Source organism: Pedobacter ghigonis, from assembly GCF_903166585.1.
Lineage (GTDB): Bacteria > Bacteroidota > Bacteroidia > Sphingobacteriales > Sphingobacteriaceae > Pedobacter > Pedobacter ghigonis.
Map to the genome: position 1 here is coordinate 115344 of NZ_CAESCM010000014.1, position 57671 is coordinate 173014.

Annotated in this window: 39 protein-coding genes and 1 riboswitch (2 of these 40 cut by a window edge); of the genes, 17 read left to right on the forward strand and 22 right to left on the reverse strand. The window is 41.8% G+C overall.

Annotated elements, in window-relative coordinates; all coding sequences use genetic code 11:
• The 4 genes from HWV58_RS18875 to HWV58_RS18890 all read left to right on the forward strand — a co-directional run.
• Window positions 1-2891, forward strand: the 3' portion of a protein-coding gene (locus tag HWV58_RS18875) for a SusC/RagA family TonB-linked outer membrane protein (protein ID WP_235972768.1). Its footprint begins 412 nt before the window's first position; the window shows 2891 of its 3303 coding nt (coding positions 413-3303); its start codon lies beyond the left edge, outside the window; the stop codon is at window positions 2889-2891.
• Between the two features lie 12 nt (window positions 2892-2903).
• Window positions 2904-4427 (forward strand): RagB/SusD family nutrient uptake outer membrane protein, encoded by a 1524-nt coding sequence (locus HWV58_RS18880; protein ID WP_175635579.1) that lies wholly within the window; start codon window positions 2904-2906, stop codon window positions 4425-4427.
• Complete coding sequence (locus HWV58_RS18885; RefSeq protein ID WP_235972769.1) at window positions 4421-6277, forward strand: alkaline phosphatase; 1857 nt, start codon at window positions 4421-4423, stop codon at window positions 6275-6277. Before HWV58_RS18880 ends, HWV58_RS18885 begins: the two co-directional genes overlap by 7 nt.
• Window positions 6278-6725: 448 nt before the next feature.
• Window positions 6726-7505 carry a metallophosphoesterase family protein gene (locus HWV58_RS18890; protein WP_217707029.1) on the forward strand — a complete coding sequence of 260 codons (780 nt, stop codon included), beginning with the start codon at window positions 6726-6728 and terminating at the stop codon, window positions 7503-7505.
• A 149-nt stretch (window positions 7506-7654) separates the two neighbouring features.
• On the opposite strand, the gene HWV58_RS18895 is transcribed toward HWV58_RS18890, so the two are convergent.
• The 7 genes from HWV58_RS18895 to HWV58_RS18925 all read right to left on the reverse strand — a co-directional run bounded on the left by HWV58_RS18895 (window position 7655) and on the right by HWV58_RS18925 (window position 18483).
• Window positions 7655-8737 (reverse strand): hypothetical protein, encoded by a 1083-nt coding sequence (locus HWV58_RS18895; RefSeq protein ID WP_175635580.1) that lies wholly within the window; start codon window positions 8735-8737, stop codon window positions 7655-7657.
• A gap of 100 nt (window positions 8738-8837) precedes the next feature.
• A complete protein-coding gene (locus HWV58_RS18900; RefSeq protein ID WP_175635581.1) occupies window positions 8838-10139 on the reverse strand; it encodes a hypothetical protein in 1302 nt (433 codons plus the stop codon).
• 376 nt (window positions 10140-10515) lie between these two features.
• A complete protein-coding gene (locus tag HWV58_RS18905; RefSeq protein WP_175635582.1) occupies window positions 10516-13767 on the reverse strand; it encodes a TonB-dependent receptor in 3252 nt (1083 codons plus the stop codon).
• Between the two features lie 164 nt (window positions 13768-13931).
• Window positions 13932-14960 carry a FecR family protein gene (locus HWV58_RS18910; protein WP_175635583.1) on the reverse strand — a complete coding sequence of 343 codons (1029 nt, stop codon included), beginning with the start codon at window positions 14958-14960 and terminating at the stop codon, window positions 13932-13934.
• A gap of 132 nt (window positions 14961-15092) precedes the next feature.
• Window positions 15093-15683 (reverse strand): RNA polymerase sigma factor, encoded by a 591-nt coding sequence (locus tag HWV58_RS18915; RefSeq protein ID WP_175635584.1) that lies wholly within the window; start codon window positions 15681-15683, stop codon window positions 15093-15095.
• Between the two features lie 67 nt (window positions 15684-15750).
• The gene (locus HWV58_RS18920) at window positions 15751-17154 is read right to left on the reverse strand and encodes a S41 family peptidase (RefSeq protein ID WP_175635585.1); all 1404 of its coding nucleotides are present in this window, start codon (window positions 17152-17154) and stop codon (window positions 15751-15753) included.
• A 564-nt stretch (window positions 17155-17718) separates the two neighbouring features.
• Window positions 17719-18483, reverse strand: a complete 765-nt coding sequence (locus HWV58_RS18925) for a hypothetical protein (protein ID WP_175635586.1) — start codon at window positions 18481-18483, stop codon at window positions 17719-17721.
• Window positions 18484-18870: 387 nt separating this feature from the next.
• Between HWV58_RS18925 and HWV58_RS18930 the strand changes: the two genes are divergently transcribed.
• A complete protein-coding gene (locus HWV58_RS18930) occupies window positions 18871-20184 on the forward strand; it encodes a carboxypeptidase-like regulatory domain-containing protein (RefSeq protein WP_175635587.1) in 1314 nt (437 codons plus the stop codon).
• A 75-nt stretch (window positions 20185-20259) separates the two neighbouring features.
• Here HWV58_RS18930 and HWV58_RS18935 read toward each other — a convergent pair whose 3' ends face one another.
• Entirely contained in the window at window positions 20260-20730 is a 471-nt protein-coding gene (locus tag HWV58_RS18935) for a hypothetical protein (protein WP_175635588.1), read from the reverse strand.
• A gap of 172 nt (window positions 20731-20902) precedes the next feature.
• Between HWV58_RS18935 and HWV58_RS18940 the strand changes: the two genes are divergently transcribed.
• Both HWV58_RS18940 and HWV58_RS18945 read left to right on the forward strand, forming a co-directional pair.
• On the forward strand, window positions 20903-22915 hold the full coding sequence (locus tag HWV58_RS18940) for an ATP-binding protein (protein WP_175635589.1): 2013 nt from the start codon (window positions 20903-20905) through the stop codon (window positions 22913-22915).
• On the forward strand, window positions 22908-23549 hold the full coding sequence (locus HWV58_RS18945) for a response regulator (RefSeq protein ID WP_175635590.1): 642 nt from the start codon (window positions 22908-22910) through the stop codon (window positions 23547-23549). The genes HWV58_RS18940 and HWV58_RS18945 overlap by 8 nt, the downstream gene beginning before the upstream one ends.
• Before the next feature lie 181 nt (window positions 23550-23730).
• Here the strand turns inward: HWV58_RS18945 and HWV58_RS18950 are convergent, their stop codons facing one another.
• The 7 genes from HWV58_RS18950 to HWV58_RS18980 all read right to left on the reverse strand — a co-directional run bounded on the left by HWV58_RS18950 (window position 23731) and on the right by HWV58_RS18980 (window position 33870).
• Window positions 23731-25056 carry an amidohydrolase gene (locus HWV58_RS18950; RefSeq protein WP_175635591.1) on the reverse strand — a complete coding sequence of 442 codons (1326 nt, stop codon included), beginning with the start codon at window positions 25054-25056 and terminating at the stop codon, window positions 23731-23733.
• Window positions 25057-25614: 558 nt separating this feature from the next.
• Window positions 25615-26469 carry an AraC family transcriptional regulator gene (locus HWV58_RS18955; protein ID WP_175635592.1) on the reverse strand — a complete coding sequence of 285 codons (855 nt, stop codon included), beginning with the start codon at window positions 26467-26469 and terminating at the stop codon, window positions 25615-25617.
• A 729-nt stretch (window positions 26470-27198) separates the two neighbouring features.
• Window positions 27199-27351, reverse strand: a complete 153-nt coding sequence (locus HWV58_RS18960) for a hypothetical protein (RefSeq protein WP_175635593.1) — start codon at window positions 27349-27351, stop codon at window positions 27199-27201.
• Between the two features lie 67 nt (window positions 27352-27418).
• Window positions 27419-29017, reverse strand: coding sequence for a SusD/RagB family nutrient-binding outer membrane lipoprotein (locus tag HWV58_RS18965; RefSeq protein WP_175635594.1), 1599 nt, complete (start codon window positions 29015-29017; stop codon window positions 27419-27421).
• Between the two features lie 3 nt (window positions 29018-29020).
• Window positions 29021-32104: a SusC/RagA family TonB-linked outer membrane protein gene (locus HWV58_RS18970; RefSeq protein ID WP_175635595.1), complete on the reverse strand. Its 3084-nt coding sequence runs from the start codon at window positions 32102-32104 to the stop codon at window positions 29021-29023.
• A gap of 49 nt (window positions 32105-32153) precedes the next feature.
• Entirely contained in the window at window positions 32154-33176 is a 1023-nt protein-coding gene (locus tag HWV58_RS18975) for a FecR domain-containing protein (protein ID WP_175635596.1), read from the reverse strand.
• A gap of 52 nt (window positions 33177-33228) precedes the next feature.
• Window positions 33229-33870 (reverse strand): RNA polymerase sigma factor, encoded by a 642-nt coding sequence (locus HWV58_RS18980; protein WP_175635597.1) that lies wholly within the window; start codon window positions 33868-33870, stop codon window positions 33229-33231.
• Between the two features lie 284 nt (window positions 33871-34154).
• On the opposite strand from HWV58_RS18980, the gene HWV58_RS18985 reads away from it, so the two are divergent.
• The 6 genes from HWV58_RS18985 (at window position 34155) to HWV58_RS19010 (ending at window position 42928) form a co-directional block, all read left to right on the forward strand.
• A complete protein-coding gene (locus HWV58_RS18985; protein WP_175635598.1) occupies window positions 34155-35039 on the forward strand; it encodes an ROK family protein in 885 nt (294 codons plus the stop codon).
• A 76-nt stretch (window positions 35040-35115) separates the two neighbouring features.
• Complete coding sequence (locus HWV58_RS18990; RefSeq protein ID WP_175635599.1) at window positions 35116-38226, forward strand: SusC/RagA family TonB-linked outer membrane protein; 3111 nt, start codon at window positions 35116-35118, stop codon at window positions 38224-38226.
• Between the two features lie 11 nt (window positions 38227-38237).
• Entirely contained in the window at window positions 38238-39875 is a 1638-nt protein-coding gene (locus HWV58_RS18995) for a SusD/RagB family nutrient-binding outer membrane lipoprotein (protein ID WP_175635600.1), read from the forward strand.
• Window positions 39876-39962: 87 nt separating this feature from the next.
• On the forward strand, window positions 39963-41591 hold the full coding sequence (locus HWV58_RS19000) for a LamG-like jellyroll fold domain-containing protein (protein ID WP_175635601.1): 1629 nt from the start codon (window positions 39963-39965) through the stop codon (window positions 41589-41591).
• Between the two features lie 275 nt (window positions 41592-41866).
• A complete protein-coding gene (locus HWV58_RS19005; RefSeq protein WP_175635602.1) occupies window positions 41867-42091 on the forward strand; it encodes a cold shock domain-containing protein in 225 nt (74 codons plus the stop codon).
• 339 nt (window positions 42092-42430) lie between these two features.
• Complete coding sequence (locus tag HWV58_RS19010; RefSeq protein WP_175635603.1) at window positions 42431-42928, forward strand: anthrone oxygenase family protein; 498 nt, start codon at window positions 42431-42433, stop codon at window positions 42926-42928.
• A gap of 69 nt (window positions 42929-42997) precedes the next feature.
• Here HWV58_RS19010 and HWV58_RS19015 read toward each other — a convergent pair whose 3' ends face one another.
• The 5 genes from HWV58_RS19015 to HWV58_RS19035 are packed head-to-tail and all read right to left on the reverse strand — an operon-like array spanning window position 42998 to window position 48466.
• Window positions 42998-43450 (reverse strand): L-rhamnose mutarotase, encoded by a 453-nt coding sequence (locus tag HWV58_RS19015; RefSeq protein WP_175635604.1) that lies wholly within the window; start codon window positions 43448-43450, stop codon window positions 42998-43000.
• An 11-nt stretch (window positions 43451-43461) separates the two neighbouring features.
• A complete protein-coding gene (locus tag HWV58_RS19020) occupies window positions 43462-44769 on the reverse strand; it encodes an alpha-L-fucosidase (protein WP_175635605.1) in 1308 nt (435 codons plus the stop codon).
• Window positions 44770-44813: 44 nt separating this feature from the next.
• Complete coding sequence (locus tag HWV58_RS19025; RefSeq protein WP_175635606.1) at window positions 44814-46463, reverse strand: sodium:solute symporter; 1650 nt, start codon at window positions 46461-46463, stop codon at window positions 44814-44816.
• A 7-nt stretch (window positions 46464-46470) separates the two neighbouring features.
• On the reverse strand, window positions 46471-47691 hold the full coding sequence (locus tag HWV58_RS19030) for an enolase C-terminal domain-like protein (protein ID WP_175635607.1): 1221 nt from the start codon (window positions 47689-47691) through the stop codon (window positions 46471-46473).
• Between the two features lie 4 nt (window positions 47692-47695).
• Window positions 47696-48466, reverse strand: a complete 771-nt coding sequence (locus tag HWV58_RS19035; protein WP_175635608.1) for an SDR family NAD(P)-dependent oxidoreductase — start codon at window positions 48464-48466, stop codon at window positions 47696-47698.
• A 280-nt stretch (window positions 48467-48746) separates the two neighbouring features.
• Here HWV58_RS19035 and HWV58_RS19040 point away from each other — a divergent pair, with 280 nt between their 5' ends.
• Entirely contained in the window at window positions 48747-49625 is an 879-nt protein-coding gene (locus HWV58_RS19040) for an AraC family transcriptional regulator (RefSeq protein WP_175635609.1), read from the forward strand.
• A gap of 40 nt (window positions 49626-49665) precedes the next feature.
• Here the strand turns inward: HWV58_RS19040 and HWV58_RS19045 are convergent, their stop codons facing one another.
• Window positions 49666-50937 carry a peroxiredoxin family protein gene (locus HWV58_RS19045; protein ID WP_175635610.1) on the reverse strand — a complete coding sequence of 424 codons (1272 nt, stop codon included), beginning with the start codon at window positions 50935-50937 and terminating at the stop codon, window positions 49666-49668.
• A 139-nt stretch (window positions 50938-51076) separates the two neighbouring features.
• A riboswitch (SAM riboswitch) is annotated at window positions 51077-51183 on the forward strand.
• Window positions 51184-51502: 319 nt separating this feature from the next.
• On the opposite strand from HWV58_RS19045, the gene HWV58_RS19050 reads away from it, so the two are divergent.
• Entirely contained in the window at window positions 51503-54667 is a 3165-nt protein-coding gene (locus HWV58_RS19050; protein WP_175635611.1) for a SusC/RagA family TonB-linked outer membrane protein, read from the forward strand.
• 11 nt (window positions 54668-54678) lie between these two features.
• Complete coding sequence (locus HWV58_RS19055) at window positions 54679-56115, forward strand: SusD/RagB family nutrient-binding outer membrane lipoprotein (RefSeq protein ID WP_175635612.1); 1437 nt, start codon at window positions 54679-54681, stop codon at window positions 56113-56115.
• Between the two features lie 226 nt (window positions 56116-56341).
• Here the strand turns inward: HWV58_RS19055 and HWV58_RS19060 are convergent, their stop codons facing one another.
• Window positions 56342-56542 (reverse strand): YtxH domain-containing protein, encoded by a 201-nt coding sequence (locus HWV58_RS19060; protein ID WP_175635613.1) that lies wholly within the window; start codon window positions 56540-56542, stop codon window positions 56342-56344.
• A 596-nt stretch (window positions 56543-57138) separates the two neighbouring features.
• On the opposite strand from HWV58_RS19060, the gene HWV58_RS19065 reads away from it, so the two are divergent.
• On the forward strand, window positions 57139-57671 hold the 5' portion of the coding sequence (locus HWV58_RS19065; RefSeq protein WP_175635614.1) for a DUF1223 domain-containing protein. The gene runs 280 nt beyond the window's last position; 533 of the gene's 813 nt are visible here — the first part of the coding sequence; its start codon is at window positions 57139-57141; the stop codon falls past the right edge of the window.

A 57671-nucleotide genomic window follows, 5' to 3' on the forward strand; every position in this document is an offset into this window, starting at 1 on the left:
GCACCATTACCGATGCCAACGGTGCTTTCAGGATCGAAGTAAGCGCACAAACGGTGCTGTCTTTCTCCATGATCGGCTACAGAACCAAAGAGGTAACCGTGGGCGAAAATCAGGTAATTAATGTTACGCTGATTGAAGAAAGATCGAACCTGGGAGAGGTAGTTGTTGTAGGTTACGGTACACAGAAAAAAGAAACCTTAACCGGTGCCATTAGCATCGTTTCGTTAGATAAGCTATCATCAAGGTCGGTAAACAGTGTAGGCGAGGTGCTTGCAGGTAAATCGCCGGGCGTAATTGTGACCAACGAAGGTGGCGACCCAACTTCAACACCACGCATCAATATTCGCGGTGCCGGAGGTTTAAACGGAGAAAGCGTATTGTATGTTATTGATGGTTCTATCTTTTTAGGTACGCCACAACTTAACCCCAACGATATTGAATCCATTTCTGTACTGAAAGATGCTTCGGCAGCGATTTATGGTGCCAGAGCTTCGGGTGGTGTGGTTTTAATTACCACCAAAAAAGGAAAGAACGGCAAAATGCAGATCAGCTTTGATGCCAAACTGGGGCAGCAAAGTGCCTGGAAAAAATTAGAGCCTTTAAACGCCGAACAACGTGCACAGGTAGCGGCAACAGCAGCAAAGAACGGTGGAACAACCATTTTGCCTGCTTTTGATGCAAGTAAATATCCCGATGGACAGGTAACCCGTACGAACTGGATGGACGAAGTATTTAGAGATGGCTTGCTTCAGGATTACAACGCAGCCATAAACGGCGGAAGTGAGAAATCTAATTTCTACCTGAGTTTTAACTACCGCAATGCTGAAGGTATTGTATTGAATACCAAAACCCAGCGTTACAACTTCAGGATAAACTCTGAACATGAGCTTGCGCCCTGGTTAAAGGTGGGCGAAAACCTATCATACAGTAACACCAACGGTAATGGCGCAAACACTAGCAGCGATTATACAGGTGCACTTTTATCGGCCATTTATTATCCAACCAACGGCACACCTTACAATGCCAATGGTAGTTTTGCAGGCTTGCCTGGCGGGCAGTACGCCGGCGATTATGGCGATATCATTAACCCCGTAGCCGAATTGCAGCGTATAGATATCAACAACCCGGTTAATGTGTTGGTGGTAAATCCATATGCTACACTTAAACTGGCAAAAGGATTAAGTTTCAGATCGAACCTGAGCATCACACGCTCATCTTCACAATTTAAAAGTTTTACCCCAAAAAGGCCCGAAGTTGGTAAGCCGGTATTGAGCAACAGTTTGGTAGAAAGGGCAGATCAGGCTAACGATTTTCTGGCAGAGCAGGTGTTGAATTATAAAACCACTTTCGGTTCTCATCAGCTTGATTTTACAGGTGGTTATACTTTCCAGAAAACCAAAAGCAATGGTCTGTATGCTTCTGGTGCTGGTTTTGACGATGAATCGGCACAATACCGTTACCTGGTTAATGCTACGGTTATCCAGCCTTCTTCGAGCTATGCAGATGCCAAAGCATTATCTTCTCTTTTTGTAAGGGCAAATTACAATTACAAAGAAAAATACCTTTTATCGTTAATTGGTCGCCGCGATGGATCATCGATGCTTACCAAAGAAAACAGGTTCAGGAACTATGGTTCAGTTTCGGCCGGTTGGACCGTAAGTAAAGAGGATTTTCTTAAATCAGCTTCGTGGTTAACCGAATTAAAATTAAGGGGTAGTTACGGTATTCTGGGTAATTTGGGTAGTCTTTCATCATCGGCAGTAAACCCGCTGTTAAGCGCTACACAAAGTTATTTCGGGCAAAGCCCAACCTTGCAAAATGGATATGTACAAACCATTCTTGCCAATAAAAACTTAACCTGGGCCGAAAGTAAACAGACCAATATTGGTTTGGATGCAACTGTTTTCGACCGTTTGAGCCTGGTAGCCGATTATTTTATTAAAGAAACCAATAAAATGATCTTAACCCGCTCGTTACCCGGAACTGCCGGTTTAAACACGCAAACCATTAATGCAGGTTTGGTGAAGGATAAAGGTATTGAATTGGGCTTAACCTATAACAGCAGCAAAAATGCAGCATTTACTTACTCGGTTAATGCAACTTTAACCAAACTGAACAATAAGGTTGAAGAATTAGCGCCCGGCTTGCAAAATATTGCCGTGGGAACCAATTTCCGTAACGAGCTTGCACCATTATCTATCAATGTGGGACAGCCATTGTACAGTTATTATGTATTAAAAACCGAGGGGATTTTCCAGTCGCAGGCCGAAGCCGATAACTATAAAAATGCCAGCGGACAAAAAATACAACCCAATGCCAAGGCGGGTGATTTCAAATTTGCAGATTTAGATGGCAGTGGTTCAATCGACAGTAAAGACCGTTATTTTGCCGGAAGCGCTTACCCTGATTTTTCTTATGGAGTAAGTTTCAACGCCAGCTACAAAAACTTCGACTTTAACATTTTTGCACAAGGAGTACAAGGCAATAAGCTTTTCAATGCAGTAAAAAGAACTACATACAGCGCGAGCGGACCTTCGTATAATAAACTTGTAGGTATTTTAGATGCCTGGTCGCCGGAAAACCCTGGAGGCAAAGTGCCAATTATCTCTACCAGCGATAGCAATGGTAACTTTAATGCATCTGATTTTTATATCGAAGATGGTTCTTACCTGCGCATCCGCAACGTAACCCTGGGTTATAGTCTGCCAAAACAATTGACCACTAAGCTCAGAACAGGTGCCATTAGGGTGTATGCAACCGCCAACAACTTGTTTACCATTACCAATTATTCGGGCTTCGATCCGGAGATCGGAATGGATAACAATGGTTTGGATGTTGGTCGCTACCCACAAGCCAGAAGCTTTATCCTTGGTTTAAGCGTTAATCTTTAATCTCACACAAAAATGAAAACGAATATAAAATACCTGGCAGTAATTGCCGCAACCGTTTTTGCCTCGTGCACCAAACAGCTCGATATTGTACCTGAAGGTTCGCCATCGGCACAGAACTTCTGGAAAACCAAAGAAGATGCCATTAAAGCTGAAGGTGGCATGTACGAAAAATACAACGAAGAAGATTATTATGGCCGTGGTATGTTCTGGTTTATCAATGCCAGCGATGATATGGTAACCGGCCGTAACAAGCCAGAGGCCGATAACATTAAAAACTTTAACCGCAGTTATATTGGTGGGGGCTATACCGAATCGCAATGGAGCATGCGTTATGCCATTATAAAAAGGGCTAACGATATTATTACCAATGTGCCCGGTATTAACATGGATGAAACCCTTAAAAAGCAAATCATTGGCGATGCTTACTTTAATGCCGGCCTGGTTTATTTTCAGCTGGCGGCCAACTACGGAAACGATAAAGCTGGTGTACCCATTGTAACTCCTGATGCTGACCCTGCCGTAGCGGTGCCTCGTGCTAAAAACGTAAACGAAAATTACGATTACATCATCGGGCTCTTGTTAAAAGCTGCCGATAACCTGCCTTATTTTAAGGATATGAAAGCTTCAGATTATGGCAAAGCGCATAAAACTGCTGCCTGGGCTTATTTATCGAAAGTATATTTATACAAAAAAGATTATGCCAATGCTGCAAAATATGCTGATATGGTAATCTCTTCTGGTCAGCACGATTTAATTACGACCAGTTTTGCCGATGTTTTTAAAGCTTCAAACAATTGGTCAAAAGAGTATATCTGGTCGGTTGTGTGTACGCCAAGTGGTGGTGGTACCGGTTGGGGCAGTAAATTGCCTGGGGTAATGCTTACCAACAAGGCCTGGGGTATTTACAATGGCTGGGGTTATTATTTGCCAACAAAAGAGCTATACGATTCGTACGAAACCGGCGATCAGCGTCGTGAGGCTACCATTTTGAAACCTGGCGATAAGTTTATGTTTTTTGGTGCTGAGCGCAGCTTTACCAAAGATGCAGGTGCAACATCTGATTACCAGTTTAAAAAATACATGGAGCCTTTCACTTATGCTAATCCAATTCCTACGCATGTTAACCCGAATGGCGATAACGGAACTACCGATTTAAATGTACCTTTAATGCGTTATGCTGAGGTACTCTTGATCAAGGCCGAAGCGGCAATTAATTTAAGCGGTGCAGGTGCGGGCGATACTGAACTGAATAAAATCAGGATGCGGGCAGGACTTGGCATCAAATCGGGTATGACGATTGATGATTTAAAACGCGAAAGACGTAATGAGTTGGCTGGTGAATGGGCCGACCGTCACCGCGATTTGGTACGCTGGGGCGATGCACAGGCTGCTTATGCCAAACCTTTGCATAATTTAGATGGCAGCGTTATCTGGCCAGCCAGAAATTTCAATCCACAAGTGCACGATGTTTGGGCCGTTCCGCAAAGGGAGATCGATAACAGTGCCGGAACGATAAAACAAAATGCAGGATGGTAAAAAGACTTGGTTTAATGTGCCTTCTGGGCATGGTTGGTTTAGGCTTTCAGCCGCTTTATGCGCAGCAAAAACTTACGGCCAATCAGGCGCATAGTCACAACGATTATAAACAACAAATTCCGCTGCTTACCGCTTATTATGCTGGTATGGGCTCCATTGAGGCCGATATATTTTATCGCGATGGTGAATTGTTTGTTGCACATGAGCGCTCGGAGATTAAACCCGGGCGCACTTTACAGCAACTGTACCTCGATCCGCTGGCTCAATTGTTTAAAGAAAACGGCAATCATTCTTATCTGGATGCTAAACAAAAGCTTCAGCTGGTAATTGATATTAAAGAAGACCATGTGCATGCCTTGAATAAACTGGTGGAAACTGTTAAGGCTTATGGTGCCATATTTGATCAGAAACAAAATCCTGATGCCATTAAACTGGTTATTAGTGGAGATGTGCCTGCTGCCGACCATTTTAGTGATTATCCGGAAATCATTTCTTTTGATGGCCGGCCAGAGAAAAGTTATAACAGTGCCCAGCTGGCACGTATAGCCATGATTAGCGATGACATGGCCCATTATGCAGCTTGGAATGGGAAGGGAACACCCACACCACCTGATTTAGAAAAGCTGACTGCTGTGGTGGCGAAGGCACACCAAATGGGCAAACCTTTCCGCTTTTGGAATACGAAAGATAGTCCGAATACCTGGAAAGAGCTGGAGCGGATAGGGGTAGATTGGATTGGTACTGATCATCCTGAAAATTTAAAAGCATTTTACCAGAACCGGGCAAAGCAGGAATACACCAGTCCGAAAGCTTATGTGCCTTACCAGCCTACTTATAAAAGCGATGGTGCAAGCCGTAAGGCCAAAAATGTAATTCTTCTCATTGGCGATGGAATGGGCCTGGCACAAATTCAGGCCGGCCTTAGTGCTAACTTTGGCTTATCGAATTTAGCTAACCTGAAGCATATCGGTTTTTCGCGTACCGAGGCAGTAAATTCTGATTTTACTGATTCGGCCGCGGGTGCAACTGCAATGGCTACCGGTCATAAAACGAATAACCGCTACATCAGTCTGGATGCCCAGGGGCGTAAACTCACCCGGATTCCGGATACGCTGGCCAGGTTTGGGATAAAAAGCGGCATTATTAGCAGTGGCGATATTACCGATGCCACACCTGCTGCCTTTTATGCGCAGCAAATAGAACGGACCATGAGCAAGCAGATTGCCGCCGACCTGCTAAACAGCCATGTGGATATTCTGGTGGGATCTAACCGCAAAAGCTTTATTGGCAATACCGATGCGGGTTTAATGGATAAACTGGCACAAAAAGGCTATAGCTACCGTACCAACCTGGATGAATTTGCAACAGCTAAAACCGGTAAACAGCTGGTGCTTTTGGCCGATTCGGCTACGCGTAAGGTGTTGGAGGGCAGGGGCAACATGCTGCAAACTTCATTGCTGAAAACCATTCAGCTGCTTTCGGCCAATCCAAAGGGCTTCTTTATTATGGCTGAGGGTGCACAGATCGATCATGGTGGTCATGCCAACGATTTACCTTTTGCGGTAACTGAACAACAGGATTTCGACCGTTTGGTGGGAGAGGCGATCAAATTTGCCGATCGAGATGGGGAAACACTGGTAATTGTAACTGCTGATCATGAAACTGGTGGACTTTCGCTTTTAGATGCATCATACAAAAAAGGAATGGTAAGGGGCAATTTCAGCACTGACGATCATACCAATATTATGGTTCCTATATTTGCTTACGGGCCAGGCGCTAATGCATTTATGGGCGTATATCCGAATAATAGCATTTTCGATAAGATTATTAAGGCTTACGGGTTAAAATAAAGGGGTTTTACCACAAAGGCACGAAGCACACAAAGACTATTTTTCCGTGCTTTCTGTGTCTCCGCGGCTATTTTCCTATAGTTTTGCCACGGAGGTACGGAGCTCACGGAGGGAGATATTTCTTTCTGCTTTTGTGTCTTGGTGGTTATTTTATAATGTGCTGCATGTTAATTGTGTAGCACGTTTCGCGTTAAAAACGCTTTGTTATTCCACGCTGAGTGGAGTGCTGAGTTTTCGTGGCTATGTGCCTTCTCAATTGCTTAGGAATTAACATTCAATACACATTCGGAACTTAAATTTGCGCGATTTAATAATCAATACACATGCAAAGAAGAAAAGCATTAAGAAATATAGGCGGCCTTTTACTACTGCCATCGTTAAGTAACGCCATTACTGTAGTAGATCAGAAACCAGTGTATTGCGTGTTGCACATATAACCGATATTCATTTGAAGAACGATTTGGATGCGCCAAAGAAGTTTACCCAATGCCTGCATCACCTGCAACAGCAATCGCCAAAGGTGAACCTGGTTTTAAATGGCGGCGATATGGTGTTTGATATGAACAAGGAACAAATTGGTACCATAAACGACCAATGGAAGCTATTTATGGACACCGTTAAAAACGAATCCAATATTCAAACACAGTATTGCCTCGGTAACCACAATATCTGGTGGAATGAAGACAGTAAAGCTGATGCTTTTTACGGTAAGAAATATTCGATGGATAAGCTTGAACTGGCAAAACCCTACTACAGTTTTATAAAAGCAGGCTGGAAGTTTATTGTTTTAGATAGCACCCACCTGGATATTGATAATACCTGGTACATCGGCAAACTGGGTGAGGAGCAGTTTAACTGGCTTGCTGAAGAGTTGAAGGCCACCCCTAAAGAAACTCCTGTTTTGGTTATGTCGCACATTCCAATTCTCACTGCCTTGTTAATGATTGAAGATGATATTGTAAACAAATGGACCATGCTGGGAGGTGATATGCATACCGATACCGCCAAAATTATCAATCTTTTTTATCAGCATCCTAACGTAAAGCTTTGTCTGAGCGGTCACCTGCACATGCGCGACAAGGTAATTTACAACGGGGTAACCTATCTGTGCAATGGTGCGGTATCGGGTGCCTGGTGGAAAGGAAACCGAAGAGAAACTGCACCGGGTTATGGCCTTATTGATCTTTTTGCCGACGGTACTTTTGAAGAAAGTTATGTGAATTATTAGTGTTGGCAAACAACGCCTTTCAATAACCGAAGCACGTTACTTCATAGAGCATTCGAAATTCAAGACTACGCTAATAAAAAAGCAAAGGCAGGTGTATTTCCTGCCTTTTGCTTTAAATCTGTAATTATATTTTTAAAAAGTCTGATATCTTATTGAAAGTACTTCGAAAGGTCGGTTATTTTACCTGAGAAATAAGTACTTCTTGTGTTTGCTAAAGCATTTTTAGTATCATTAATTACAAACAACTTCGACTTACCGGCTTCAAAAATAATTTCGCCATAGCGACCTTCATTGAGTTTAAACGGGAAGGTAGCCAATACAAAAGGAGCACTGGTTGTTGTATAGGGAACGGTATTGGTGCCTTTTTCAACTATATCGAAACTATATATGTAACTGGCATCTGGTAGGGGTGGTAGCTCTATCTGGTTAAAGGAACCATCTTTTAGTAGCGTAAACCTAAGTTCGGGCAATACTTTTATGCCGGCAGTAGCGTATGCTGCAGTCGACAGCGGTTTAAGCCTGGTGTAAAATACCAGATCTACATCCACATTTTTAAACTGTGGAAGAAATACGGTTTCAAATTTAGCCTTAATTACCATATTGGCCGGATTTAATGGTGGATCGAGCTTTACATTATCTGCTATTTTTATTCCATCAAAGAAGAAATTGATGTTCTGGCGTGGAGTAGCCGATTCGATTGTTTTGGTTAACAGAATAGTTGTTTCGCCTTTTTTGCGCACGGTGATTTCTCTGGTAGTACCTTTATCAATCAGGATAGGTGAGAGGTTATCTACTTTACCGGTACCGGATAAGAATACATTTCCATCTACCAGAAATTCGAGCTCGCCAGAGAGCGCGTAGCCCTTAATGCCCAACGAAACGGAAGTGTTGTATATTTTAGTGCCATCGTAAAAAATACTGATGTTCTGATCAAATGGCACTGCAGTGATGGTTTTGGTGAGTAATATTTCAGTTGAACCTTTTTTTCTGACTTTCAAAGTAGCCTGCTGATCTTTTACGGTAAGCAGGGTTTTTACATTAATGCCTCCTGCAGGCGGGCTGGCTATTACACTGTCTTTATACAGATATTCCAGCTCAACATTACTTGCACCGGTAACGTTTAACTGAATGATTTTAACTGGTTCGGGTTGGAGTAGTTCTGCCTTGCGACAGGATAAACTTAATGCGGCGATGGCCGAAAGCAGGAAAAGGGTAAATATTTTAAGTTTCATATAAAGGTTACTTATCATTTTAGAACAGCATTGTGCCGTTTTTATCATAAAGAGACCGTACCCCATGGGTACAGCCTCTTCTGATTAAGAGAGAAAAATATTAGAATACAAGTTTTGACCAACCAGCAGCCCAGCTCGGTAAAGTAACTGTAGCCGGAGAACCTGGTGTATTGTACCATGGTTGTGTAACACCAAAAGCACTGGCGTTGGTTGCGTTAACAACTAAAGTGTTGCTACCGCCATCAACATAAGTACCAACAGCAGCTGTGATTGAATTGGTGAAACCGTGAACAGATGTGCTAGAGATATCTGAAAGACTTGCATTAGCATCACCATCGAAAGCAATACCAGTATTGTAACCAGATACAATTACACCGATTAAACTAACTTCCGAACCTCTACGCTCGCGGATACCGCTACGGTAACCTAAACCAGAGATACCACTGGTGTTTTCAGTTCCGAAAATGCTTACGTTTTGTAAAGTTGGGTGTGTTTTAGGGGTTAAGCTAAATGTAGCATCTTCAGCAGGAGCATTGTTATCAGATTCGATACCGTTCGAATCACTGTTACCACCGCTTGTGCTGTGTGTAGCATTTTTATCGGCAATGGCTACACAGTCACTTAATATACCGGTAAAACCGTTATCGAAATCAAACTGATCATCATCAGAAGCTAAAGCAATTAAATTGCTTGGGCTAACGGTACCACCGAAAAATTCGAATCCATCATCTAAACCATAAGAAACCTGTACGTGATCGATTGTAGTACCACTACCAACACCACCTAAAGTTAAACCGTTAACCTCTACGTTTGCTGCTAACTGGAAACCTGCATATTCAATACGTACGTATTGTAAAGTACCGCGGTTATCTTCGTCATTTGTGCCTCCATAGTAGAATTTATCCTCATTGGCTAAACCTTCAATCAGCTTGCTGTTAACGTTAATTTTTGCGTTACCTAAAACAATTACACCACCAAAATCGCCAGGCGTACCGGTTGTACCTGCGTTACCATCTAAAAGGTTACGGCTGGTAAATACGATTGGGTTTTCGGCTGTACCAATTGCGCTGATGTTACCGTCTTTTGCAACTACCAAAACACCATTTTGTACACCTGGTGTATTTACCGAAGCTTTGATGTAAGTACCGGCCTGGATGGTTAAGGTTGCACCATTTCTAACGGTTACCACACCACTTAGTTCGTAAACGTTTCCTGCGGTCCAGGTTACAGAGCTGGTAATGTCTCCGCTTACGGTTACTACTGGTAAAGATGATTGTGCGTAATCTGCTGCCGAAGTGCTGCGGTTACCGAATGCATCAGAACCACCTTCGTTTTTTTTACAAGCTGTAAATGAAACAGCAACAATTGATAATAGGCCGATTAAATTTTTTAAGTTTTTCATGTTTTTGTTTTCCATAGGATATTATTTCATATCCATGTTCATATAGGTTGATTTTTTGGATCATTCGAACCTTTTTAATTCTATCTCTTTCTGTTTTTTTGAAATAAAATATATTTTGTGTCCGAATGGGTTGAATTTTTTTATCTTAGTGTTTCTTATCGATTTAACTAAGCATTGCTGTTAAACTCCCTGGGTTTTTAACAGAAGGTTTTTAAAATATTCGGGCTTTGTCCTGATCTGCCGTTCTAAGAGAAATGATCGGTTTAAACGAAGGGTTCTGATACAACCTTTCGTTTTTTTATGGCTATACAGGAAACGATGTTCCTCCTTTCTTGCTAAATGGTGTAACCTTATTGATTTTGTTTTTCATGGTAGTTTAAAAATTATAGGTAATGGAAGTACTGTAGGTGCGGCCAAACTTTTGTTTAAATGTGATTTGGTCTCCATCGTCGTATTTGTTGCTAAAACCTGATTTTAAGCGCATCATATTACTTGTGTCGATTCCATCGAAAACGTAATCGGGGTTAGCTTCATAACTCGCCGTATTGCGGTAAAACATGGAAGCAGTATTTAATAAGTTGCCTGCATTGAGCTTAATTTCGAATCTGTTCTTTAAAAATTTATAGCCAAGTTGAGCGTCTATCTGATCGCGTGCCTGTTCATATTCAACATCAATTGGTTTATCGCCTACGAGGTAAGTTTTATAACCAGATTTATTGTATGCAATATTGAAACTGAAATGTTTGTCGGTATACTGAATGCCGGCATTAAACTGATAAGGCGATTGCCCGTACATCGCCCGTTTTTGTTTAACTGGTGCCTGGATATTTGGGCCTGTAGGATTATTGGGATCTGAAATGGAGTAGGTGCTTGTTACTACCGAACTTTGTAGGGTTACATTGCCATATGCTGTTAATCTGGATAAAAATGTGAGATCGGCAATAAAATCGAGATTTTTGCGGAATTCGAATTCCAAACCATAAACCTTTGCCCAATCGGAGCTTTTGGTATAGTAGGTATAATTACCAGTTGCAGAGTTAACGGTAATTTCTGCAGGTTTATCAAAATATTTGTAATACCCGCCAATAGAAATAATTTCTCCAAGGCCCGGAAACCATTCCGTTTTAAAATCATAGCTATCAATTCGGGTACTGTATAAACCCTGGTTACCAAACTGTCCGTCTAAATAGGGGCTATATCTAAAAAAGCCACTATTGTCTAATAATTCAGGACGTATAACACTGCTAGATATTGCTGCTCTGATGTTTATTGCATTTACCGGACTATAGGTTATATTGGCAGAAGGAAGCCACTGCCATTTACGATCGGGTTTTAGGGAGAAACCAGTTTGTCCGATTGCATTGCTGAAGCCATTTTTAATTTCCTTGTACGAATAATATTCTGCACGCACTCCCCATACGAGACGCAAATTAGAAAGTAAACGATTATCGAGCATGATATATCCTGCTTGCGTGTAGCTCTTTCCTTCATAATTATCTAAGAAAAGTGGGGTAACGGAATAAAAGTACCTATCAAATCCCATGTTGTCGGGATTTATCATTTGGCTTACAGGGATGTATTTTAGGCTGTCGGCTAGGGTGTTACTACCCGAAAAAGAAGCAATTTGCCAATTAAATTCACCTTTTTTGCGGTTACCAAAATACCCTGTTTTTAAACTATTGCGAATTTCCTTAAACTTAAAGGGAACAGTGGCCGAAAGATTCCAGGAGTAATGCCCTTCTTCATTCTGGTAATGGTGACGAGACATGGGCATAATTTCTATTTGAGTAGAAAGGTTGTAGCCATAAAAATATAGATACTCGTTTCCGATTAGTTTAGGGCTGCTTGAGGCAACTACCAAATCTTTTTCTTCACGGCGAATACTTGTACGGGCAATATCCCAATCTATCTTTACCTGGCCCAATTGATGTTGCCCACTCAGTTTATGCTGAAAAAGATCGGTGTAGGTGGGGTCTTCTGTCTCCTGAATCCGGTTTGGCGGAAGACTAAAATCACTTTCATCTTTATTGAAACCGGTAACCCTCACCATGGCATTATCATATAAATGGGTATAGGTATTGCGAAAGCTGAACCTGTTTTTACCAAGCTGTAAACCTAAATTCAGGATTCCGCCCAGTGTGGTATTAAAACCATAGGATGCGCCGTTATTATTGGGATAGGCTATGTTCCAGTCGCTTCTGTTCTGATTTTCGATCAGGTTAATGTTTTGCGTATTGCGATAGCTCAAAGCCCCTGTAAAACCGAATTTATTGTGGTTAGCGGTATCTAAGCCGATTAAACGGCCAATGGTAAACTGGTAATTTTGAGCTGGTGCTGCTTTATATTTATAAACGCTTACATTGTCATTCGTAAATCTTTTGCTCTGATCAACTACCTTTTTTTGATATGCTGCATCGGTTAATGAAGTATTAGGGGCAATGGTTTTAACGGTATGTTCTAAACCTTCCGGATAATCTCTTCGGCCATCGTCAAAACCAAAATAATCATACTTTCCCCGTTTATGACTCAAAAAATCCTTGCCGGTACTCTGATCGTTATACGATGTACCTGCTGTAAAGCTCATGAAGTTTTCGGTTGGGATATCTTTCGTATTGATCTGGATTAGTCCGCCTCCAAAACTGGTATTCATATCAGGCGTTACTGATTTACTTACTACCACATTATCAACCAGATTAGAAGGAATGAGGTCGAAAGAAAAGTTACGCGTTTGGGCTTCAGTACTGGGCAGGGTAACGCCATCTAACTGTGCTGAATTATAGCGTTCGCCAATTCCGCGAACAATTACAAATTTATTATCTATCGAACTTACGCCACTGATGCGTTTCAAACTTTCACCTATATTTTTATCGGGTGTTCTGGCAATTTGATCGGCACTTATCCCATTACTAATCTCGGATGCATTTTTCTGACGGGCCAGTAAACCCTCAACCGAAGCTTTTTTGTAGCTGGCGGTTACGATCACCTCCTGCAAGCCTTTGGCATCGGGTTTCAGGGCAATGTTTAGCAGAGTACTTTTATCGGCTTTTACCTCTACATCGCTAATGCGCTGGGTATAAAAAGAAATGTAACTGATTTCTAATGTGTATTTTCCGGGCTCGGCTACCAAGGTATAACTACCATCGCTGGCGGTTTGTATAGCTTTTCCGGTTTCGGTTATTTTAATTGAGGCACCGGGCAAGGTTTCGCCCTTTTCATCGAAAACTTTTCCGGATATCCTTCCGGGTTTTACCGGATCGGCCATTTTATAAAGCAATATGGTATTGGCATCGGCAAATCTGAAAGCTACCTTCGTACCTGCGAGTATTTTTTTCAGTACCTGATCTACCGGCATGTTTTTTACTTCGAGGTTAATCTTTTCCTTTTCGTTGAAGATGGAGCGGTTATAGTTAATTGCATAGCCTGCTTTCTTTTCCAATAAGGTAAGGGAAGCAGGAATATTGAGGTTGGTAATGCTCAGGCTTAAACCTGCTTTGACAGGCGTTTGCATAAAACCATGGGCAGTGCCTTGTTTAAAAAGAAAGAGGCATAACAACAGGGCGGCAAGGGCAGGCCGGCAATCAAAATTGATAATATATTCTTTTATATATTCATAAAACCCTATTTTCATGGGTTCAAGATGTTTTTTAATGTTCACGTGTTAAAAACTTTTGTTTTAAGAGCCCGACTGTTAGCGCAGTCTGGCTCTTTGTTCATGTTTAGCAGTTTAATTGTTTTTCATAGGTATTTCCGGTAGTGTTGCGCAGGCTTTGCGCTATAATTGTAGCTAACCTATCATTGGCAGCCCTCCCCCCATACGGTAATTGTTTTGTTGTTCGTGTTTATTTTATAGTGTATCTGTTTGCCGCTCATGATGCTGATCTGCTGCATAATATTATTAATGCTTTTGTTCGAAAAGGTAGCATTGAAGGTGCATTGGGTAAGTTTGGTGCCTTTTAAATCGAAGTGTACGTTGTAATATCTTTCTAAACTTTTAAGCATTACGGGCAGTGTTACATTTTTGTAGGCAAATGTGTTTTTAATCCATGCGTTTACGGTTTCAACTGGCGCGGTACTGATGCTGTGGCGCTGTGCTTTCAGGTTATAGCTGATTATCATGCCCGGGGTAAGGCGCGAGAGTTCTTTTAATTTCCCCTGGTTTAGCGCCGAAACCTTAACTTTTCCGGTGCGTACGGCTACGCTAAAGGTGCCGTCTTTAGGGTAGGCGTAAATATTAAACGATGTGCCGAGTACCTGGGTTTGCATTTGTCCGCTGTGTACAATGAAGGGACTGGTGGTATCGCGCTTTACTTCGAAAAACGCTTCTCCTTCCAGTCTGATATTGCGCAGTGTACCTTTTACAAAGCGTGCCGGCCACGTAAGCTTACTGCCTGCACCCAGGTAAACAACTGAACTATCAGGAAGTACCAGTTTTACCTTTTCTCCTTTTAGCGTGGTTTTGCTTAACAGGGCAATGGTTTGGGCAGCCGGATTTTGTAGTTGTTTATACCTGTACCAGCCAAAGGCTGCCGAAACGATAATGAGGATGGCCGCGGCATATTTTAAACCTGGGTATAAGTTCCTGGTTTTGGCAACTGGTTTCTCTATTTTATTCCAGATTTGGCTTAGGCCCTCTGTGGCTTCGGGCGAATAATCTGTGCTGCCTTTTTGCTGGTTCCATGTTGCTTCCATCAGGGCATGAAATTCGCTGTCTTCATTTGCCGGATCGGCCAGATAGCGCATGAGGATATCTTCCTCTTGCTGATTGGTTTTTCCTTCAAGGTAGCGTTTAAATAAAAGCTTTATGTTGTCGTTCTGTTCCACTTTTTATGCTGTAAACTAAATGCTCAATGTGCTGAGCTATAGTATATATGTTTGAGCGGAGTGATACGGCTATAGGGGGAGAAGATTTTTTTTATGGAAGAGGGAAGATGGGAGATGGATGATGGAAGGTGGCTAACAAAAAATAATCAGCAAGAACGATAAAATAGTTTCAGGGGAGTAGGTTTTAAAGTATCTCCTCATAATACCCAGCGATTTTTTGAGGTGGTTGCTTACGGTATTTTTAGAGATACCCATCAATTGTGAAATTTCTTCGTGGGTATGGTGCTCGTTCCGGCTCAGGAGGTAGATTTTTTTTACCTGTGGCGAAAGGCAGTCGATGGCTTCCTGCGCAATACGTTTCGATTCTTTCACATCGAGCTGTTCTTCTATGGTATTAAACGATTGTTCTTGTTTGATGCTTTCGTTCTGGTAACTTTTTTCGCGCGCTTTTTTGCGCAATGCGCCCAGGAAATTATTCTTGATCAGGGTATATAAAAAGGCTTCGAAATTTCTTTCAGCATCTATCTTAGTCCTGTTTTCCCATAGTTTTACAAAAGCATCCTGCGTAAGTTCTTCTGCTTCTTCGTGGTTACGGGTAAAATGATAGGCATAACCGTGTATTTTCTGGCGGTAAAGGTGATATATTTCGTTAAAGGCAGCCGAATCTCCGGTCCTTACTGCATTTAGAAGCTTTTTTTTCTTAAAATCATCTAACTTTTCCATGAGTAGCGGTTATATGGCCAAGTTAGCCGTCGCGTTTGAAGTTAATGTTAAGCGAATAAAACCTTTGTTATCGAACCTGACGGTGGGTGATTACCATGCTGTTGCGGGCTGCATTTGCTCTCGAATCTATCAGTACTACACCGGCTTCAAACCTGCTTTTTACACTGATTTTAGGCGAAACTAAAGCGGTAATACTTTTGCCGGTAGCACGGGCAACGGCTGCTTTAACCATCGGGTCGGCTGTATCACCAAAAGCAAGAAGAGGGAGCGTGTTGAGTTCGTTAATGGTTACATCGGGGTTAATTCCTACGCTGTAGCCACCGTTACCATTGGCATTAAAGAGTTTGTAAACAATGGGGTGCATTTCCCAGTTCACCAGTTTAGGTGTGCGGGCATCGAAAATTTTAAAGGAGGCTTCATCTTTACCTCTTGTTTTTTCGCCGATTTGTACTACCTGTATAAAAGGTTTCAGGTTATTGATCATCACCTCCGATGCCGAAGCGGTAGCGGTTGTGGTAAGGATATAAACCCTGCTTAACCCAAGGTTGTATTGCAATAGGGTATTGAAGTTTGCGGTGCGGTCGAAAGTGGCGGCACTGCCAATCGATTCGGTTTTTGTGCCCCCATTTTTATTGCCCTTGTAAATGATAAAAGGCTTATCGAACGAAACATTTTGTGCAATCATAGCACATATGGCAGCTGCTTCGGCAACCTGACCGCCAGCGTTGTAACGCAAGTCTAAAATAAGATCGGATATGCCCTGACTTTTGAAATTGCCAAAGACGGTGCTAAGCGAACTGGCCAAACCCGGAGTGAAATCGATAAAATACAGGTAACCAATTTTTTTTCCATCGCTTTCTATTACTTTACTGATTTCGCGTTGATCGAGGATTATCCCTTTGGCCAGTTCCAGCGTTCGGGTGCCTGCCCAAATGCCGTTGCTTTGTTCGGCAAGGGTAAGCATAAACCGGTCGCTGCTTAAAATTTCCTGCTGCAGGGCCTGGGCATTAGCTGCTGTTATGGTTTTTGCATTGATTTTACTGATGTAATCGCCACGTTTTAAACCCGCACGTGAAGCAGGAGAATCTTTCAATACTACTTTAATCAAGCCAACAACTTTATCACTGTTCTGATCGCTGATGATTGTATAGTCGAAACCAAAATTCCTGTTGCCCGCAGGCGCTGTGGCGGCATCGTTGGGTAAGGTAATGTAAGAGAAACGATCGGCAGCGTTGCGCACTGAACTGAAAAAATTAAGCGGCGATTGCTCTATTCCAGGATTAACCGGCAGCTGCTCATTCCAGTAGTAATACCTTTTCAGGCTGTCAAGCATCCAGGTGTTGATGTTTTCGTTACTGCCTGCAGGGTAATCGGGTTTTGAGTTATTCTTTTTGCACGATAACAATAAATAACTGCATAATAGTATGAAACATAGTTTTTTAAAGCATGAGGAGTAGAGAGAGGGAGCCATTGTTTTTCCAGATTGATATGCAAACTTAAAGCTACTAGTGTTAACAGGGGATTAAGTTTTGAAATGCTCAAAGACTAAAATTAAATGATTATCGAAATTGGGTTAGTGCTGGTGGACTGTTAATCGATAACGGTAGCTAGTTGAAGCCTAACGGAGCTAAGTTTATGCCTAACGGAAGCATTTTGATCAGCAACGGAGCTTAGTTGAACGATAACGGAGGTAATTTGATCAGCAACGGAGCTTAGTTGACCAATAACGGGAGGTTTTGATGGGTAACGGAGCTTTGTTGAACGATAACGGAGGTAATTTGATGGGTAACGGAAGTATATTGTATGGTAACGGGAGTAATATCGTTAGCCACAATGATTGGTTTGTTTTATAACTTTAGGTAAATAAGCATTGGTTAAGCAGGGCAAATACCTCTTAAGATTATGCTATAGGAACGGTGTGGAATGCGATGCTGATTAGATGGTGTAAGGATTGATCGGGACAAAAAAAACAGCTGCTCGTTGGTTACGGCAGCTGTTAGTGATTTAGGGAAAATGGGATGATTTTTTTCATGATTTAATCCATATTGGTTCTAATTGGAATTTTATTAATTGCTTTATATTGCGGGTGAGCTGTCCCCAACAACGATTTTACATAGTTTTTAACCCCTGCTGCCAGATCTGATATACCGGTATTGGGCGCAAACATAATTTCGTTGCGGGCAAAACGACTGTTGCTTATGGCCGTATTGGCTTCTAATACCAAATGGTTTTTGGTTAGCATATCGCTGTATAAGGCTTGTAATTGCTCTGTCTTTAGCTCATTTTCGTTGGGCTTGTAATCGGGTATAACGGCCAGTTGCTTAACTACTTTGTCGAAATTACTAAGTTGACTGTCGTAACCGAGTTGTACACTTGAAATGGTAACAGGTGCTTTTTCGTCGCTTGTCTTATCCTTTGTATCTGTGCCTGGCTCTTCGGTTACCTCAGTAGTTTTAGGTTTACTTAGTTTTACTCCCTGCACTTTTCGGTTTAAACTGATCAGGTTTTCAATTTGCTGCGGCATTATATTAATGGCTTTTGCTGCGCTTAATAACCTGGTGTTTAGTTTCTTTAAAGGCTCAAAAGCTGCACTGCGGGCATGAATGGCATTTTTTTGCTGAGCCAATTGTTCGTGCATATTGCTTAATGCCAACCGTGCCTGGTTTAGCTTATCGGTTAGGTTGGCCAGCTTTATGGCCTCGCGCGAGGGGTTGTAACTGTCGCCCAGGGCCTGAACCCTCGAAATGATGTTTTCGAAGTTTGCTACATTTTTGGGAAACCCACTGTCTGGTGTTTTCATTTTTTTTAATTTTTAAAAGGTTTATAATTGTTTAATTAATGCTGTAACGCAAAGATTTTATACTTATTACTATTAATTTAGTTGTTTAAGGAGATTTATTTTTTTGTAACGGTTATTCTTATGGGGAGTGGCCTTGAATTTCTATGCAGTCAAAGTGTGTTAGGTTAACAGATACAATAAAAATGGCTATCAGGAAGCTGTTCAAAAAAGAATAAAAAATTTATAGGTCTATCAGGTTAGTGGGGACAGCCACATCTAGCACGTGCTTTGGGCGGTGTCTCCACCACCCATTTGATATTGCGCAGAATTTTAAACAGTTTCTTATTATATAGCATAAAAATGTTATTGTTGTAGTAAATTAAATTATGCTCATTTAAATTACCTCTCATGACCAAATTTTTAAAAGGCAGCGACCTGAATGCTGCATTGGCGAAAATTATCAGAGATTCGGCAATCATGTATAAAACGCTTCTTAAACAAATGATCTTATTTTTATGCTTTACCTGTATGGTAGGGGGAGCCTATGCCCAAAGTATTGTACAAGGCTGGGTTTTAGACGCAACAACAAAACAGCCCATATCTCACGCCAGCGTGTATTTTGGCAATACCCAGATTGGTACTGCTACCAATGATAAGGGGCAATTTGAAATACAGGCAAAAAGACTTTATAACGAACTGATAATTTCGGCTGTAGGCTACGAAAGTACAATGGTTAATACCTCTGCTAATCATGCCAATTATACGATTTATTTAAAAGCAAAGATCAGTACTTTAATGGACGTGACTGTAAGGGCAGGTAAAAAAGACTGGAAGAAATGGGGGGCTTTATTTTCGCGTATTTTACTTGGACAATATTCTCATAATTTTAGTGCTTGTAAAATATTAAATCCTCAGGATATTAAGTTCTCCTATAATGAAGAGGCAAATTACCTCGAAGTAAGCTCAGACAGGCCAATTTTAATAGAAAACAAGGCGCTTGGTTATACACTACAACTGGATATGAGCGAATTTAGGTACGATTTTCTTAATGATGCACTTAGCTATAGTGTGGGTACCTATTACGAAAATTTAAACACAGGCTTTAATAAATTTAAACCGTTGATTTTAAAAATGGCCTATTTAGGTTCGAAGATGCATTTCTACAGGAGCTTATTTTCGAAAACTTTAAATGAAGAAAATTTTGAAGTTTACCGTTATACCTCGGTTAAGAATATAGCGAAAGAAAATGTTTTTAAAACGGTGCAGCGGTACAAGGCTGATAAAATAGCAAATGGCATTAAAGAGGAAGATATAAAACTATCTGATAATCGCGATACAGCTGAATATTATAGAAAAGTACTGTTGCAAAATGATGTTTTAAAATGGGATACTACCAAAGTAGACTATAAACAGTACTTGTCTTTTGATAGTGTGAAAAACAAGATGATCTTTAGGCTTAGTGATACGCTAATGGTTGTGTATAAGCGGGATTATGATCAGATTGCCAACCTCACCAGATCGCATGTGGCTAATGGTCATGGTCACTCGGTTGTATTCTTAAAAACATTGATCTGTTTAAACAGTAAAGAAGATATTATTATAGATTCAGCAGGCTATGGCATTCCGAATATATTGCAGGCAAGTGGCGATATGGGGAACAGGCGACTTGCAGAGCAATTGCCATTCGATTTTGTTTACGACCCTGAGAAGTTTCGATTTTAAATAGAAAAGCGGTTGAATAGGGCATAAAAAAAACCGGTTCATTTTTTTGAACCGGTTTTATGAAAGCGCTAAATATTAAAGCTGGTAAGATTTGGTATAAATAGGACTTCTGTCTTTTACAATTCTTTCTGTACCCTGGTCTATCACTTTGCCATCTACTTCAATTTTATAATCAACAGTAAAAGGAGTGGCACCAAATTCGAAACCGCCAAATTGAACACTGCCGGCAAAAAAGTTACTTGCCGATTCCAGTACAATGGTTTTTCCGCCGTTAAAATCATCAGTACCTACTGAAATTACGGTACCTTTTTTAGTTACACCGTTTACCAGCCAATCAATAGATGAAGCATCGGAGCGGCCACCCGCAACGTCTACATCAAAATAATCGCCTTCGGCCTTTTTAAAATCGCCTGATAGGGTAATGGTAATTTTTGCTTTTTTCCCGCCATTCGCAGCCGGATCGTCGCTTTTCTTTTTACACGAAAACAGCACGGTTACGGCAATGATGGCCAAAGCAAACTGTGTTATTTTTCTTTGAATTTTCATGGTTTTTGTTTTTAATTGTTAATCAAATGGTAGTGTTCACACTTATCGATACAAAGTAAGGCAATCGCTAAAAACGCATCAATCGGTATAAAACAGTATTTTTTTCTACTGGTATTCCTGTATTTTTTAACGAAATTTTAGTTTGCCGTTTAAAGGCCGCATTTTTATGCGCATGAGAAAAATAAGCTGGCTGATAGTATTTCTGCTATCCAGCCTACATCTATCTGCTCAATTATCAGCACAGGACAAAAAGTATCTGGATAGCTTGAACCAGTTGGCCGTTAAAACCAAATCGGATAGTGTGCGGGCCGAACTCTATTTTACGCTTTCGGACTATTGGGTAGACCGCGATTCGGTAAAAACGATCGGCTATTTAAATAAGGGGATTAAGTACGGACAGCCTTATGCTTACCTGAGAGGCCGCTATTATTACCTGCTGGCCGATTATTACGCTGCAAAAGACCCTGCGAAAAGTGAAGTTAACTATTTAAAAGCCGATAAGGAACTGGCAGCTTTCACTACCAAACGTGCTTATAAGCAACGCGCCATGCTTTGGCATAATTATGCCTTATTGCACCAGCATGAAGATGATTTAAAAGCAACGCTCGAAATACTGATTAACAAGGTGCTGCCGCTGGCCCAAAAGGGTGGCGACGATGTGATGCTGGGTACCGAATACATTTCTATTTCGACCATTTTTATGAACCTGGAACAATATGATAAGGCGGTAATGTATTCGGAAGATGGGATTAAGTATTTTCAGCATACACCACCGGGGCAGTTTTATCTATTGGTAAATGCTTATCTCACTACTGCCGAAAGTTATTATCACCTCGATAATATCAGGCAAACTAAAAAATACCTCGATCTGGCCAAAGGTGTACTCAATAAATCAGAAAAGGTGGTTTCGCATTCGAATATGGAAATATTCTGGCTCAAATATTACGAGGTTTTGGGCTGGCATTTAATCGAAATTAAACAATATGATGCTGCCCTCGAAAGTATTGAAAAAGGAACTGTACTGGCCAAAAGAACAGAAAATAATTATTCGTTGCAGGCATTGGCTTTTAACCGTTACGATATTTTATTTGCCCAGCATAAATATGCAGAGGCAGAGCGTTTGTTGCTGCATTTAGCGAAACAAAAAGAAATCCATGCATTGGCCGATAACCGACTGAAAACAGCTCAAAAGCTGGCCGCTTTTTATCAGGCAACTGGTAATATGAAGGAGGCTTACAACTGGCTTAAAAGAAGTAATACGCTAAGCGATAGTATAAATGAAAGTAAGCTGAAAACCGATATCAATACGCTCGAAATTAAATACCATGCGGCCGAGAACGAGAAAAAAATAGCCGGTTTAAGTGCCGAGAAGAAACAGAACCTGTTAACCCTAAAGAATCAGCGCTTAACCAACTGGTTGCTTGTAGCGGCCATTATCTTGCTGCTGGTGCTGGCCGGATTTATATTCTTTTACTACCGGAGCTATAAAAAACTGGCCATACAACGTGAAATAAACCTGCAGCAACAAGCTACCGAGCAGGCACAAAAACAGGAGATAGAAGTAACCAGAGCCATGCTTGATGCTGAAGAGAATGAGCGAAACCGTGTGGCAAGAGACCTGCACGATGGCTTAGGCGGGATGCTGGCGGGAGTAAAAATTAATTTATTAAGCTGGGCAAAGTATAATAAAAATATGGAAACACAGGATTTTGAACTACAACGTATTATCGGTCAGTTAGATGGGTCGGTTAATGAGTTAAGGAATATAGCCCGTAATATGATGCCGCAAACTTTATTAAATTATGGTTTGGAAGCGGCTTTGAAAGAGCTTTGTGAGAGTGTTATGGACAGGGATATGGAAGTTGATTTTCAGCCGATTAATATCGGGAAGGACATTGGCCTGTCGCAGCAGATTAGTATTTACCGGATTGTACAGGAGATACTGGCTAATATTTTGAAACATGCCGGTGCAACCGAGATTTTATTGCAATGCAGCGAAAACCAACATCGTTTTTACATTACGGTTGAAGATAATGGCAAAGGTTTTGATGTGGAAAGCAGTAATCTCAAAAATGGCCTCGGATTGGCCAATATCAGGAAGCGGGTAGAATATTTTAATGGCCGCTTCGATATTGCATCGACCATTAACGAGGGCACTACCATTAATATAGAACTTGATGTTTGATACCGTAAGCAAGACCAAAATTATTATCATAGATGACCACCCTTTAGTTTCGGCCGGATTGGAAAGCCTGTTGGCAAGGGAAGAAGGTTTTGAGGTAATTGGTACTTTTGCTTTGGGCCTTGAGGGATTGGATTTTTTAACCCAGAATGAAGCGGATATTGCCATTCTGGATATTTCGCTGCCTGATGTGAATGGGGTAGACCTGTGTTTAAAAATAAAGTCGCTTTTACCACAATGTGATGTGCTGGCATTGAGCAACCACGCCGAAAGAACGCTAATGATGCAGATGTTACAGCATGGCGCTTCGGGTTATATGCTTAAAAATGCACCGATTGATGAAATCATTAATGGCATAAAAGATTGTTTAAAAGGCGAAATGGCTTTTAGCAAAGAAGTAAAAGCCATTATGCTTAAGCCATCTGTAAACGAACTGGGGGCACGACCAAAAATTACAAAACGCGAAAAACAGGTTTTAAAACTCATTGAAGAGGGTAAAACCACAGCTGCCATGGCCGATTTGCTTTTTGTTAGCCCCTTAACCATCGAAACCCACCGCAGAAACCTGATGCAGAAATTCGGCGTAAAAAACGCCCTCGAGCTGATTAAGATCTCACGCGAGCAATTGTTGCTTTGATTTGTTGGTTCATTGGTCAATTGTTCATTAGTTCATTGATCAATCGTTCATTGGTTCATTTTTCATTAGTCATTAGTTCATTGCTTACTAATAACTATGAACTGCAAATTGCCAACTATAAACTGCCAATTGCTAACTGTCAACTGCAAATTGCCAACTGCAAATTGCCAACTGCAAATTCTTAAAACACCACATTTCCGCCCTGTATAAGCGATTTAACTGGCGAAACCCTTGATACGGCTTCCGCTGAGCAACTGGCATCTACCAATACTACATTGGCTTTATCGCCTGCTTTTGGCCATTGTCTGTCTCCTTTATCACTTAGTGGCACAATACTGCCTGTAGCCAGTTTTAAAATACGCGAAAGATCGAATTCGGTACGGTAGCCATAAATCTGTGCTGCAAGATTTGCTTTTTGTAAAATACTACCGGTGCCAAAAGTGCTCCAATGATCTACAATACAATCGTTACCCGCCACAACATCTACTCCATATTTGTACAAAGCGGGAATCGGCATCGGGGTGCCCGACATGGGAATGGTAGAGGCAATTCCCATTTTGGCTGCACCCAGTTTTTCGGCAATTTCTTCGGTTTTGGCTTTATCTAAATAGCGTAAAGCAAAGGCATGGCTTACAAAGGTTTTGCCTTTCAGTACCGGGTTTTCCATTACTTTGGCAATCAGATATTCGATGGTTTTAATGCCGGGTTCGCCCGATTCGTGCAGGTGGATATCAATTCCTTTTCCATGATCGAGTGCCAGTTGGATTACAAAATCCATGTGTTTTTCGATGCCGCCATCAATGCTGGTTGGATCGAGTCCGCCAATAAAATCGATATCCATTTTGGCTGCTTCTTTCATAAGCTCGGCTGATTGGGTATAATAAAGTCCATGCTGCGGGAAAGCCACCAGCTCGGCCTGAAACGAATCTTTTTTATTTGCTAAAGCTGTTTGCAGGTGCTTTAAGGAATCGAGTTTAGATGTAGGCTCAATGTTAACATGCGAACGGGCATAACCTGTTCCGTACGATTGCAGCAGTTCGATCAGTTTTTCGGTACGCGTAACAGAGGTTTTCAGCAATTCTGGGATAATCTGTTGCTCAAAGGCAATCATATCTTTTACACTCCTGTTTTTCTTCAGGTGTGCCTGCCACGGTAAACCATAATAAGTTTTATCGAGGTGGATGTGCATATCCTTAAAAGCAGGCAGCATTAGCCAGCCTTTGGCATCTATAGCTTTCGCATTGGGTTGATTGGGTGCCAGGCTTTTAATTTTGCCATCCTCAATCTCAACCATAAACAATTCTGTTTTGGTATGAATCACATCTTCACCATCGTAGTCGAAACCGGTTTCGAGCCTTACATTTTTTAGGGTGTAGCTTTTGCCCAAAGGTTTGCTGAGTGTGTTTTCTGCAGCATCGGCCTCTCCGGCAGAAAGCAAACAGCTACTTGCCAATAAAATAGAAGAGCTTTTAATAAAGTTTTTTCTTGTGATAGGTTGTGGTGTCATATACGGTTAAAATCTGAACTACAAACATAGCATACCGCTGATTTTTATAAGCGTAATATTTATCTTAAAAATTGTATCATTTATTACTTTGGAGGTTAACTGGTTAATTGTTGAAACCGGTTAACTGTACCCGACAGATTGCTTCAGGCTAAACCGTAAGCGCTTAATATCGATCTGTTTTATTGTTTATTAATAAAAAATCTGGGTTTCTTTTCTGTGTAATCTGCGGGAAAGCTTTGTAACTGCTTTTGCTCTCCGCCTAATATCACCAGCTCCGTAAAATTCCATTTTTCTGTATTTTTCTCTTATGGTGAGGCTTAATTTATTGGATAAAATCAATATTAGAGACAGCCCCTTCGGAGTCGTCATTTCGAGCGAACCCGATAGCTATCGGGTGCAACGTAGTCGAGAACCACAAAGTGTTCAGCGAAGCTAAATCTATTTAAAGATCTCTCCCCGCCTGTACGGGCAGGCATTTCGCTGCGCTTCATCCGATAGCTATCGGATCGAGATGACGAATCTCCTATTGCAGCCGAGGTAGTGTTAACTGAAAACTGCTTAATTGTTTAAATGATTCCTAAACTGTCTCGGACTAATGTGCGTGTGCTTTTTAAAGAATTTAGAGAAATAGGCCATATCATAAAAACCAAGATCGAAGGCGATGGCTTTAATGGGGTTTTCGGTGGTGAGTAATATCCGTTTGATTTCGAGAATTAATCTTTCGTGAATCAGTGCCGTTGCCGAAACATGGAAATGCTTTTGGCAAAGGATATTGAGGTAATTGGCAGAAATGTTTAGCTGATCGGCATAATACGAAACGAGTTTTTCACTTTTATAATGCTTATCAATCAGCGCCAGGTATTTAAATAAAACCGGTTTGCTTTGGTAAACGGTTTGCTTGTTGAAAATACTTTCTGCCTCGCGACTAATCATTAAAGCAATGAGCCGGAGCCTGGTGGTAATCATTTCGGCTAAGCTATTTGCGGCTTCCAGTTCGGTTTTTACCTGTTTAATTTCATATAAAATTTGCTCAAATGTTGCTTTACTCAGCTTAATAACCGGGTAATTTTGGTACAGCATTAAAGAAAACCGCAATGAGTTAGCCAGCGTTTCAAAAGTTTGCCGGTTAATCATAATCTGATGCGCTATGGTATTGGCACCCAATTTCCATTGGTGTATCTGCTCGGGGAAGAGCAGGTGCAGTTGGTACTGTTCAACCGGGTAATCCAAAAAATCGATACTATGGCTTCCGCTGCCTTGCTCAAAAAGCATAAACAGAAAAAAATCATGTTTATGGGGCTTTTCAATATGCCTTTCGCCTTCAATGTGATGGTATAACAAATCACTACCCAAATGCTGATCAGGCGAAAATTCGTTGATATCGAGAATTGGAAAGTGTGGTAGGGCAGGCATGGGCGAAAGTTACGGAAAAAGTCTTTAGTCTGGAGTCCGAAGTCGGAGGTCCGAAGTTTGGGTGCGTAATACTTAAGGCAGTGCTGTCATCTGCAGCAAGGCATCTCTTTTTTGTTTGCGCTGTTACAAAGAGACCCTGAAACACCCGTCCGACCGGCCGGGCGGAAGTTCAGGGTGACGGACTGGATTAGGTGACGAATTTGAGAAAGGGATTGTCTGCAAATCCCCTTATCGTCTTGCTGAATTCATTTCAGCATCTCTATCTCGATGATGCTTAGTGTATCATGGGATGATCATTGATAGCCTGTAGAAGAATATTTGATAAATATCGTGTATGCAGCCAATTTGTAGTTTAAAAAGTTCGGAGTCGGAGGTCAGAAGTTTTTGGGGGAATTTAAGTTCACTGCTAAGGTGTGCTTAGGTGTCTCAGGTGGTTGATAGTCGGGGATTGGAGGTTGGAAGTTTGGGTGCCTAATTACTTATATTCCCTTATATTTCTTATATGGTAAAAAAGTCGGGGGTCGGAGGGCGGAAGTTTGGGGGCATAATACTTAAGGCAGCACTGTCATCTGCAGCAAGGCATCTCTTTTTTGTTTGCGCTGTTACAAAGAGACCCTGAAACACCCGTCCGACCGGCCGGGCGGAAGTTCAGGGTGACGGGCTGAATTGGGTGACGGACACTGGAAGTCCCTCAGATATTGTTAGTTATACAATAAAACCAACCGTTATTTACCGCAACAAAAGCACTGCAATTAATAAAGCAGAAATTACCAGAATAAAGATAATCATCGATTTAAACTCACTGCTTTCCTGCTTGTCTTTATCGCTATCCTCCGATGTACTTTCCTGTTTCTGCTTCTTCCAATCTAACATTTGATCCATAGTAATCTGTTAATCCAGTAAGTCTGACTACAGATCAACTTCATGGTTTAATATCCGAAATGTTAAATTATTTATCCCACCATACCCGGGCTGTTAAAATGTCGCCACCGTTTAAACGGCTAACCGCTTCTTTATAATTACTGGTATTGTTTAAAATCTCTGTCGATAAGTAAATCATCCGTCGCGGAATGGTTGCATTGGTAGTATTCCCCGGATAATTTACGGGTGTAAGTACCGGGTAACCACTCCGTTTCCAGTTTAACCACGATTCGATAAAGTTAAAATTAGTACCGGTGGCCAGCCAATACTGGGTATTAATGGCGTTCAAACTGTTTTGCTCATCACTTTCATTCAAAGGATTGTTCGAAACATAACTGTCAATAGTAGCCTGCGCTATTTTCCCTGTCTGATCTAACTGTGCCAGCGACTGTAGTGCCGCTGTAACACCATTGGCATAATGGGTGGCTGCTGTACCCGTTATATTCCAGCCCCTTACTTTAGCCTCAGCCAGTAAAAATTCTGTTTCGGCATAAGTCATGATAAAAATCGGACCACTTAATTTGAGGTACAGGGCTGTTTTCGGTCGCGAGTATTTCCCCAGCGGCGCAAAATCGGCACCGATTCCTGTACCGCCCGGGTAGCCAATAGCGTTGCGTACATCTGTTGGCCCTTCCTGCAAATCGAGGCCATTGGGAAGGCCCAGCTGCACCGCCGGATCGCTATTGCCCGATAATTTCTGGTCGGCGTTATTGGCCAGTCCGGGTTGTGGCACTTCGCCAATCACCCCTAAACGCGGGTCGTTGGTTTTACGGAGCTGATCAATCAGTGTTTTGCTCCAGCGTACTTCACGGTAATCGGAAAAGGTTCTTAAGGCCAGCGAAGTTCCGTTCTGGCTGTTAAAAGATGAGGCATCGGTAACGATGATGGCATTGTCATTGATACTGGTAAAAGTATTGCCCACGCATTTTTCGGCCCATATTTTGGCCTTTTCGGGATTAACTTTGGTTAAACGCATGGCCATGCGAAGCATAATAGAATAGCCCAGTTTTTTCCACTTCTGGATATCGCCCTGGTAAAAAAGATCGGCAGTAGGTTTGGGTTTTAGCGGATCGAGGTTTTGAATGGCTTTCTCCAGATCGGTGAGCATGGCATCATAAATATCTTCCTGCTTATCGTACCGCGGATATTTAATGCCCTGCATGGCTTTGGCAGCATCAAAGTAAGGTACATCGCCATAAGTATCAGTTATGCGCTGCAAAATCAGGATGGCCATAATATCGCCGATGTTAATCAGGTTGCTGTTGGTTTCCTGGTTTTTAAGGTTGGCCAAACGCTGCATTTCGCGGATTACGGAGAGCTGCAGGTAACCTTCTTCAAAAATACGCCCCTGGTAATCAGTAAAGTTGGCTACGTTGATGTATTTATCGCCGTTATTGTAGTAGTAATAGGTTGAAGCCAGCAACTGCATCATGGTACTTTGGTAAACCAGCTGATAATAACCAATATTGCCATATTTTAATTGCGCAGTAGAAAGCAGTTCGTTAGGGTCGTAATCTTTTTCCGGAATTTTGGTGGTATCGGTATTAATTTCATCGAGCTGCGCTTTTGAGCAGCCCGAGATGATGAAACAAACCATCAATGCCATATAAATCAGGTGGTTTTTCATCTGTTATTTAAATTTAAAGTTAAAATTGATACCGAATGTACGTGTGGCAGGTAAAGATGCTCCCTCTATACCGGCATAGGCGAGTATAGGTGAAAACTCAGACTCGGGGTCGATGTTTTTGGTGTATTTAAGCAAAGTAAGCAGGTTGCGACCAACCAAATCAATAGAAATGCTTTTAAACGGGGTTTTAAGCAAAGCTTTTGGATTAAAAACATAACCCAGTGTAGCCTGTCTGAATTTAATAAAACTACCGTTTAGTACGGATAAGGCCGAAATGTTACTGGCCAGTTCAGGGTAATAACTATATGCCGGTACGTTAGTGGTGTTTTTGGTGCCGTTTTCGTAAACGCCATCTACAACTATACCTGTTTCGCGACCAACCAGTGTAGCTTTGTTCAAGCCGTTTACATAGGAGTAGTTTTCGGTTGCCGATAAAATTTTATTGCCAAACCTAAAGTCAACCAGGAAAGAGAATTGGAATTGTTTAAAAGTAAAGCGGTTGTTAAGTCCTCCGTAAAAAGGTGGAATGGTAGTACCCATAGGTACAAAATCGCCACGTTTGGGGATGCCATCACTACCTACAATAATATTTCCCGAAGCATCTCTTTTATAATCGTAGGCCATAATTTGTGTAATGGGCTTGCCAACCACCAAAGCGGTATTGGCATTTAACGGACGGTAAGCACCTGTTAAAGTATAATTGCTGTTGCCATCTATGGATAACAATGTGTTTTTAACGTAAGTGAAGTTGAAATCGATATCCCACTTCTTATTTTTTTGAAGGATAGGCGTATAGGTAATCGCAGTTTCTATCCCGCTGTTGCGCGTTTTACCCAGGTTAACATAGGCAGAGGTAAAACCGGTAGTTACCGATTGTTTGGCATTGATGATCTCGTTATTGGTTACCCGGTGGTAATAGGTTAAATCAAAAGTCAGCCTGCTTTCAAAAAACTTCAGGTTTAAGCCGGCTTCGTATTCATCGAGCGTAAAGGGTTTCAGGTTGTAATTGGGAAGGTCTTTAGCGAAATCGCCAAGGGGCACCCCGTTAATGTTATCGTTTGAGGCATAGTAAATTTGCGTGGTATAAGGGGTGGTTGGTTCGCCACTGGTACGGGCATAATCTAAGCGGAGTTTGCCAAAACTTAAGCTCTTGATGGAAAGCAGGTCTGAAAAGATAAAACTACCCGAAATACCGGGAACAAATATACCCCGGTTATTTGACGGTAGGGTAGAATATACATCGTACCTGCCCGTTAAAGAGAAGTTTAACAGTTGTTTATAGGCCAGATCGGCGGTAAAGTAAGCCGATTCGGTTACGATTTTTGAAATGGCATGGGTGCTGCTCTTAGTTACCAGATTTTCGGGGATATACAGGTATGGGATAATAAACTGTGAACCCACTGTCTTATCTGTAGAGCCATTCCTTTCACGGTAATTTGCACCGAGCGAAACATCCAGATTGATGTTTTCATTGATGTTCCGGTTTGCGGTAAGTAAAAGATCGGTATTAAATTCGGAAGTATGTAAGGTGTCGAGTTTGTTTATACCGCCCTGCCGGTTTACCGAAAAAGCTGTTCCGGTTGGTAAAATGCTCAGGAGTTGATCGTTGCTTACATCATAGCCCATTCTGCCTTGCATGGCCAGCCAGTTATTAAAACGATACTTTACCGAACCCGACGAAATGGAGCGGTTGCGTTTGGCATAATCGGCCTGGCGGTTAAGCAAAAAATAGGGATTGGTTTTATATTCATCGGCATTCCAGCGGCTTTCGTTACCGTTGGTATCATCGTAACCAGGTGCCAGCAGCGATTCGTCTAAACTGGTGGCCAGCGCTGCAATACCGTAATTGGCGTTTAAAGGCCCGTCGCTGAGGTAGCTTTTATTCTTGTTGTTTTCGTAAATGTAATTGCTGTTAAAACCAACGGTAAGCTTTTTCGATAAATCAAAAGAACCGTAAACATTAAGCGTTTTGCGGTTCAGGTGACCATTTTTTAGAATTGAACTCTGATCGAGGTTAGAGGCCGAAAGGCGGTAAATACTCCGTTTGGTGCCACCTACCAGCGAGATGGTATTGGTAAAGGCCGGTGCTACCCTGTAAAAATTTTTGATGTTGTTTTTAGCAGGAAGATAAGGTTTAGACGAGCCATCTACCTGAGGTGAAAGTTTGCCATCCATTTTTTCGCCCCAACTCGAAATGCCTGTTGAAGTGGCCCCATAAAAATCGGCCGGACGCTTGTTTTGCGCTCCCTGACCATATACATATTGAAAATCGGTGTTGTTTACGGGGCTATCGAAAGAAAGGTTGGAATTATATTCGAACGATGAGGAAGCATTTTCCTTACCACTTTTGAGTGTGATGAGGATTACGCCATTGGCCGCCCGGGCTCCATATAAAGCGGAGGCTGCTGACCCCTTCAGGATGGTAACTGTTTCAATATCATCGGGGTTGATGTTGCTGATACCGTCGCCATAATCGGCCCCGCCGTACTCGTTGGCACTGCCACGGATGCTGTTATCGATTGGGAGTCCGTTAATTACAAACAGGGGCGAGGCTGCACTCATACTGGCCACACCTCTGAGTAAAATACGGGCAGAAGAAGAAGGACCGCCATTGGTACCATTAATGCTTAAACCGGCAACACGGCCCTGCAGCGAAAGGATGAAATTAGATTCACGCGCCTGGGTTAAGGTTTCGCCGGGCACTACGGTTACGGCATAGCCAATTTTACGGTTATCTTTTTTAATACCTAGGGCGGTTATGACCACCTCTTCGAGGTTCGTTGCAGTATCGATCAGAGCAGGTCGACTCTCGAGCTGCCTGATTACAATCAGCTGATCGGGTAACAGGGCATAGGTATAGCCGGTATTTTTTAACAAGCGGGTTAAAATATGCGTTACCTCAGCATGTTGCACTTTTAGCGTAATGAGGCGCTGCGGAATTTTCGATTCGCTGAAAACAAAACGGTATTTGGTTTGGTGCTGAATGGAATCGATTACACTTTCGAAACTTACCGCTTTTACATTAAGGCTAACCCGGGTTTGCGCGTAACTATTGAGGCAACAGCACAGGCATAATAAAAAAAGCAATTTCGAAATCAGCCTCATAAAAACAAATCATCACCTCGGTTTAACAAAATTAAGGGTAAATGTAGATAGTTTGACCCTTTCTTTCGTAATTAAAAGGTACAACCGAGCCGAGGACATTCAGTATGTCTGAAACACCTTCCCGCTTAAACTGGCCGGTAAATTTTTGCTTTTTTAGCTTTTCGTCTTTACAAATGATTTTGACATCGTATCTTCTTTCCAACTGGTTTAAGATAGAAGCGAAATCAATATTTTTGAAAGTAAGCATATTGTTTATCCACGCAATTTCAATGATGTTATTCGGATCTTCCTCAGCATAATAAGTGAGTCGTTGCATGCTGCCTTCATTTTTCTGGTTATCCAGCACAAATTTATCCTTAGGCTGCAAAATAAATTTTTGGTTGGTGTTCTCGTTTAACTGCACTTCTACACGACCTCTAATTAAGGTAGTTTCGGTAAAAGTATCGTTTTTATAGGCTTTTACATCAAAGGCAGTTCCTAAAACTTTTACCTGTATTTTATCGGTATGGATAATGAAAGGGTGTTTTGCGTCTTTCTTTACATCAAAAAAGGCTTCACCTGTTAAGTACACCTCGCGGGTGTTACTGCTAAAGTTTTCAGGATATTTTAGTTCGGAAACGGCATTTAAGGTTACCGTGGTACCATCGGCCAGGGTAAGTTTTTTAACCGATTTGGCAGGGGTATTGGCCAGCTTCCAAACCAGCTCAGCAGCAGGTTGGTTTGCAGTTAAAAAGGTTTTATAAGCTAAGAAACCACAAGCCATTAGTACAATTACAGCAGCAACTTTTAACCAGATGCTGTAATTTGTTTTGTTTTTTAAGGCTTGTACTGCAATTTCTTCAACAGGGGTAATTCTGGTTGTTATCCGATCAAAAACTTGATCAATATTTTGGCCCGGCGCTTCTTTTTTCGAAAAATAAGTATTTAAAGACTGATACTCCTGCTGATAACTTTCGTTTGATGCAAGCAATGTTTTAAATTCGGTCGATTCTTCAGGTGAAAGTTCACCAGCCAGTTGTTTGCCAAGCAATTCTGTAAATCTTTGATCTGTCATTTTGTGTTTTACCCTTGTGTATTAATATAGTACTTAAAGATTTAAAAATTGCCTACAACATATTTAAAAAAGTGATGATTCCCAGTAAGATAACCATGCTGATGAGCTTTTCGCCTATTTCGGCATTGAAACCGCTTGGCTTTTCACTTTTTAAAACCAGCCGGAGTTTGGCAATCGCCCTGAATAACTGGGTTTGCACGGTTCGCGGACTAATCTCCAGGATATCGGCCACTTCTTTATACTTTAAACCGTTTTCTTTAATTAACCTGAAAACCAGTTTAGCCTGTGCTGGCAGGGTTTCTATCGCGCTATCGAGTTTCTGGTGCAATTCTTTTCGTTCCAGCAAACTCTCGGGCGTATAAGTCTCAACCGGATGCTGTGCTTCATTTTCGGCCAGATCGATAAAAGTCTTACCTGAGTTTTTTTTCAGGTATTTTAACGATTGGTTTCTAACTGCTACAAAGAAATAGCTTTCGGGCTGCTGTACATGCGTACTTGATTTCCGGTTTTCCCAGCATTTTACAAAAATTTCGGCTATAATATCTTCGGCAGCTTCCTGATCGCGTACGTAATAAAGCGCCAGTTTATGCAGGCTGTTATACAAATAGCGGTAGAGCACTTCGAAAGATTTAATATCATCCTCGAGACAAATCCTGGTCCATAAAACAAGAAAATCTGGCTTGGCTACTTTCAATTTCTGCGACGCTATTTGGTTAAATATAAAGTAATAATAAAAATAATTATCAAAAAATGCATTTGCCTGTAGGCAGTTTTTCGTAAAAACAGATCATTGTTAATAATGCCGCTAAAGTTTTTGGCGGTTAATGTTAATGATAAAACTGTTTTAACCAATATAAACCCCTCTTAATCATGTATAACGCACAAACTGATAGTTCAAGGCACGTTAGCGCTTTACTGGTAAAAGGATTTACCAAAGTTGCTAAAACTTTTAATTGCTTACCTCATTAAACCAAATAAATGACAACAAATAAATATGTTCTGGGTGTAGATATCGGTGGCTCGCACATTACTGCAGCTGTAATGGATATGGAAAGCAGGCTTATACTCGAAGATTCTTATACCCGTTGCCGGATAGATGCGCATGGAAAACCCGAAACCATTATCGAGAACTGGAAAGCAGCTATTGATTTGGCTTACGGCAAAGCAGGGCTGGAGATAGATAAGATTGGGATTGCCATGCCCGGGCCTTTTGATTATGAAAACGGCATTTCGCACGTTGCCGGTAACGATAAATACGAAGCGTTTTATGGCTTAAATGTAAAAGAAATGCTGGCCAGTGCCTTGGGGATTGATGCCGGTAATATTTTAATGAAAAATGATGCGGCCTGCTTTTTGGCCGGCGAAATGTTTGCCGGTGCAGTAAAGGATTATGCCAATGTGATTGGCATTACCCTGGGTACAGGCTTAGGCTCGGCCGTGGCCACTTATGGCAATACCCGCGATGCCAATCTCTGGTGCACTTCGTTTATGGATGGCATTGCCGAAGATTACCTGTCTACCCGCTGGTTCTTAAAACGGTATTACGAGCTTACCAGTGTAAATATCCTCGATGTAAAAAGTTTAACCGAACTATACGATGAAAGCGAAACCATCAGGACCATATTCGATGAATTTTCGCAGCACCTTGCTGCCTTTTTAATGCAGTTTTTACAAGATACCCAGGCCGATGTTATTGTGCTTGGTGGCAATATCAGCAATGCATGGCCGCGGTTTTTACCTAATGTATTGAAAGAGTTTAAAGCTAATGGCATCGAGGTACCCCTGCGTATTTCAGAACTGAACGAGCGGGCTGCTATTGCGGGTGCGGCCAGCTGCTGGGAAAACCTGGCGGTAACCGGTTAACATTTAAAATGAGCAACCTAAATATTATAAAGAATAACAATTAACCAAATAATAAATAAATCTTATCACCATGAGTATGAAAAGATCACTACAACTCACATGCTTATTGCTGTATGCATCGGCCGGATTATATGCCGCTGAAACAGTTAATAATGCATTGCCGCTAACTTCGCTTAGTGCACATTACCAGGAACAGATTAAGGGTACCGTAAAGGACGCATCGGGCTTAACGGTGCCAGGTGTAACCGTAAACATTAAGGGTACGAAAGTAAATACGCAAACCAATGCCAACGGGCAATATAACATTGCAGCCAAAGCGGGCGATGTGCTGGTATTCTCTTTTATTGGCTACCAAACCAAAGAAGTTACGGTAGGTACAGATAATACTATTGATGTTATCCTGGCTAACGATTCGAAAGAACTGGAAACGGTTGTGGTAACCGCACTGGGTATAAAACGTTCAGAGAAATCGTTAACCTATACTACACAACAGGTTGGCGGCGAAGAACTGAACAAAGTTAAAAGCCCTAACCTGGTAAACAGCTTAAACGGTAAAGTTGCCGGTATGACCATCAGTCCGAGCACTTCGGGTGTGGGTGGTTCGGCCAAGGTAATATTAAGGGGTAGCCGCTCGGTAAGCGGAAATAACCAGCCCTTGTATGTAATCGACGGGGTGCCGATTAGCAATAACGGTAATGCCAATGCACAGCAAAACAGCGTGTTTGGTGGCGGACAGGATGGAGGAGATGGTATCTCGAACCTAAATCCCGACGACATTGAGAGTTTAACTGTATTAGAGGGTGCCTCAGCAGCAGCGTTATACGGTAGTCAGGCTCAAAATGGCGTAATTTTAATTACAACCAAGCAAGGTAAAGCTGGCAAAACACAAATTGGTTTTTCTTCGAGCTTAACTTTCGATAAAATTGCCTACAAACCTGAATTTCAAAATAGTTACGGCCCTGCATCTGCCAATACAAGGGACAGCTGGGGTGCTGCCATCAACAACAGCACCGATAACCTGGATCAATTTTTCCAAACCGGTACAAATGCTACCAACTCTATCAATTTCTCGGGCGGTTCGGAAATTGCCCAAACTTATTTTTCTTATGCCAATACCTATGCAAGTGGTATACAGGAAGGCAACAAGTTGAACAGACACAACATTAACCTGCGCGAAACGGCTAAGTTTTTAAACAACAAATTAACGGTTGATGGTAACGTAAACTACATTAACCAAAGGATTAACAACAGTCCTTCAATCGGTTTGTACAACAACCCTTTGGTAGGTTTGTATCTGTTCCCACGCGGCGTAGATATTACCCCTTATAAAGACAACTACCTGTTGGCAAACAATGTGGGTACAGCACGCCAGAACTGGTTGGGCGGAAGTGCCGATATTAACCAGAACCCATGGTGGTTAACCAATTTAAACCCGAATACAGCGATCAGAAACCGCTTTTTATTGAGCGGAAGTGTTAAATATGAATTTACACCGTGGTTAAACCTTCAGGTAAGGGGTAACATCGACCGCAGTACGGATGATTTTGAGAACAGACGTTACTCGGGTATTAACGGAAACTTCAACTCTAACGGAAGAGGTTATTTATCGCAAAACACCCAAACTTTTATTCAGAAATATGCCGATGCGATTTTAAATGTTACGGTGCCTATGAAAGGATCGGACTTTAAAATAAACGGATTAATTGGTGGTAGCATTAACGACCAGAAAACTTCGGGTTTATCATTAGCCGGCGATCTTGCTGCTGTTGATTTATTTACCCCAAACAATACCATCGTAGCCACTGCAGGTAATTATACTTCTGATGTATTAAGCACTACCAAAGCCAGCGATGCTTTCCACAGCCAGTTACAGGCCGTGTTTGCCAATGCCAACCTTTCGTATAAAGATTGGGCTTTCTTAACTTTAACAGGCAGAAACGACTGGTCGTCGAACCTTTCTTTTACGCCTAACGTTTCTTACTTCTACCCATCGGTAGGTTTATCGTTCGTAGTATCGCAGATGGTTAAATTACCAGAAGCCATTACTTTTGCTAAAATAAGGGGTACTTATGCCGAAGTGGGTAACACTGTACCAGCTTACTTAACTTTTATTCAGAATACTTTGGGTAACGGAGGTGCACTAACCATTAATACGAACCGGGCTTTTGCCGAGTTAAAACCAGAAAGAACAAAATCTTTTGAGATTGGTACCGATATGCGTTTTCTGGCCAACCGCATAAACTTTAGCTTTACCTATTATAAAACCAACACCAAAAACCAGTATATTCCGGTTAAACCTGCACCATCGGGCCTTGTGGCAACCGGTTATTTGAATGCCGGCGATGTTCAGAACCAGGGTTTACAGTTTACTTTAGGTGCCGATGTATTAAAAGGCGATGGGCTGAACTGGAATACTGCCATTAACGGATCGTTAAACAGAAATAAAATTATCGATGTAGCTGCATCGCAAGGTTTAAATTCAATTGATTTAACCGGTGGCGGTAACAACGCTTACATTTCACGTATTGCCGTAGGCGGATCGTATGGCGATATTTACGGTTATACCTTGCAAAAAGATGCCAGTGGCCGAATCGTATTCAGCGGCGACGGAACTGCAGCAAATCCATATTTTCCAATTAAAAGTGCCGATTACAGCTTAATTGCCAATGCCAATCCAAGATTTCAGCTGGGCTGGAACAACAGTTTTAACTATAAAGATTTCAGCTTAAGCTTTTTAGTAGACGGTAAGTTTGGCGGTAAAGTACTTTCGCTAACCGAAGCCCTTATGGACCAGGCTGGTGCATCAAAAGTAACCGGCGATGCCAGGGCACAGGGTGGTGTTAAAATTGATGGCGTTGATGCCAGCGGAAAAGCAGTTTCTGCTACCATTAATCCACAAACCTATTATTCTTTCTTAGGGGATAGAAACGGTGTAACCGGCGAGTATGTTTACAGCGCAACTGTTGTGCGTTTACGTGAAGCTTCATTGGGATATAACCTGCCTTTGAAAGGAACTTTTAAAAGCATGCGCTTATCGCTAATTGGTAGAAACTTATTCTATTTCTACAAAAAAGCACCTTACGATCCTGAGGTAACGATGTCGACCGGTAATGGTTTATCGGGTATAGATGTATTTAACCAGCCTGTAACCAGAAGCTTTGGTTTTAACCTTAATGTTTTATTTTAATCCGCACAAAAATGAAATCGATATATCATCCAGCATACCATAAAATTAAAGGTTTATCTTTAGTTTTATTGGCTACAGCAGCCCTGAACTCGGGTTGTAAAAAGAACTTCGAAAGTTTTAATACCAACGATAATTTACCTACAACCGAGCAGAGTTTAGCTTTGTTAAAATCGGCAATAGGCCCGATTCAACAGAATATATTTTCCAATTACCAGATTGCACAGAACTTAAGCTCTGACGCTTATAGTGGTTATATGATGGCCCCAACACCATTTGGTGGCGGTATCAATAACATGAATTATGCGCTTAACAATGGATGGAACGAAGCTGGTTTTAACGATCAGTACACCAATGTAATGGCACCTATTTCTAAAATTGCCATATCGCCTTTAAAAACAACAGCTCCCGAATCGTGGGGAATCTCACTTTTGGTACAGGTAATTGCCATGGACCGCGTAACGGATAAATTTGGTCCGATACCTTACACACAAGCTGGTAAATCGCTGATTTCGCAAGCTTACGACGACCAGAAAACAATTTATACCGAGTTTTTTAAACAAATTGATACGGCAGCCAATAACCTGCAAGCCTTTGTAACTGCCAATCCGGGTAAAAAAGCCTATTTCGATTCTGGCGACCTGGTTTATGGTGGTGACGCTGTAAAATGGCTTAAACTGGCCAACTCGTTAAGATTGCGTTTAGCCATGCGTATTGTTAAAGTTGATCCGGCTACGGCAAAATTACAGGCCGAAAAAGCAATGGCTGCAACCGGAGGCTTAATGACTATTGCCAGCGACAATGCTGCGGTGGCACAATCGGGTAACAGAAATAACGACCTTTGGAATGTAACCGTAAACTACGAAGGCGATAACGCCATGGGGGCAGCTTTACAATCGTACCTGGTAGGTTATTCAGATCCGCGCTTACCGATCTATTGTACACCTGCAACCGATCCTTTGTTTGCCGGTCAGTACATTGGTATCCGTTCGGGAGCCAATACTTCTTTTAATGGTTTAGGTAAAGCCGGTTATAAAACCTATTCGAGCTTAAATGCCACTACGCCTGACAATGCAAAGGCACCAATTGGCCAGAAAGCGCCGCAAATTTTAATGACAGCTGCCGAAGTATGGTTCTTAAAAGCGGAAGCAGCTTTACGCGGCTGGACAGGAGCTGGTGATGCACAAACCAATTATGAAACAGGTATCACTACTTCTATGCAACAATGGAATGTTGCTACAGGCAGCTACCTGGCCGATGCAGTTAGCAAACCAACAGCTTATGTAGATCCGAAAAACCCAGCCAATAATGCGGCAGCTGTAAGTACCATTACTGTTAAATGGGATGGAACAGCATCGAACGAAGTTAAATTGGAACGCATTATTACACAAAAATGGATTGCTATTTTTCCTGACGGGGCAGAGGCATGGGCCGATTTCCGCAGAACAGGCTATCCTAAATTATTTACTGTAGCCAATAACTACAGCGGTGGAACAATCAATACACAAACACAAATCCGCAGGTTGCCTTATCCAACAGCAGAGTATGGCAATGGTAACAAAGATGAGGTACGCAAAGCAGTTACTTTACTTGGCGGACCAGATAACGGAGGAACCAGATTATGGTGGGATGTTAATAAAGCCAATTTTTAAGGAGCAGGCAGGTAGGATTTAAAACCCTATCTGCCTTTTCTTTTTATAACCAATAAAAACAATTTCTAACCAAAAACATCAAAAATTATGAGAAAATTAATGACCATGGGAGTGGCGCTTCTAGCCGTTTTCACTATTTTTTACGCCTGTAAAAAAGGAAACACCCAAAATGAAGAAACCAGCACTTTTAGCACTAAAAAAGATCTAAAAGCACTTACCAATCCATCTGCCTTAAATGCAGGGCCATTTGTTACCGCTTATGTGGAGGTAAACAGCAACAACTTTGTAAATCCGGGTTGTTACACTTATGGTACACCAGCCAAACAATTATTCGGAATCTCTGTAATTTTTGCAGCGAATATCAATTCGGTTAACGGGGTACCTACATTAAGCTTTAATCCACAAGTGCAGGATGTGCTTAATTCGGGTAAAGTAGCCTACCTGCAATCGCTGGGCATAAATGTACTGCTCGATGTATTGGGCAATCATCAAAATGCCGGCTGGGGCTGTTTTACTACCTACGCCCAGGCCGATGCCTTTGCCGTTCAATGTGCCAATGCTGTGCAGCAGTATGGTTTGGACGGTATCGATATTGACGACGAATATTCGACCTGTACAGCAAATGATGGCTCTTTGGTGCTTGCCGCTGCGGCTTTGAGGGCCAGATTGGGCAGTACAAAACTCATTACCATGGCCGCCTTTAACCAGGCGAATTATTTTAACAGCACTTATAACGGACAAAAACTAGGCGATATACTCGATTATGTTTTTGAACAAACCTATTTTTCTACCAATTATGCCGGCAGGTTACAGCCTTATATTAACGCAGGTGTACCCAAAGCTAAACTGGGCTTAGGAACCGATTTGGGCAACGGCGACCAGACAGCGGTAGCCAATTACGTTAAAAATAACGGTTTGGCCAGTGCTATGGTGTACAATGTAGCCAATAACTCACAAACCAAACTTTCGTCTATTTCCAATTCGTTGTATAGCTCGGCAACGGCAGTAAAACCCAATTGTATTGATGGCACCGGCACCACACCGCCTGCTAACGGTAATACTTCGCTGTTGTTTGATGGTACCAACGAGTATTTAAATTCGAACAGTTTTAACCTGGCCGGAACAGGTTTAACCTTTGAGGGTTGGATCAGACCCAATGCCTTCAAAAGTGCTTCGCCATACATTTCTACCATTATGGGGATAGAAGTAAGCGATGCAAATGTAGCGCTACTGCGCCTTGGCGATGCTTCTTTAGCCAATAATAAACTTCAGTTTGTATTAAACACCGGAGGAACAACACCTAAAAAACTCAATTCGGTAACTGCGTTGAGCGCCAATACCTGGTACCATGTGGCCGCTACTTACGATGGGGCAACGATGAAAATCTATATCAATGGTGTACTCGATGCCAGTTTATCGGCTACGGGCACCATCTCGGCAAGCGGAACTTTTCAGATTTCGAGAAGTTACGATGCCAACCGCGGATTTAACGGTCTGTTTGATGAACTAAGGGTTTGGAAAACGGCGTTAACGCAAACACAGATTCAAAACAATAAATGTACCGTGGCTACCAATAGCACAGGTTTGGAAGCCTACTGGAAATTTAACGAAGCCAGTGGTACTACTGCTGCCGATGCTACCGGGAAGGGACATACGGCTATTTTAACCAATATGGAGAGTACCGATTGGTCTACTACTTTACCAAGCTGCCAATAGTATTATTTTTAAATCAATACCCGTCTCGATTTGTACCGGAGCATATTTGTTCCGGTACTTTTTTGCTTTTATGCCTGATGTATAGCCAGCTGCTTATTATCGAAAGCTGTGGCCAGTGCGATTTACCGGGGTATGCGCTGTTTTTAGACTGTTTCTCTCCGTCTTCCCAAATCTACATACGGTAATTAGCCCTTTTTATCACGGAAAACTAACTATCCATATCGTTTTCTTTCGGTTTTTGTTAAAGTTGACTAACTTATTGTAAAACATGTCTTATGATTTATACTGGAGTTGTTAAGTGGTATAATCCGATCCGTGGGTTTGGGTTTATCGTTGCTGAAGGTTGCAAAGAAATGATTTATGCAGATAATCAGCAGCTGAAAGGGTTATTTAAACCTTTACTGATAGTAGGCACAAAGGTTAAGTTTAATCTGGAAAAGGGAAATGTAGATTGCCGGGCTACAGATATTGTGGTGATCAAGCAAGAGTTTAACCCGTAATTATACCTGTTCATCAGGAAAAAGGGCGGTTCTGTGTAAGCTGATTTGTAAAATGCTTTACGAATATGATCTTCGGGCATGTATTGAAATAAATAAAGTAATTTACTTATAAGCAGCATATCTTCCCGTTCAGTTTTAATACATCTACCTATACCTGTCTTCATCTGATTAACGCTCTTCCATATCTAAATTAACGCCCTTAATTAGATATGGTATGGGCAGGTTTTTATCCCTCAGGCTTTCTTCGTTTAACATTACTACCCGAACCGAAGCGGTATTTTAGCCATAAATGTTTAAATTCGAATGGCTACAAGCTATCTATCATTTAAAAACATCCTTATGACTTTGAAAAACCTGGTACTTCTACTCAGTACTGTTTCTACAGCGCTTATTGGCGGCCTTTTTTATGCCTATTCCTGCTCGGTTTTACCCGGGCTTGCCCGTTTATCTGATCTTTCTTTTTTACAGGCTATGCAATCCATTAACCGGGCAATTTTAAACCCATTATTTTTTATCAGCTTTATGGGTACTTTAGTATTGCTGCCCGTTTGCACCTGGCTTTTTTATGATAAGGAGCTGAATTTGTTTTTTTATTTGCTACTGGCGGCTACGCTGTTGTATGCCGGTGGGGTTTTTCTGGTCACTATGGTGGGGAATGTCCCCTTAAATAACCTTTTGGATGGTGCCAGTTTAGCTAAAATGGATGCTAACGAATTAAGTGCGCTGCGAAGTAAATTCGAGCCTGCCTGGAACATGTTTCACCGCATCAGGACTATTATTTCGTTTGTATGTATTGTTATTTTAGCTTACGCGGCATTGCTAAGCCGTACAGCTTAAACCGATAAAAAACCGGAGCTGGATTTACTCCAGGCTCCGGTTTACATTCATTATGGTTTATTGTTTGGTTTAATTCTGGTGAAAAACCTCTTCCATACTGCTCCAGGTTTCATTTTTGGCAGCTGCATCGGGTAGTGGAATTTGAGTAGGTGCAGTTTCTTTCCACCAGCGCTGTGTAGTGGTATCTGCAGCCATCTTTTTCATATCGGCATCGAAATCTTTACCGGTATATTCGAAATAACTAAACAAGTAATACTTTTTGTCAATTTCCTTTAAGTAAATGGAATAGTTGCGGATGTTGCAGTCGGCGATTTTTTGTTTAACACCTGGCCAAATAGCAGCATGTAGCTTTTTATAGTAGCCTATTTTTTCGGGTTTTAAACCTGTTACCGAACCAAAACGCCTGATGTTTTTAGGTGTTTCTGCCGTTGCAATTGTTTCCGCTGTTTTCGACTGATTGCAGGCGGTTAAAAGCATTAAGCCTGTTGAAATGATCAAAAATCCTTCTCTGAAATTTTTCATAGCCGTTTATATTAATTAATCACTGCTGTTTTTTCGATATCTCCATCCATTTCGATTGCAATAACATATTGTAAAGCGCCAGATTGGTTTTTAGGCAGGCTAAATTTAAAATCTGCTGCGCCTTGTTCAACCGAAACTTTTTCGCCGCCCAAAATACCGGCTTTTACTGCTTTTCGCCCTGGGATATTCTTTAAGCTGATGGCATCGGCATCGGTTTTAAGTACATGCACGAAAAGTTTGTTTCCTTTTCTGGTTGTTGCATAAGCATCGGTAGGTTGGTAGGGGCCGCCTAAAGTGCCGTAAACTGCCTCGCTATTGGTTTTTAGCCATTGGCCAATTTCTTTGAGCCGGGTAATTTGCCTGGCTTCAATGCGGCCATCGGGCATAGGGCCTACGTTTAGCAATAAGTTTCCGTTACCGCCAGCCGTTTTTGAAAGGATGGTTAAACAATCTTTCAGCGATTTCATTTTATCGTTTGGTTTCCATGCCCACTGGTTGCAGATGGTAAAGCAGCTTTCCCAGGGGGTATCCATATTTAAATGGCCAACAGTTTGCTCAGGGGTATCGTAATCGCCCACCATTTTCGAATGGTCGATTTTTTTGTTTTCCATAGCTGCAAATTCTTTACCTAAGCGGTTATTGATAATCACATCAGGTTTTAATTTTTTCAGGTAGCTGTACAAATCTTTACCCATTTCATCTGTCCATGGTTTCTCCCATTGTCCATCAAACCAAAGCATGTATGGATCGTAATTGGTAATCAGTTCTTTCAGCTGGTTTTTCATGTAGCTGACGTATTTGGTCATATCGGCTTTAGGGTCGATTGTTTGGCTGGCAGAAGAATGAATCGGGTAATCGGGATGGTACCAATCGAGTACCGAATAGTAAATACAAAATTTGATACCCTGTTTTTTACAGGCTTCGTTTAAAGCGCCCACAATATCTTTTTTATAGGGGGTGTGGGCAATGTCGTATTCTGTAAATTTAGATGGCCATAAACAAAAACCATCGTGGTGGCGGGCAGTAATGGTGAGGTATTTCATGCCAGCATCTTTTGCCGTTTTTACAATATCATCGGCATTAAACAGGGCAGGATCGAACTCTTTGTACAGGTTATCGTAATCGGTTTTCTCCACCTGTTTGTCTCTCGACCAGCCGATTTCGGTGCCACGCAAACTTACCGGCCCCCAGTGGATAAACATGCCGAAACGTTTATCCATAAAATCTTTCATTACGGCCGGGTTTGTTTTAGTTTGTGCATAGGCCAGGTTGCTCAGCAGGCCAAACAGCAGGAGATAAATAAATTTTGTGTGTTTCATGTGGTTTATTTGGTTTTGTGTTATTGATTCAATTTAGGTTTTAACTATCTGAAAGCCCAGTATAATACGGCCATAATGCCCAGCAATAAAGCAGATAAGGTTTTATAATTGCCAATACCGCTCCAGCCTTTTACCTGTAAAGGTTCCCAAAGCGATTTCCAGTAGAGTTTATTGCTTTCGGCTGTATGTTGAACCGGGTAGATGTACGAGAATGCTACCTGCATAACTACGCAGGCGCAAAACAGGTAAAAAGCCATCATCATAAAGGGAATCTGACCGATAATGGTTTCCGGATTGAACTTGTTTACCGCAAAAACAGCAACTCCGAGTAACGAACCCAGCCATAAAGTGTATTGGGCCGATTTGGCTGATGCTTTTTTCCAGAAAACACCCAGTAAAAATACACAGGTAATGGGAGGGGCAATGTGTGCAATTACGTCGTTAATGCCTTCGAATAAACTGGTGTATTGGTTAAGCAATGGCAATAACGCTAAGGAAACAAGTAAAGCAATTGCGGCCGATAAGCGGCCCACGGTTACCAGTTTGACATCACTCGCATTGGGTTGATATCTTTTATACAGATCGAAACTGCTTAGCGTGGCAATCGAATTTAATGCTCCGGCAATCTGGCTCATTAAACCCGATAACAAGGCTGCTACCAAAATACCCACCAAACCTTTGGGTAATAGCTGGGTAATCATTAAGGTATAAATGCCTTTGGTGTTTAAGGTTTCTGCACCGTTTGCACCAGTTTGTTGTAAGCTGCTTAAATCCATTGCATTGCTTTTGTACAGTACGTAGGCAAACAAGCCGGGCAACACGAAAATAAAAACGGGTAAAATTTTAATGAAACCACAAAAAAGTGCTCCGGCTTTGGCGTGGTTTTCGTCTTTTGCACCTAAAGCCCGCTGTACAATGGTTTGATCGGCACACCAGTACCAGATGCCCAGAATGGGATAGCCTAAAAATACAGCCACCCATGACAGGCCACTTTTATCGCCAACCGGCCTGATCATACTTAATTTATCGGCAGCCTGATTGCTTTGTAAAACCGTGGTTAAATGGTCCCAGCTGCCAACCTTGTTCCAGGCGAACCAGGTAATGATAAGTGCCCCCGCAATTAATACCACACTTTGGATTGACTCAGTAACCACCACGGCACGCAGGCCGCCAATAATGGTGTACAGCCCCGTAAGTGCAGCAATAACCACTATACTGGTGTACATATTGATGCCGAAAAGTGTTTCGAGTACAATACCTCCTGCCAGAAAGGAAAAGGCAATGTGAATAATAATGGCCGAAATAATGGAAACAAAAGCAAGCCAATCGCGGCAGGCTTTATTGTAGCGCCTTTCTAAAAAATCGGGCAGGGTAGTTACGCCCGACCGGATGTAGAAAGGAATAAAGAACAATGCCAGTAATATGAGTGTAAAGGCAGCCATCCATTCGAAATTACCGTTAAGCAAACCACTATCGAAACCGCTTTGGGCCAGGCTAACTAAATGCAAGCAAGAAATGTTGGTAGCAAATAAGGCAAGGCCAATCATGGGCCATTTTAAGGTTTTGCCAGCCAAAAAGTAATCGTTGGATGAACTTTCTGTTTTTTCCTTTTTACTACGTCCGCTCCATAAACCTATGGTTACAATGAACAGGATATAGGCAATGGTAATAACAATATCTATGGTACTAATCATGGGCTGTTTATTTTAAATCGCAACTTGATCCGGCTTCCTGAGGGGTAACATACACCCCGTTTTCAATTTTAATCGGATTAACGAAATGTGCTTTCAGGTGTGGAATATGTTCTAAAAATAAGGCTTCGTGACCCATTGCAATGTGGTTAAACAGTACCAGGTGTTGGTGAAGCTGTCCCATGTCGCCCACATGCGGTACTACCGGAATACCGAATTTTTTAGCCATTAAACTGATAGTAATGAATTCGCTTACGCCACCTACGCGTACAGCATCTACCTGAGCAAAACCTGTACAACCCGTTTGCAGGTAGTTTTTAAAGATGATGCGGTTAGGTACATGTTCGCCCAATGCCAGTTTTATGGGGTTGATGGCTTTGGCCAGGGTTTGGTGGGCTAAAACATCATCAGGATGGGTTGGTTCTTCTACCCAATACGGATTCATGTTTTTGAGCTCGTTACAAATGGAAATGGCCTGTGGTAAAGTCCATTGCTGGTTGGCATCGAGCATTACTTTCGAGTTTTCGCCTGCTACTTCGCGCACAATATTGGCGCGGCGGATGTCTCTTTGCGGATCGGCAGAGCCTACCTTTAATTTCATGGCGGTAAAACCACTGTCGATAGCTTTCTTACAGTTTTCGCGTACCTTTTCGTCGTCGTAATTAAACCAGCCAACTGAGGTATCGTAACCGGCATAACCCGTTGCTAAAATGCCCTCACGGTTTTTCTTTGAATCGACCTGAGCATGCAAAAGTTCAATGGCTTCTTCTTTGGTGAGCACATCTTCCAGGTAGGATAGATCGAGTGTGTTTACAATTTGTTCAGGTGTTAAATCAATCAATAATTTCCAAAGCGGTACACCACGTTTTTTGGCCCACAAATCGTAACAGGCGTTGGTAACAGCGGCCAAACCCAAATGTACCACACCTTTATGGGGACCTAACCATCTAAATTGCTGCTCGTTTGAGAGGGTTTTAAAGGTATCGCCAAAACCTGCCATCAGTTCCTCAATATCATTACCTTTTATTTTATCGGCGTAAAAAGCAGCTGCTTTACAAACCAGGTCGTTACCCTCGCCTAAAGTAAAGGCCAGGCCATTACCGGTAAGGCCGCTTTCATCGCCCAGTTGGGCTACAGCGTAAGAGTATTGCGGATCTTTATGTATTGCATCGCTACCAGCACCTGTAGCCAGTTCAAATCTTTTGTCGAGTATATTAATTTTATGGATCATATTATTAAATAATGGTTCTGTAACCTAATTCTGCGCCACCGCTTACAGGTAAAATGGTACCGGTTATAAATCGCGCGGCATCGCTGAGCAGAAATACACAGGCATCGGCAATTACATCCCCATTGGGCATGTTGCCTAAAGGCTGCAGTTTGTTGAGGTATTGTTCTAAATCTGTTTTATTGGGCTGCTCGTTGCTCCAGGCTTGTAGTGTGGGGGTATTAATGGCCGCAGGTGAAACCGCGTTTACCCGCACCTGAAAGGGAGCATAATCTAAAGCCATGGCTTTGGTTAAGGCATTTACAGCACCTTTGGTGGCTACGTAAGCGGCATGGTTTTCCTGACCAATGCTTCCCACCAGCGAACTGGTACTCAGGATGCTTCCTTTGGTTGTTTTTAAATGTGGTAAGCCATGGCGGGTGGTAAATAAAATACTTTTCAGGTTAATGTTCATCAACAAATCCCATTCACTATCGCTGGTTTGATGTAGAGGCTTTGACGGACTGGCAATAGCTGCATTGTTGTGGATCGCATCTAAACGGTTGTATTTGTTAATTACCAGTTCTATAGCAGCCTGTACTTCTGTTTCCTGGCTTACATCGCATTGGATAAAAGTATTAGGCTGAGCCAGTTCACTTAATTTTTGCTCAGCAATGGGATTTTTATCTGCTATACAAACAATTGCACCTGCATTACTGTAGGCTTTGGCACATTCCCAGCCAATACCATCGGCGCCGCCTGTTAACAGGATCACTTTTTGGTGTAAATTTTGGTTCATTTTATATCGTTAATTTTTAACCTGCTCCGGTTAGGGATTGGTTTTATTGATTTGGTTAGTATGGGAAATTACTCAAAGTTAGGCCGAAGAAAGGCTAAATTCTAAAGCTCCATTTGCTATTTTTGATGTTATTTTAGCAAGTATTACAGTTTGTTTGCTTTATTTTGATAATGTAGCGTATATTTGGCTAAAGGTTGTTATCTCCAAATAGGATCTGCATGATTAAGCAGTATTTGCGTTATACTGACCTAACCAAATATAAACCCTATAAAATGCCCCTATGAAACCGGTTTTTGCTAAAATACTGGAAGGTTTGGATAATGAAATCTTTAAAACGAAGGTAATAGACCAGCCTTACTTTTCTACAGCTTTTCATTTTCATGTCGAATGTCAGATTACCTACATGGTTGAAAGTGAAGGGAAGCGCATTATTGGCGACAGTATAGAAAATTTCGAAAAAGGTGAGCTGATCTTTCTTGGCTCCAATATCCCGCATGTTTGGTACAACCGCGAAGCCTATTTTGACGATAAGGTAAACCAGAAACACGCGCGTTCTATTTCGGTATTTTTTAATCCGGATAAGCTGATCGAATTGTTGGTACAGCTGGGCGATATGCAGAAAATGAAAGCAGTGTTGCAGATAGCCGGCAGGGGAATGAAGTTTTATGGTGAAACCAAATCGCAGTTAAAGAAACTCCTGGTGCAGCTGGTTAAAGAGGAAGAGGATTTTCCAAAAATGATTTTGCTGTTTAAAATACTCGAGGTATTGAGCCATACCAAAGAGTACGATTTACTGGCCAGTCAGGGTTATACCAATACCTACCAGCTAAAAGATAACGACAGGATGGATAAGGTATTTAAATATGTGTTCGAAAACTTTGCTGCCGATATGCAACTGGACGATGTAGCTGCGTTGATTAACATGAACAAACAGGCTTTTTGCCGTTATTTTAAAAGCCGCACCCAAAAAACCTTTGTTGAGTTTGTAAATGAAGTGCGCATTGGTCATGCCTGCAAGCTGATTACCGATGGCGAAAGGCAAATCGGTAACCTGGCTTATGAATGTGGTTTTAACAGCCTGTCTAATTTTAACCGGTTTTTTAAAGAAGCTAAAGGCGTAACCCCACGCGATTACAAAAAGATGGTGGCTACGGCCTAATAATTTTTAATTATCCCGGGTACAAAGTTTTAGGCTGCGCTTACTTTTTTAGTAAGGCATCAATCTCGGTATTAAACTCTTTTTTAAATTCGTCGTAAAATTTGCCTGTAGCCGGACCATTAAAGCCGGTGTGTATTTGGGCAACATTTCCCTGTTTATCGATAATAATGGTAGTAGGGAAAGATAAAAACGAATCTAATGCAGGTAAGGATTCGGCTACCACCTGCTTATCGGCTGTACCGGCAATAACCTGATCGTATTCAATACCAAAGCGCTCGCGGAAACGGCTCATTACTTTTTTAGCATAGTCTGGCTCAGTAGAACGTTCGTAGTGTAAGGCAATAACTTCTACACCACGTTTCTTGTTTTCTTTATACCAGGGCGCAATAAAGGTAGCTTCATCTACACAATTGGGGCACCAGCTGCCAGTGATGGTTAAAACCACGACCTTGTTTTTGTACTTCTCATCTTTTAACGAGATCTTTTTTCCATTAACATCTGCAAAACTAAAATCGAGGGTTTTATAACCCGGTTTCAGGTAAGTGAGTTTGTAGGCATCGGGCAGGGCAGCGTTAACATTCTTAACACCTGTAAAAGGCTGGCTTCCTCTTGCACCTAAAATTTCGCCGCTTAAAGTGCCATCGGGCTGGAAAGTACCTTTGTAGTAAGCAGGAGAGGAGCCAATAAAGCTCGATAGCTGAAATTCGTTACCTTCTACAACGCCTTCCAGGTAGCGCGAATCGCCGGTTACGCGTAAAAAAGTACCGGTAAGCTTGTTGCCTGTTTGCTTAAATAAACCTACTGTTTTTTCGTCCTTGCCATTTGGCGATTTGAAAACCACATCGTAGCTTCCTGAGTAATTGGCTGTGGCAGGTTTACCATCTGTTTCGAAACGGTAGTTTTTACGCTCGGCTACAATAGCCAAAGGTTTACCGGTTTGGCCTTGTTTCCTTAATGTGCCGGTAAGCTGATCGCCAGTTATGGCAAATGCCAGTTCGTTATCAAACTGATCGAGTTTTACAAAAAGCGAATCGGCAGTTTGTTTAACTAAACCACCTTCAAAACTTTCTTCGGCATTGCGGAAATATAATTTCTGCTGACCACTTTTTTCGTTGATTTCAAAGTTGAAAGGGATTTCCAGTCCTTCTTTTACTTTGGCAACTCCGCGCCAGCTACCGAGTGCTACAAAGGCATTAGGCTTTTCTTTTTGGGCTTTTAACCCTGTATGATTGGCCAATACGGTTTGATCTTGTGCAAAGGATATGGTAGTTGATATGGCCAAAATGGCTGTGAAAATTGATTTCAGATTCATTGGGATGTGTTTTAATCGACTAAATTAGTCGACAAATATACGGCTCGTAATTGGCAAGAAAAAATTTTCAGATAAAAAAATATATAAAAACTATAGAATTACTGGATTTAATTATACCTTTGCCGCAGTTATTTAAAAATGCTTATCAAGAAAGGCGGAGGGAATGGCCCTGTGAAGCCTTAGCAACCATCTAAGTTTTAGAAATGGTGCTAATTCCATCCCGGATGAATCTGGGGTAGTTAAGTCAGCAGTTTGCGTTATCCTTATTAATATGGAGCACTTCTGACTTTTGGTTGAGGTGCTTTTTTTGTAACCGGGCTTTTTTGAAAGTAACTTATTTACTAATGATCATTTCCAGATGAAAAAAACAGACGTACTAAAATCTATTTATTTAAACCAAACAAGGTATTTCCGAATGCGTATGCCCTGTTAAGATGCATTCATTTTAACGGGCTTTTAAGCTAACCAATCCTTTCATTTTTTAAGCAAAAAACACGGTTTATAGCCGTGGTGGAAAGGTATTGCCCAAATTATTGTCTCCATTAACTAATTATTACAACACAAGATGTACAAAAAAATTAAATCAATAGCGTTTATTTTGCTGCTCTTTACGGCGCAGCAGCTACTTGCGCAAAATGTGCCTGTTACGGGTACAGTAAAATCGGCCGAGGGCGAAACTCTGCCAGGTGTTTCTGTTTTGATCAAAGAAACCAAACAAGCCACCACTACCGATGGTAAAGGGGCTTTTAGTATTAGTGCACCCGAAAAATCTACGCTCGTATTTTCTTATATTGGCTTTAAAACCCAGGAAATTCAGGTTATTAAGGGCAGCCCGATAGCTGTGGCGCTCCAATCGAGCGATCAATCGCTTGATGAAGTTGTGGTTACCGCTTTGGGTATATCGCGACAAAAGAAATCGCTGGGTTATGCTGTTCAGGAATTAAAGGGGCAGGATTTGGCCGAAGCAAAAGAATCGAACCTGGTTAATGCCCTTGCTGGTAAAATTGCCGGTGTAAGGGTAACCAATAGCCAGGGAAGTATGGGGTCGTCGCGCGTGGTCATCAGGGGTGAAACTTCCATTGCCGGTAACAACCAGCCACTGTTTGTGGTAGATGGAATTCCGGTTGATAACTCGCAGTTAAACTCGGCCGGTGCCAGGGATTATGCCAATACCATTTCGGATATCAATCCTGAAGATATTGAATCGATGAGTGTGCTTAAAGGTCCAAATGCGGCCGCATTGTACGGATCGCGGGCTGCAGCTGGTGTAATCATCATCAAAACCAAAACCGGTAAATCAAAAAAAGGATTGGGAATTGTTGTTAATTCGAACGCGGTTTTAGAAAGCCTGCTTACCCTTCCGGTATATCAAAATGCTTTTGGGCAGGGCTCCGAAGGTAAATTCAGCTATGTAGATGGTGCTGGTAAAGGTTTAAATGACGGGGTTGATGAGAGCTGGGGACCGAAACTGGATGGCAGGTTAATTCCGCAGTTTTTCTCTAAGGGTGTAGCTGTTCCTTTTGAAGCGCACCCGGATAATGTGCGCGATTTTTTCCAAACCGGTTATTCCTTAAATAACGGTGTATCGATTGCAGATGCGGGCGAAAAATACGATTACAGAATCTCTTACAACAATTTAAAGCAGGTAGGTATTGTGCCTAATTCGGGACAGGGGAAAAATTCGTTTGTACTGAATACCAGCCTTAAAATAACCCCGAAATTAACCTTAACGGCTAATGCCAATTACAGTAAACTTAATTCGGATAACTTACCGGGTACAGGTGGTTCGCGCTCTACGAGTACCATGTTGCAGTTTACCTGGTTTGGCCGTCAGGTTGATATTAACCAGTTGAAAAATTATTTGGATGAGAATGGAAAAACGTTTAACTGGAATAACAGCTATTACAGCAATCCATACTGGGTAGCTTACGAAAATACGGTATCGCAAAACAGGAACCGCATCATCGGGAGTTTAGCGTTGAATTATAAAATCATAGATGGTCTTGATCTAAATTTCAGGTCAGGAACGGATTATTACAACGACAGACGTAAAGTACGGATTGCTTATGGTACCAATGGAACACCTTTTGGATCGTATACCGAAAGTGCTTTTACAGTAAACGAAAACAATACCGATGCAACCTTAAACTTTAACAAACAGCTAAACGATGATTTTAGCCTGGAGTTACTGGGTGGGGGAAATATCCGCAGGCAGTATATCGAACAAAACGACCAAAGTGCACCTAAACTGGCCATTGCCGGACTTTATACACTTAAAAACTCACGCGATCCTTTGGTATCATCAAATAACCTGTCGCGTTTAAAATCTTATAGTGTATATGCTTCCGGACAACTCGGTTTCAGAAATTACCTGTTTGCCAACATTACTGCCCGTAACGATTGGTCGTCTACCTTGCCTGCTCAAAACAGGTCGTATTTTTACCCATCGTTTAACGGAAGTTTTGTGGCTACCGAAGCTTTTGATATTAAAAGCGAAGCCCTTAATTATTTAAAAATACGTGGTGGCTGGTCTAAAGTAGGTAAAGATGCAGATCCTTACCGTTTGATTAATACCTATGTTTTTAGCGCTCCGTTTTATGGAAATCCACAGCTGAATACAGGATCTATCGATCTTAATCCTAACCTGAAACCCGAAACCACCACCTCAACTGAGTTGGGTGTTGAGGCCGTATTCTTCAACAAAAGATTGCGTTTCGATTTAAGTGCTTACAATACCAACAGTTATAACCAGATTTTAGCGGCCGATGTAAGCCAAAGTACCGGTTTTAGTTCGAAATTGTTAAATGCCGGAAAAATCAACAATAAAGGTATAGAGGCGCAGTTGGGTATTACGCCAATTAAAAAGGCTTTTACCTGGGATATTGATTTAAACTTTGCCGCAAACAGGAGTCGGGTAATTGAGCTGGATGCCGAAAAATTATTAACCAATTATGTTGTTGCATCTAACTCGGCACAGGTAATTGCAACGGTGGGTCAACCTTACGGATCGTTATTTGGTACCGCATTTTTAAGAGATGGTAACGGCAATATTATTGTAAATGCAACCGGCGCTCCGGCAACTAACCCAACCAAGCAGGTATTGGGTAAATATACCCCGGATTGGATTGGTGGTGTGTATAATACCTTTAGCTATAAAGGCATTAGTTTAGGCGTGTTGGTTGATGCCAGCATTGGTGGTTCTATTTACAACGGTACCTATGCTACCGGTACTTATACCGGCGTTTTAGCCTCAACATTACCGGGTAGAGCCGCAGAGTATGGCGGTATTGCTTACTATTATCCGGGTAACGATAAAACCAAAGGAACTGTACGGTTAAACGGAGCAGCTCCGGCTGGTGAAACTGTTTACGACGATGGGGTTATTTTTGACGGGGTAACTGCCGATGGCAAACGCAACGAGAAAATATTACCGGCCCAACAGTATTACAAATCGTTCAGGAATATTGATGAAGCCAATATTTTCAGTGCTTCTTATGTTAAACTCCGCGAAGTAAAACTAAGTTATAACCTGCCAGCCAAATGGTTGCGCCCGCTAAGCCTGCAAGGTGTTTCGGTATCGCTTGTTGGCCGTAACCTGTGGATTATTCACCGCAATACGGTTGATATTGACCCGGAAGTGGCTTTTAATACTGGTAACGGTCAGGGGCTTGAAAGTCTTTCGAACCCCAGTACCCGCAGTTACGGCATTAACCTGAATGTTAAATTTTAAGTATTCCCATCATGAAAAATAAGAAACTCTATATATTCGCCATTTTGGCCCTTGCCTTTTCATCTTGCAAAAAAGAGCTCGATGAGGTAAACATCAATCCCAATGCTCCTGAAGTTGCGCAACCCGATTATTTACTTACTGGAACGACCAAAACCACTGTCGATACCTATTGGGGCGTAGCCAATAACATGAATTCGAGCCTGCTTTTTGCACAGCACTGGGCTAAAGTGCAATACACTGAAGAAGATCGTTTTATCTTTTCGAACAGTAGCTTTACTTCACTGTGGTCTACCGGTTATGCCCAAAGTATTGCCGGCTTTAATAAAATCATCGAACTGGGCGATGCACAAGGTAACACCAATTATAAAGGTGTAGCATTGGTACTGCGTTCGTGGGTATTTTTATTGCTTACCGATGCTTATGGTGATATTCCGTATTCGCAGGCAGGAAAAATAAAACAATTTGTTACACCGGTTTACGATAAACAGAAGGATGTATATTACGGTATTTTAAACGATTTGAAAACTGCACAAGCCGCGCTCGATCCTGCTTCGGGAAAAGTTATTGCCGGTGATGTAATTTACGGCAATAATATTGCATCGTGGAAAAAGTTTGCCAATTCATTACGTCTCCGCATCGCTTTGCGTATTGCAGATAAGGATGCAACTAAGGCCAAACAGGTAATAGACGAAATACAGGCCGAAGGTGGTGCTTATATCAGCAGTAATTCAGAAAATGCACAATTAAAATATGATGTTTCGCCACAACAAAATCCGGTTGCAGCATCGTTCGAAACCCGTAACGATTACCGGATAAGTAAAACCATTGTAGATAAACTTTTTGCGCTAAACGACCTGAGATTACCGGTGTATGCGAGCAAAACGGAGAATGCTACGGCACAAACCTATGTAGGTATTCCAAACGGTTCTACCAACTCGGAGGCAAGTGCCATTGGTTTGGCCAATTCATCTAAACCAGGCACTTATTTTCTCGATGCCAAAGCGCCGGCTGTAATTTTTAGCTATGCCGAATTGCTTTTCGATCGCGCTGAGGCTGCTGCACGAGGTTTCACGACCGAAAATGCGGAGGATTTATATAAGCAGGCTATCCGGGCATCGTTTGCACAATACAATATCAGCGGAACCGCAGTTGATAGTTACATCAGTCAGACCGCTGTAGTTTATGATGCCGCAAACTTTAAGAAATCAATCGGTGAGCAGAAATGGATTGCCTTATTTGGTCAGGGCCTTGAAGCCTGGACCGAGCGCAGAAGGTTAGATTACCCACAATTAACGGCTTCGGTTAATACCGTTTTAAACGGACAGATTCCGGTACGTTTTATTTATCCGGGTACTGAACAATCGCTTAACGGACAGAATTATAAAAATGCTGTTAGCAGTCAGGGTGCCGATTTATTAACAACAAAACTTTGGTTTGATGCTTTTTAATGCTGTGATACAATGCCATTAAGTTAAAAACGATTAACCACGGATGCACACAGATAAACACGGATTATATCTGTGTGCATCCTTTTGATCTCCCGATATTCGGGACAAGTGGTGGTTAAATAATCATTACGAACAAAAAAAGTCCCGGTTTTTAATCGGGACTTTTTACTTTTTACGATCAAAGAAAAAGGTAAACCTGTTCAGGTTCTTTTCTTTTTACCGGTATTCATCTGGCCAAATCTTCGGCAGCATTGCTAAGCCTCGATTTTAGATCTTGTGTGTAATCTTTTGCCTTATCAGCCCATTGAGGCGCTTTGTCCATTAATTCGTCTACTATAGATTGGCCCGTAATTGGGTCCTTCTTCGTGATATATTTTACGCCTGCGTAAACCGCGGCACCAATAATTGCTGTTTTTAAAATTCCCATGTCGTTTTCTTTTGTTTTTTAGTTAAACATTTTGAGGTAGTTAAAAGTTTTAGACGGCTTTAGCTTCTTGTTGTTACAACCTTCGGAGTTTGTATCACAAAACATTAAAACGAAAAAAGTTAGAATTTATTGAATAAGGATGATCTTGTCCCCCTTTGAAGGGGGCAGGGGGATGATTTTGGCGATACGTATGAATTAATTAACCACCTAAGACACGTAAGGACATTTAAGTTGTTTTGTTCTTAAATGCCTTATATGGTAAAAAAAATATTGAGGAATAATAGGAGAGATGCTGAAAGGAATGCGATATCTATCGGATCAGCATGTTGGGGGATATGGTGTAACAGGGGAGATGCTGAAACAAGTTCAGCATGACGGATGGAGGATACGCGGCATGGCGGTTTTGGGGGGTAATGAGTTAATCTCGTCCCCCTTTGAAGGGGGCAGGGGGATGATTTTGACAATTTCCAAATTCCACTGTCCGGTTCAGTTTGCTTACTTACTATTTCATGCCTTAATATGCCTAGTCTGGCTATTTTGTAGGTTGCCGGGAGGGTTTTTTGAGATAGTTTTGAGCAACAAAAAAACACAGAAACATGAAAATAACGAAAATTTTATGGTTGGCTAATTTCTTCCTTGTTATTACGCTTTCCATTACGGCCTTTGCGGCAATGTATAAAACTCCTGAAAAAGATAGCACGGTTAAAATGCCCGGAAAGGGTTTTGCTGTGGTCGAATTGTTTACTTCTGAGGGTTGTTCGAGCTGTCCGCCTGCCGATGAGCTTTTGGCCAGACTGGAAAAAGAATCAGCCGGAAAAGATTTGTTTGTATTGGCCTACCATGTCGATTATTTCGATCGATTAGGCTGGAAAGACACTTTCGGGAATCCGGAATATTCGAAAAGGCAGGCGCAGTATGGGCAGTGGCTAGGGTTGCCTCAAATTTATACCCCACAGGTAATTGTTAATGGTGCAAACGAATTTATCGGTTCGGAAGAAGCCAGCATTCGCAATGCCATTTCGACCCAGCTGGGTACCAAAGCAAGCGCGGAGCTGAAACTCCAGTGGCATCAAACTGATCAGGACTTTAAGGTAAATTATCAGGCTTCGGGCGAAATAAAAGGCAGTAA

What these genes read in the sequence shown, in the direction of transcription:
- HWV58_RS18880 (WP_175635579.1), top strand. Translation starts at nt 2,904, where the DNA reads ATGAAAACGAATATAAAATACCTGGCAGTAATTGCCGCAACCGTTTTT.
- HWV58_RS18885 (WP_235972769.1), top strand. Translation starts at nt 4,421, where the DNA reads ATGGTAAAAAGACTTGGTTTAATGTGCCTTCTGGGCATGGTTGGTTTA.
- HWV58_RS18895 (WP_175635580.1), bottom strand. Translation starts at nt 8,737, where the DNA reads ATGAAACTTAAAATATTTACCCTTTTCCTGCTTTCGGCCATCGCCGCA.
- HWV58_RS18900 (WP_175635581.1), bottom strand. Translation starts at nt 10,139, where the DNA reads ATGAAAAACTTAAAAAATTTAATCGGCCTATTATCAATTGTTGCTGTT.
- HWV58_RS18905 (WP_175635582.1), bottom strand. Translation starts at nt 13,767, where the DNA reads ATGAAAATAGGGTTTTATGAATATATAAAAGAATATATTATCAATTTT.
- HWV58_RS18915 (WP_175635584.1), bottom strand. Translation starts at nt 15,683, where the DNA reads ATGGAAAAGTTAGATGATTTTAAGAAAAAAAAGCTTCTAAATGCAGTA.
- HWV58_RS18920 (WP_175635585.1), bottom strand. Translation starts at nt 17,154, where the DNA reads ATGGCTCCCTCTCTCTACTCCTCATGCTTTAAAAAACTATGTTTCATA.
- HWV58_RS18925 (WP_175635586.1), bottom strand. Translation starts at nt 18,483, where the DNA reads ATGAAAACACCAGACAGTGGGTTTCCCAAAAATGTAGCAAACTTCGAA.
- HWV58_RS18930 (WP_175635587.1), top strand. Translation starts at nt 18,871, where the DNA reads ATGACCAAATTTTTAAAAGGCAGCGACCTGAATGCTGCATTGGCGAAA.
- HWV58_RS18935 (WP_175635588.1), bottom strand. Translation starts at nt 20,730, where the DNA reads ATGAAAATTCAAAGAAAAATAACACAGTTTGCTTTGGCCATCATTGCC.
- HWV58_RS18940 (WP_175635589.1), top strand. Translation starts at nt 20,903, where the DNA reads ATGAGAAAAATAAGCTGGCTGATAGTATTTCTGCTATCCAGCCTACAT.
- HWV58_RS18945 (WP_175635590.1), top strand. Translation starts at nt 22,908, where the DNA reads ATGTTTGATACCGTAAGCAAGACCAAAATTATTATCATAGATGACCAC.
- HWV58_RS18950 (WP_175635591.1), bottom strand. Translation starts at nt 25,056, where the DNA reads ATGACACCACAACCTATCACAAGAAAAAACTTTATTAAAAGCTCTTCT.
- HWV58_RS18955 (WP_175635592.1), bottom strand. Translation starts at nt 26,469, where the DNA reads ATGCCTGCCCTACCACACTTTCCAATTCTCGATATCAACGAATTTTCG.
- HWV58_RS18960 (WP_175635593.1), bottom strand. Translation starts at nt 27,351, where the DNA reads ATGGATCAAATGTTAGATTGGAAGAAGCAGAAACAGGAAAGTACATCG.
- HWV58_RS18965 (WP_175635594.1), bottom strand. Translation starts at nt 29,017, where the DNA reads ATGAAAAACCACCTGATTTATATGGCATTGATGGTTTGTTTCATCATC.
- HWV58_RS18975 (WP_175635596.1), bottom strand. Translation starts at nt 33,176, where the DNA reads ATGACAGATCAAAGATTTACAGAATTGCTTGGCAAACAACTGGCTGGT.
- HWV58_RS18985 (WP_175635598.1), top strand. Translation starts at nt 34,155, where the DNA reads ATGACAACAAATAAATATGTTCTGGGTGTAGATATCGGTGGCTCGCAC.
- HWV58_RS18990 (WP_175635599.1), top strand. Translation starts at nt 35,116, where the DNA reads ATGAAAAGATCACTACAACTCACATGCTTATTGCTGTATGCATCGGCC.
- HWV58_RS18995 (WP_175635600.1), top strand. Translation starts at nt 38,238, where the DNA reads ATGAAATCGATATATCATCCAGCATACCATAAAATTAAAGGTTTATCT.
- HWV58_RS19000 (WP_175635601.1), top strand. Translation starts at nt 39,963, where the DNA reads ATGAGAAAATTAATGACCATGGGAGTGGCGCTTCTAGCCGTTTTCACT.
- HWV58_RS19005 (WP_175635602.1), top strand. Translation starts at nt 41,867, where the DNA reads ATGATTTATACTGGAGTTGTTAAGTGGTATAATCCGATCCGTGGGTTT.
- HWV58_RS19010 (WP_175635603.1), top strand. Translation starts at nt 42,431, where the DNA reads ATGACTTTGAAAAACCTGGTACTTCTACTCAGTACTGTTTCTACAGCG.
- HWV58_RS19015 (WP_175635604.1), bottom strand. Translation starts at nt 43,450, where the DNA reads ATGAAAAATTTCAGAGAAGGATTTTTGATCATTTCAACAGGCTTAATG.
- HWV58_RS19020 (WP_175635605.1), bottom strand. Translation starts at nt 44,769, where the DNA reads ATGAAACACACAAAATTTATTTATCTCCTGCTGTTTGGCCTGCTGAGC.
- HWV58_RS19025 (WP_175635606.1), bottom strand. Translation starts at nt 46,463, where the DNA reads ATGATTAGTACCATAGATATTGTTATTACCATTGCCTATATCCTGTTC.
- HWV58_RS19030 (WP_175635607.1), bottom strand. Translation starts at nt 47,691, where the DNA reads ATGATCCATAAAATTAATATACTCGACAAAAGATTTGAACTGGCTACA.
- HWV58_RS19035 (WP_175635608.1), bottom strand. Translation starts at nt 48,466, where the DNA reads ATGAACCAAAATTTACACCAAAAAGTGATCCTGTTAACAGGCGGCGCC.
- HWV58_RS19040 (WP_175635609.1), top strand. Translation starts at nt 48,747, where the DNA reads ATGAAACCGGTTTTTGCTAAAATACTGGAAGGTTTGGATAATGAAATC.
- HWV58_RS19045 (WP_175635610.1), bottom strand. Translation starts at nt 50,937, where the DNA reads ATGAATCTGAAATCAATTTTCACAGCCATTTTGGCCATATCAACTACC.
- HWV58_RS19050 (WP_175635611.1), top strand. Translation starts at nt 51,503, where the DNA reads ATGTACAAAAAAATTAAATCAATAGCGTTTATTTTGCTGCTCTTTACG.
- HWV58_RS19055 (WP_175635612.1), top strand. Translation starts at nt 54,679, where the DNA reads ATGAAAAATAAGAAACTCTATATATTCGCCATTTTGGCCCTTGCCTTT.
- HWV58_RS19060 (WP_175635613.1), bottom strand. Translation starts at nt 56,542, where the DNA reads ATGGGAATTTTAAAAACAGCAATTATTGGTGCCGCGGTTTACGCAGGC.